The following is a 57,671-nucleotide window of genomic DNA, read 5'->3' as shown; positions in this document are numbered from 1 at the left end:
CTTTCAGATGCCACCATCCATTCCTCACCCAGCTCGCTCATACGCTTACCGAGTGCTAGAGGACGAATACCGTGCGGGTCGCGAAACGCTACAATACCTTGGCCGATGATCGCCGCAACGACTGCGTAGGCACCTCGGATCTTTTTGTGAACTTTCGTTACCACTTCAAAAATGTGTTCGGCACTTACGCTTAAACCTGCTACCTGCTGCAGTTCATGCGCAAGAATGTTAAGCAATAATTCTGAATCTGAGGTGGTGTTGATGTGGCGGCGTGCAATGCGGAATACTTCTTCCTGTAGCTCATGAGCGTTGGTAAGGTTGCCGTTATGAGCAAAGGCAATACCAAACGGCGAGTTCACATAAAACGGTTGCGCCTCTGCAGAGCTTGATGTACCCGCGGTAGGATAGCGAACATGGCCAATACCCATGTTGCCAGAGAGCCTCTTCATATGGCGGGTATGGAAAACATCTCGAACCAAACCATTTGCCTTACGCAAATTAAACATATTTTGGTCGATAGTCATTATGCCTGCGGCATCCTGTCCACGGTGTTGAATAACCGTTAGACCGTCGTACAGTGACTGAGCTACGGGCGTTTTACCAACTATTCCGACTATACCACACATGTGCGTTACCTATTTCAAGCGGGATTTAAGAAACTGGAGGAGTCTTTCACATAGCTGAAAAACCACTCAATGATGACACCAAACTCTGGAATGAGTACCGATGCTTGCCACCAATCTGAGGAAGCTGCACCAGTAAAGGTATCCATAAAAAAGAGCAATGCGCTAACTATAAGCACGCCACGCAGTGCGCCAAAAACTATACCGAGGGCCCTATCTGTTCCAGACAGCCCTGTTGCCTGAACCAATTGGCTAATCACGTAATTGATCATGCCGCCAAGAATGAGCGTGGTGACAAACAATGCTGCAATTGCAGCACCGTTTTTTAAGTAAGGATCGTCAATGGCTGTGAAGTAAACGGCGAGGTCAGCGTAGAAATTGCTTGAAATAAAGAGTGCAGCAAACCATACCACTAACGAGATGGCTTCTTTAACAAACCCTCTGATCAGGCTTATTAAGGTAGATACCGCAATGATACCCAGTATGGAAAAGTCTACCCAGTTCATCGTCTCTTTATTGCGTTGATGTTGCTTTTTATCGTAAAGCAACGAGCCTTTGGCGAGATGGCGCGCATTCTAACAGAAGATAAAAATATTACTAGTCTGTAATACCAATCCCTGTTGCTCTGTCCGTGCTTAATTCGACTAGCACCAGGAACAATGCGCACTATTCAACTTTGAACGTAGTGACCTTACCTTTAAGACTCGTGAGTTCCTTTAAGTGAGGTAGTGCCGATTCCAGTTTCTTCTTGTCTAAATCTGGGCCAACGAAAACTTTATTAAGCGGGCCAGAACTGGTCTGAATTTTGCGACTAAACGCACGATATCCAGCCTTTTCTAGCTTAGCTAACAGCGCTTTTACGTTTTTCTCGTGGCGGAAGCTACCAAGTTGAATAACCCAACCAGCGTCATCGTCTGCGGCACTTTTTATATTAACCACCGTTTGGCTTGCTAGATTGTCCTCTTCTTCAAAGGTTTTCACCGCTGGCGCTTTTGCGGTAGTGGCTTCACCTGCACTACCACTTTCCCCTGCGCCAGAAGAATCCAGATCATCATCTAATGCCGTTTCATCTTGAATTTCAACCGCTGGCACCGCAGCTTTCGCCACGCGCTCTGAAGGAAAAGATTCTGGCTCTACGATGGGCTTTTTAGGCGGATTAGCAGGTACAGAGACAAAAGGTTCTCTGTTTGTTTGCTTTTTGCCATCAAGAAAGTCTGGTAAAAAGATTACCGCTAGGGCGACAACAATAATTGTCCCCACCAGTCTATTCTTTAATGCCGATGTCACTGTGCTCTCCTGCTTGAATACACGGTTTTACTCTACAATGCGCGTGTTAGTTTTGCTCAGCAAGCACGTCTGCTACGGTAACAAAAGAACCAAAAACGAGAATAAGTTCACCAGTTTGATAATCTGCAAGCGCGCGCTGATATGCCGAGGTCACGTCCTGAAACGTGTCTATATTCTCTATGGTTGTGCCGGCATTAACAAGTGCATTTTCAAGTACTTCTGCCTTACAGCCCCGAGGACCACTTGTTGATGCTACGTACCACTTGGCATTAAGTGCCGCCAGTGGCGCTAAGGTCTCTGCAATAGACTTATCTTTTAGCATGCCCACCACAACGCGCATTTGGCTTACATCGTAACGGTTTAGCCAATCTTGCATAGCTGTCGTCGCCTGTGGATTATGGGCAACGTCTACAACTACGAGGGGCGATTCACTGATAGTCTGCTGGCGCCCCGGCATAGTGGTGTTCTCAATAATATCTCTTACCACGCTTTCTTCGGGCAGCAAATCTAGTAGCTCCAGCGCGGCCAACGCTGTACTCGCATTTTGAAGCGGAATTTTAGGATAAGGTAGCGACGTATAACTATTGCTCTTCCCTTTCCAGCTCCACTCACTGTAATCACTTGCTACTACTGTTTCGAAATCTTGTGTAGCCCATCGCACGTTTGCTTGTAGCTCATTTGCCACATCGTAAAGCGATGATGGAGGAAACAGCTCACCAACCACAGCATTACCGTTTTTGCGCATGATCCCCGCTTTTTCTCGAGCGATTTTTTCGCGGGTATTGCCAAGCCAATCTTGATGGTCAAGATCGATAGTTGTAATAACAGCAAGGTCGGGATCAATAATGTTGGTGGCATCCAATCGTCCACCCAGGCCTACTTCAAGAATGACCACATCAACAGCCCATGACTGCATCATTTTCATGGCAGCCAGCGTACCAAACTCAAAGTAAGTTAAGGTAATAGGTTCGCTACCCGTGTCTTTTCGCGCGTTTTCAACAAACTCAAATGCATTTACAAATTCACTTGCAGGCGGTAATTCGCCGTTGTAGCGCACGCGTTCACGATAGTCGGTTAAATGGGGTGAACTGTATACCGCAACACTTTTTCCTTGCGATAGCATGGCCTGTTCGAGTAAGCGACACGTTGTGCCTTTACCGTTAGTGCCTGCAACAGTAATAACCAAAGACTGGCTAAGCGAAAGTCCCATGGCATTGGCCACCGCTTTCACTCTGTCTAGCCCCATATCGATGGCGCTAGGATGAATAGATTCTAGGTAGGATAACCACTGGCTCAGGCTTTTTTGCGAAGGTGAAGACGCTGAGGCGTCTTCTGCGTGTGGCGCTGAGCCAGTATTTAGATTGTTTTCGTTATTCACTAATTCTTATAATGCAACTTTACCAACAGGCTGTGTAATCTATCACGCATATCTCTGCGGTCAACAATCATATCAATTGCACCTTTCTCAACAAGGAATTCACTGCGTTGGAAACCTTCAGGCAGCTTTTCTCTTACTGTTTGTTCGATTACACGAGGGCCCGCGAAGCCGATAAGCGCTTTTGGCTCGGCTACGTTTACGTCACCAAGCATTGCCAAACTTGCAGATACACCACCCATTGTAGGGTCTGTAAGTACACTGATATAAGGCAGGCCTTTCTTACTCAATTTGGCAAGCGCTGCAGATGTTTTAGCCATTTGCATTAGCGACATCAATGCTTCTTGCATACGTGCACCACCACTTGCACTAAAGCAAATAAGCGGCATATCGTTTTCTAAGCATGCATTCACAGCAGCAACGAAGCGAGCACCTACTACCGATGCCATTGAACCGCCCATAAACGCAAACTCAAAACACGCAACCACTACCGGCATACCTTTTAGCTTGCCCTGCATTACCACTAGTGCGTCTTTTTCGTTTGTTGCCTTCTGTGCAGCAACAATACGGTCTTTATAACGCTTAGAGTCTTTGAATTTAAGTACGTCTTGTGGCTCGTGCTCTGCACCTAACTCAACGCGATCGCCATCGTCTAAGAACGCATCGATACGGCGGCGCGCCGTAATACGCATGTGATGGTCGCATTTAGGGCAAACTTCCTGAAGTTTTTCCAGTTCGCTCTTATACAGCACTGCTTGGCATGAACCACACTTCGTCCAGATACCTTCTGGTACGTTACCTTTGGTTGATGTTTGCGTGCGAGGAAGAATTTTTTGAATCCAGCTCATGGAAATTGAATCCTTTGTTTTTTGTTTGCCGACCATGACGATTGATGTTTGTTCATACTTGTGGTCAACAACACATTAATTTTTTAAGTTTCATACTGTATTACAAAGAAAAAATACGTAACACAATAGAACAGCTACCTAATATAGCGCGCTATTAGACCACAATACAACGAAATGGAAAAAACAAAACTGGTCTTAGAAGTTGGCAACTGAGCTCACTAATGCCTGCCTACGTTTGCTTTTGCGTAAATTATTGCTGACGAGACTCAAAAAACATGGGGGTTATTGAACGCCCTGGCACTGCATTTTTGGAAACTGATTAATACCTGAGTGACGTTCTAGCGATAGTTGCCTTTGTCCACTTTCGACAAAATGATTCAGTGCACTATCTATTTTATTTTTGAGAGAGTTTAAATCAGAACGAATAACAAACACTAAACGAACCCGACTAACAACGTTTGGTGACTGATAGAATTCTGAAGAACAAAACGTCTTGTTAAACATAACTGCACGCGCGTTGTGTTCATTCATTATCGCAAAGTCACAGCGCCCTTTCGACATCATCATAGCCATTGTATATTGGCTACTTGAGTCAACCCTATGAATATTACCTTCTTTTTTCTCAAAGAACTGCTGTAAAACGGGATAAGTAAAGCCATATCTAGTACAAATACTAGAGGATAAATTTTCCTCAGGTACAAATGGCCCTTCAAAACTTGAAGTTGAGTAGATATAGCTGTCGTGTTTTATCAACTCTTCGCTAAACAAAAAGTCGTTCGGTTTACTTATCCAACTTTCGGAAGATAAAAACAAATCTATCGATGACGACTTTAACAAATCTTCGCTTCTAGCACGATTCGAATCTAAATAAACAATACGAAACTGATTCGTTAGCTCATCCGAATTGAAAAAATCAACGACTATGCCTTCATAGCGTTTTGAGTTCTCATCATAATATAAATAAGGGGCAGCGCCTGGTGTGTTAACCGCGAAACGTACCTTAGGGGTTTTATCTTTTATATCGGCACCATGTGCTAATGCCGTTAAACACAGTAACAAACCAAAAGTTCTTGATAAAAATTTAAAGATGATCACACTAATTCCTTTTATGCATCGACAGTGCTATGTGCGATCCGGCAAAAACAACGGCCCTAAAGGCGGTTTAGGCAAACCATGCTCGTCTGGGTATGTGACGTCAACCAAGTACAACCCATTTGGCTTTGCCGTCGCTGCAGATTTACTTCTGTCTTTTAGGCTTAACAAGTGACCTATCCAATTTACATCTTGCTCCCCTGCCCCAATCTCAACAAGCGCGCCCGTGATATTGCGAACCATATGATGCAAGAATGCATTAGCGCGAATATCGATAATAACGTATCGCCCTTGGCGATATACGCTTACATCAGTAACGTTGCGAAATGGTGTTTTACTTTGGCACAGCGCTGCGCGAAACGAGGTAAAATCTTGCTCACCTAGCAATGCTTGTGCGGCAACATGCATTTTTTTCTCATCTAATTCGCGGTGGATATGGGTAACCCCGAAATGGAGAATAGCAGGACGCATTTTCGCATTGTGAATGACGTAGCGATAGCGACGATGGGTAGCAGAAAAACGCGCATGAAAGTCATCGCTAACGTTCTTCGCCCAGGTTACAGCAACAGAATTAGGCAGGTTCGCATTTACGCCGAGTGTCCAAGCGCGCTCTGAGCGTGGTGCATCACAGTTAAAGTGAACCACTTGCCCAGTAGCATGTACACCAGCATCGGTACGTCCAGCGCATTGCACTTCAATGGGTTCGTTGGCTACTGTCGATAGTGCCTTTTCAAGATGTTCCTGAACACTTGGAACTTCACGCTGGCGTTGCCATCCGTATACAGCAGCACCGTCGTATTCAATCCCTAAGGCAATTCGCCCCATATCTGTTTTACCCTGTTTCTTAAAAGGCGCTAAGTGTAGTCATGTCGCTTGCAACATGCAATGCCACTAATACGCAAAACCCTTTTAGGTCATAGAAAATAAATGTACATCACCTAAACCAAAAACGGCCTGCGTATCTTGTAAATACACAGGCCGTTCATTATGTCTGGCGAACAATCTATTGTGTGGGTCCGTAAAGATTACTTAGGCAATATTCGCTAAAATCGCTGCAGCTTCCTGTTTTTGCTCTTCGCTACCCTCTTCCATCACTTCTTCAAGTAACTCTTTCGCAGCGTCTACATCGTCCATTTCAATATAGGCACGGGCCAAATCCAAGTTAGCGTTTTGTCCTGCGTCTTTATCTATATCAATCACCTTGTCTTCATCAGATACACCTGTGAAATCAGATAAACTCACATCAAGATCTAGTGCTTGGCTATCCGGGTCAATAGCGTCTGCATCATCGCCATCGTCCATCAAAGCCTCTACATCAAGGAAGTCGTCTGGAGGCGTTTGCGCGTCACTTTCCCCGTCGACATCACTAAGTAGAGCAGCGAGATCTAAATCAGGGTTATCGAGTTTAAGGTCATCCTCTTGAGCCTTTTCAGTCTCAGCGGATTGAGCCTCTTGTTCGTTCTCTTCAATTTCAGTTGGTGTGGCAATATCCAATTCCACATCATCTGGAATTTCAAGGTCGTCTAATGCAAGCTCCGAATCATCTTCTTCAAGGGCGAAAGTATCTTCGTCGTCTTCTTGCTCAGACTCAAAAGCACCATCTTCGTCTAGCTCAAAGGTTTCATCTTCTTCGTCTAGTTCAAACGTATCATCGCTTTCGTTGAATCCAAGGTTGTCGTCACTCTCTTCTAACTCGAAAGTGGCTTCATCATCTTCCTGCTCAAGTTCGAAAGTACCTTCTTCACTCTCTGCCAAAGATTCTTCTGGCTCCTGACCGTCGTCATCACTTTCAATTTCACTGGTGTCGACATCACTAGTATCGACTATGGTGTCTGACTCAAGACTTTGAAGAAGCTCATCGAATTCCGCACTGTCAAGATCGTCAAGAATCTCGTTGTCGTCTACATGATCGTCGTCATCGGAAGCAGACAGCCAGTCATCAAGGCCTGGAACATCGTCAAGTTCGTTAAAGTCTTCTTCGCTGTTCTTATCTGAATCGCTTTGGTTTAAATCAGTTTCTTCAGGTGAACTCGATTCTTCAGCAGCACTAGATTCTGATGATATTTCGTCATCTTCACCGTCTACTACACCGTCAATTTCTTGCTCTAATTCAAAGCTTTCTACTTCGTCATACGCGGCATTTAACAGGCTGTCGTCGTATTCATCACTGTCTTCTGCTGAAGCATCTTCCGCTGGCTCTGATAGCGCTGAGGGCTTTTCCTGCGCTAATGACTCTTCATCAGCTAAAGGCTCTTCCGTATCCATCTGACTGAACGAAGGAATATCATCCATCATCTGTCTTTCAAACGCTTCAATAGCATCATCTAGTGGATCGTCTGACGTTTGCCCTGCCTTTTCTTCAGCGTCTTCAACGACAGCGTCGAGCTCTGGCTCTACGTCTGTTTCTGGCTCTAGTTCTGCCTCGGCTTCAGGTTCTAGCTCTACTTCATCTTCCGAGTCGGCTTCAGGTTCAGATTCAAGTTCCGCCTCTAATTCAGGCTCAATCTCAGTGTCTTGTTCTGCATCTACTTCAGTGCCAAATTCTGATTCTGACTCGGCTTCCGCCTCAAGCTCTACTTCATCTTCCAAGTCGGCTTCAGTTTCAGGTTCAACTTTTTCTTCTGGTTCTAGGTCTTGTTCTGTTTCAGAGTCGATATCCTGTTCTAATTCAGATTCAAGCTCAGGCTCAGATTCAAATTCTAGCTCTGATTCTGGCTCAGGCTCAGACTCCAGTTCCGCTTCTAGTTCAGGCTCAAGCTCAGCGTCTTGTTCTTCTTCTACTTCGGTGCCAAGATCTGGCTCTGGTTCTGACTTCGGTTCACCTTCGGCTTCCGTCTCAAGTTCTACTTCATCTTCAAAGTCAGCTTCTAGCTCAGCTTCTGGTTCTGACTCAAACTCGACTTCAGGTTCGAACTCTGCATCTGTTTCATCATCTGGTTCTATTTCAGACTCAAGCTCAGAAAGTAGCTCGTCTGTCAGCAAATCTACATCTTCACTGCTTTTAGATTCTTCAGCTTCTAGTTCAGCAAGCAACTCATCAGTTAACGGGTCGCTGAAATCATCTTCGCTCGCAACTTCTTCATCGCTTTCAGGCGTTTCAAGGTCTACGTCTTCATCGTGAGCTTCTGGACTAACTTCAGGCTCGCCATCTAACTCTGCTTCAAGTTCTGCAAGTAGTTCATCAGTAAACGGATCGTCAAAATCACCGTCCTCATTAGATTGAGTAGGTAACTCGCTAGAAGCGCTTTCATCAAGCTCTATATCAGAAGGCATTTGATCCGCTGAGGGCATTTGCTCCGCTGAAGGCTCTTCAGCAAGCTCATCTTCCGCCTGTAGCTCAGCAATAAGCTCATCGGAAAGAGGGTCACTGAAGTCCGCGTTAGTTTCGATTTCGTCGGTGACTATTTCGTCTAAATCGTCGGTAATGGCATCAAGACTCTGAATAGACTGCGGCGACGGCGAAGAAGTTGTTATTTCTTCCTCAAGATCATCCTCGAATTCGTCATCTTCTTCACCTAGGTCACCCATCATTTCGATTTGCTCAATTTCATTTAACAAATCGTCGGTGATTTTATCAATTTCTTTATTTTGCTGATTAATTTCGTCGTCGAGCTTGCTCAGCATATCCTCATTGATAAGGTCATCGTTGCTATCTAGCTCATCAGTTAGACCTGCATCAACGCCGTGCTCTTCTAGCAAATCGTCAATACTGATTTCAGGCTTATCGTCCTCATCTTCTATGGTTGGCAAAGATGAAACACTTTCTGTTTCTTCGTCAGCGTCAGATAAATCATCAACCGAGCTGGCAAGCAACGCGTCTATATCGTCTTCATCAACATTGTCAGATTCAGCGGTTCCGTTGACCTCAGCCAGTATGTCGTCAGGGTCTATATCGCCCGACTCATCTGGCTCATCACTCTCAAGTTCTGCCGCGTCTTGGCTTTGTACATCATCAAGCAAGTCATCAATGTCAAAATCATCGTCATCTGTCGATGCAGCCTCGTCAGCAACTTCCGCCTTTGGCTCGTTTTCATCGGCAGCATCTTCATCAAAGATGTCGTCATCCCCTGACAGGTCGAAGCCTTCAAGGTCGTCTGCGTCGTTTTCGTTTAATACTTTATCTGACAGGTCATCGTCATCGAACAGGCTATCTAGTTCACTTTGATCAAGCTCACCATCGCCAGCTTCAAACAAGTCATCACTGCCTTCGTCTGGCACCAACATATCGTCTTCAAGGTCAGCGAAGGTTTCTAACTCATCATCTAGGCTTTCTTCTAAATCTGAGGTAAGTACGTCATCGAGCAAGTCGTCGTCATTAAATAAATCGTCATCTGATAACTCTGCTTTATCATCAAAGTCAGGGGCCAGTGCACTTGAAAGATCGCCTATGTCAGAGTCAGGTACCGGCACTTCATCGTTATCGGCTGTAATCGTAGGCCCAGCCGCAGGCGCTTCGTCAGGCTTACTATTACGTTTTAGCAGCCACAGGATAAGGCCACCTACTAACAATAGTGACAGAATTGCAGAGCCTATAATTAGACTCAGTGGGCTGGTAAGTGCGCTTAAAAAAGAAGACTGCTTTTCTGCTTCGCGCTGCGCTTGCTCGGCCTTGATCATGTCGAGCAATTCTTGCTGAAGCGCCACTTGCATATCAAGTTGGCTCTTAACATCACCTTCCACTTGTCCACGCAAGGTTTCTAGCTCGCCATTAACGGCCTCAACACGCTCGTACAAGCGTCTGTTTTCGTTAAGAATAGCTTCAACATTTTCCAGTGAGGCTGCAAATTGCATACGCAGCTCGTCAAATTGTCGGGTTTGCTCCTGATCTAAGCGAGTGATTTTTTGTTCAATATCAGTTTGGGTTTGCGTTAAGTCTTGTTGATTGACTAAAGGCGATGCAGGCTTGATATTTCTTACGCTACTGCCGGGCTTATTAAGCATTTCAGCAAATGCTCTATCATCCTGCTCAGCGCGCATCTGGGCTTTTTGCTTATCAATTCTGGCGATATATCGCTCTGATGGTAACTTTAATACCGCACCATCAACTAATAAATTTAAATTGCCATTTTCGAATGCGTTTGGGTTGAGCTCGTAAATGGCGCTCATAACCTGATATACGCTCAAGTTATTGTTTTGGCGATAGCGCTCGGCAATACGCCATAAGGTGTCGTTGGCGTCGATAGGGCCATATTCTAGGCCCGAATACTGATCAGTTGCGTCTTTGGGACCTTTTAAGAAGGTAGCGCGTTCTTGTGCATCTACAGTGATAATAGGGCCAGACAAACAAAGTGTTAGTAAAAGTAAGCCCGTCAAATGCAATTTCATAGCAGTCCTATATGCCCTCAAGCGTCTTTACCACCCGAGACGTATGGGCGGATTTTCTAGCCAATCAGTACGGAAGAAAATATTGGCTTTTATTTTTATTCTTAAGCCACCTTGAAACCATTAATAATCAAGCTAGCGTTTTACAGTCTTTATGAACTTAGCAGTAAGATTTATTTGCGCTTTTTAGAGTTCTTACCCTTCGCCTAAGTGTCTGACTGAGTATTGTTTTTAACGTTGTTCTATTCCTAACTTTACAAACTATAAACCAGTTATTAAGGGTGATCTAGTTAGACAGTAGTATTGAACCTCTCTATTGCCCAAATTTTAGCTAAAAGCCGCCATCTAGTAGCTTCAAGTGCTGTCTTTCTATCCCATTGAATAGTGCTGTCTTATTGCAACAGGAATCGCCCTTTCATTGCGTATCGGCAAGCACAGAAAAATGTTTACCTTTTCCTGTGCTTATCCGATTAATCAGAGGCTGTGTCTCTGTAGAGCATTTACAAGTAGTCGCGAATAAGTGTCTCAGCAATTTGAATGCTGTTTGTCGCTGCACCTTTGCGAATGTTGTCTGACACCACCCACAAATTTAAACCACAAGGATGAGTGATATCATTCCTGATACGACCCACATGCACAATGTCGTTGCCGCTAGCGCTGCTTACTTGCGTTGGGAATTGCTCATTTCCGTCGTAAACTGTTACGCCCGGCGCATCGGCCAAAAGCTCTTTAACATGCTGCGCATCTATTGGCGAACGCGTTTCTAAGTGAATAGCTTCAGCATGACCGTAGAAAACTGGCACGCGCACAGCCGTCGCGTTTACCAAAATACTTTGATCGCCCATAATTTTTTGGGTTTCCCACAGCATTTTCATTTCTTCTTTGGTGTAATCGTTGTCTTGGAATACATCGATTTGAGGGATAACGTTAAAGGCAATTTGGCGACTAAAAGATTCTGGCTTTACTTCACGTGCGTTTAGCAAACCTGCGGTTTGTTTAGCCAACTCTTCCATGGCTTCTTTACCTGCACCAGAAACTGATTGGTATGTGCACACATTAATACGGTCAATACCAACCGCGTCTTGAATAGGTTTAAGTGCAACCAACATTTGAATGGTTGAGCAATTTGGGTTCGCAATAATGTTTCTATTGCGAAACTCTGCCAGTGCATGGGCGTTAACTTCTGGCACCACAAGTGGGATATCTGGCTCGTAACGAAACTCTGAAGTATTGTCGATAACAATACAGCCTTCCTCTGCCGCTAGCGGAGCAAATTTTGCAGAAATGCTGCCTCCAGCTGAGAAAAAGCCAAATTGCACTAATGACCAATCGAAATCATCAGCATCTAATACTTCAATGTCTTCGCCTTTAAACGACACGGTACTACCTGCTGAACGTTTACTGGCAAGCGGATACAAACGGTTTACCGGAAAGTCTCGCTCTTCTAATAGTTCAATCATGGTTTGGCCCACTAAACCTGTGGCGCCAAGTACCGCTACGTCAAACGCTTGCGACATAATGCTTTGTGCTCCTAATATAAAAATAACTAAACCAGACTAACGTGAAAGCCCAGTTTGGTGAATGTGTCTTGGATTTGCTTACTGGTGTTTTTTGGCAAGTGTAACGCATAGGCGCTGCACTCGCGACGCACTCTGTATTGCTTGCGCAATGTAGAGAACGTATTTGCCATGTGTGTCTCTGGCGTTTCATTATGGCCTGACGCAAACGCGTTTCGCGTTATCTCATCGTCAATAGCTACATCATACACATTGTGGAATACGGCAATGAGATCATCAACAGACAACCGCGTTGCCTCTGGCGAATTTAACGCAGCTTTGATCGGGTTAGTTTTCTCTAAAAAGTCGCTAAGCACTTTGTCTGGGGCTTTGCCCACTACGTCACAAATTTGCTCGTAAATCATTTGCGTACCGCGCACTTTGCCTTCTACAGAGTGCCCCGCGATATGTGGTGTAACGAACCAAACATAGTCAAATAATGCTGTATTTATGGCAGGTTCATTATCGAATACGTCGAGTACCACCGTTGGCGGTTTTTCCCCTTGAAGTACGCTAAGTAGTGCCACTTCATTAATAACCTCACCCCGGCATGCATTTATAAGCAGCTGGTTTGACGTTAATCCTTCCAGAAACGCTTCGTCTATCATCTGATATGTAGGATATTCGCCGCCTTTAATAAAAGGCACGTGCAGCGAGATAACATCGCACTTTGCTATTTGCTCTAAGTCTACAAATGACTGACCGTTATGCTCCTTTTTACCAGATTTTGCTAGCGCTTGCTGTAGCGGTGGGTCATACAGACAGTGTTTAACGCCAATTGCTGTTAAAATTCTTGATAATGCAGTTCCCACATTACCAGCACCTACTATTCCCACTGTCGCATTATATAAATCGAGCTTTTGGGCTTTTTGCGCGTGCAGCAAAACACTTAACACGTACTCGGCAACCGCAACAGCATTACAGCCTGCTGCACTGCTATGCATAATACCCACGCTATCTAAATGCGTTTTATCTAGATGATTGGTTCCCGCCGTTGCCGTAGTAACAAACTTGAGCTTGCTAGCGCTGGTCAGTAGTTCAGGGGTAACCTTGGTGGTAGAACGCAGCGCAAGAATATCTACATCGCGCAGCATTTCAGGCACAAGAGATTGCCATGCATAGGTTTCAACCTCACCTACGCTATGAAGGTAATCGGTGCCAAACGGAATGGTATCTTCAAGAAGTATTTTCATGGCGCTAAGTGTACCTTAACTTAGGCTTTTAGTAACCCAGCGCCCTTGATTTATCTTATCGGTGATTCGTTTAATTTACGTCATTTTGATGCACGTTTGGCCGCAACATTAAAGAGACGGCCGAAGTTCATACAATCCTTTAAAACGGGAACGCTTGGAGCAAACCGCTTTAGCTCACGTTTTTTGTCCACTTCATCCGTTGCGATCATCGTATTAGATAACGTTAAACTTCACGCCGTTACTTGTCATATCCAGGGAAACGGCGTTCAACGCGTCGCTTAATACCCGGCCATGCTAACGAACCACCAGCCTGCCGGGTGACTTGATCGGCTTGTGTACGAATGCCATCTAGAATTGCCGAATGAATTGGAATAAGCGGTTTGCCTGTGGCCTGCGCTTTTAACTGAATTTCACAGGCGCGCTGCATAATAAACATAAACAAGAATGCATCGGGAATATTGTCTGCACAGGTTAAAAGCCCGTGATTGCGCAAAATCATAAATTGGGTATCGCCAAGGTCGCGAACCAATCGCACTTTTTCTTCTGGGTTTAGCGCCACGCCTTCGTAGGCATGATAGGAAAGCGACGCCAGCGGGAAAAGCGACTGTTGCGAGTAAGGCTGCAGCCCTTCTTCTAAAATGGATACCGCTACGCCTTCTGCTGTGTGCAAATGCAACACGCACTTTGCATCGTCTCTAGCCTCATGAACAGCGCTATGAATAGTAAAACCTGCTGGGTTAATGTCGTATTCACTTTCCATTACTTTGTTACCGTGAAGATCAACTTTAACCAAGCTTGATGCCGTAACTTCATCAAACATTAAACCGTAGGGATTAATCAAGAAATGATGGTCAGGCCCAGGAACACGAGCAGAAATGTGAGTAAAAATGAGATCGTCCCAACCATACATAGCAACTGCGCGGTAGCATGCGGCTAGATCAACACGGGTTTGCCATTCTTCACTGCTAACTTTCGACTTTACTGAATCTGTCATAGCTTTACTCTTTTAACGTACAAATTAATTTCATTTGGGGCGGGAGTCCTAGGTGGAAGGCTCGATACCTTGAACATTTCAATGAAACTTCCACTTACTCTCTCTTAACGCCTACATTACGCGCAGTAATTGCTATACACTGTCGGGTATACGACAGTGTAAGAAATTTGTTAAATGGAAAAATTTAAACCTGTTCTCGCTAGCTCTACTTGGTTTAGCGCGCTTCCACCCTATTTGCAGAAAGCCATGTTCGACAAGATGCGTCTAAAACACTTAAAAGCTGGGCAGCAACTGCATGCCAAAGGTGAAGACGGTGTCGGTTTTTATGGCGTATGCGAAGGCCGTTTAAGAGTGGTTACTGTGGGGGTAGATGGTCGAGAGATGCTATTCGCGTTGCTTGGGCCCGGCACCTGGTTTGGTGAAATATCGATGTTTGACGACCTCCCTCGTACTCACGACAACTTCTGCGAGACAAATTGCATGGTGGCGATTATTCAAAAGAACGCGTTTAAAGCACTGCTTGAGCAATATCCTGAACTCTACCCGCATTTTACTCGCCTTTTATGCACGCGAGTGCGCAGCGCGTTTCAGTTTATTGACTCAAGTGCGGGTCTTAGCCTCAAGCACCAGCTTGTAAAACGGCTTTTAATGCTTACCACCAGTTACGGTCAGCATTTGCCCAAACATAACGCGATTACACTTACCCTTTCGCAAGAATCTTTAGCGCAAATGATAAATAGCAGTAGGCAAACGGTGAACCAGTTATTAGGTGAACTTCAACAAGAAGGTTTGGTTAAACGGCATTACGGGAAAATCACTATTCCCGAACCAGATACCTTGTTTAGTCGTTATCAGTTTATTTGACTTGACGCTTCAGCCACATTACTGGGTCTTTCCTCCGTATTTCAATCGCATAGATGTATAGAGTATTTCATCTGTTGATGAAGTACCCTAATGACGAAAATGCCGTCATCGACTTTTTTATAGAAGACCATGTGCCTATGAACTGGCAGTTGAAAGTAAGTCTTTCTGATATCCTCAGCTGAAGCACCGATACTAGGGTTTTCCGCCAGAATGACTAGAGCTTCGTGTAGGGCAACAAGATAGGCTTCAGCTTGAGTTACGCCATGAATATTGGCTGAATAATCGTAAATCCCGGAGATAACTTCCTCTGCTTTATTGGAGAGGGTATATTTATTCATTCTGAGGCTCGAGTTTTCTTAACTTGAATAATATCTAAAACATTCTTATCACTTTTCCCACTCAATTCACCTTCTATGAGAGCTAAGCTAATTGCCTCTCGCTCACTCTGATTGCGACGCACTAAATCGCGAATATAATCACTAGCATTAGCAAATTTGCCAGTTTTTACTTGTTCATCAATCCACGTACGCATTTCGTCAGGAAGCGACACATTTAAAGTTGCCATTGTCTATTTCCAAATGTCCACCATTTGCAAATTATGGCAAACATTGACAAAGATTGCCGATTGAGTAATGAAAGTTGGTTTAACCGATAGCTCAGAGCACTTAGTTAAACGACAAATTTAGCGTCACTCGAAACACTGCGCTTAATAAAAATTTGACATTCTGCTTCACGGACAAAACACACAATTACAATCGCTTAAGCGGCCGCTTCTGAAAACACAGGTTTTATTTAAAAAATACCAATAAAAAAAGGGCGTAAACACAAGCACCCACGGTGCTCAGGTTTACGCCCTTTTGTCTTCTTTGAAACTTCTTAACTGAAGCTAAAAAAGCTTACTGGTTCAAGCGGTTTTAATTAACCGTTGTAACGCTGCATAACAAGCGTTGCGTTAGTGCCGCCGAAACCAAAGCTGTTAGACATAATTGTGTTTAACGTTGCTTCACGAGCTTGGGTAACAATATCTAGCCCTTGTGCCGCGTCGTCCAGTGTGTCGATGTTAATTGATGGCGCAATAAAGTTATTCTCCATCATCAACAAGCTGTAAATAGCTTCGTTTACACCCGCTGCACCTAGTGCGTGACCTGTCAGTGACTTAGTTGCACTAATTGGTACGCCCGCTTGGCCAAACACTTCTTGAATAGCGGCAAGTTCTTTCACGTCACCTACAGGCGTAGATGTGCCGTGGGTATTCAAGTAATCGATTGGAGCATCGATATTTTGCATTGCCATTTTCATACAGCGAATTGCGCCTTCACCCGACGGTGCAACCATGTCGAAACCATCTGATGTAGCGCCGTAACCTACAACTTCGCCGTAGATTTTTGCGCCGCGTGCAAGCGCGTGCTCAAGTTCTTCAACAACAACCATACCGCCGCCGCCAGAACTTACAAAGCCGTCGCGTGCTGCGTCATAAGTACGTGATGCAACGGCAGGATTGTCGTTATATTTAGAGCTTAGTGCCCCCATAGCGTCGAATTGGCTTGATAGTGACCAATGTAATTCTTCACCGCCACCGGCGAATACTACGTCTTGCTTACCAAGCTGAATAAGCTCTAGCGCATTACCAATACAGTGGGCACTAGTTGCACACGCAGAAGCAATTGAATAGTTCACGCCGCGAATTTTAAACGGTGTCGCTAGGCAAGCCGATACCGTAGACGCCATACAGCGGGGAACCATGTATGGACCAACACGCTTAACGCCTTTTTCGCGAAGAATATCAGCAGAAAGCACTTGGTTTTCAGAAGACGCGCCACCTGAGCCAGCAATAATACCTGTGCGCTCGTTTGAAATGTCGCTTTCTTCTAAACCAGAGTCTGCAATGGCTTGTTGCATCGCCACGTATGCGTAGCCTGCCGCATCGCCCATAAAGCGCATAGCTTTACGGTCAATATGGTCTTTCAAATCGATGTCGATGTTGCCCCAAACTTGGCTGCGAAGGCCCATTTCGGCGAACTGTTCTGAAAATGTAATTCCAGACTTACCCGCTTTAAGTGAAGCAAGTACGTCTTCTTTATTTACGCCGATGCTTGATACGATACCAAGACCGGTGATAACTGCTCTTCTCATAGTTTACCCTTTGCGTTGTTGCGGCTTATGGTAACGATTTTGAATGGTAAAGTGGTCTGCTCTGCCAATTGCCATACTCAATTTATCCAAAATTAAGCGCTGCAGTACCTGTTTCAATTCTGGGCTTATGTGTATAAACAGGTAGTTTCCCACTTCCCTTCTTTTTCGTTTTTGCCGTCTTCGTCTAAGCTTTCTTATTCGGAATAATTCCAATGTAGCACGAATGCACAGGGTCATGACCAGCGTTAATTTATACCTTCACAAAACCTTCAAAATAGCTTTAGCGGTTTCTTTTATTGACCAAAGTGAGCTCTAAGTTTGTTCTTAAATATTTTACCCGTATCTTCTCTGGGCAGAGTATCGAGTATTTGCAACATTTTAGGCCACTTGAACCGCGCCAGTTTGCCATCTAAATACCCGTGTAGCGCATCAATCGACAGCGCGTTGTCGGGTGAGCATTGAACAGCCACCACGACTTTCTCGCCATACTCAGCATCAGGCACACCGAATACCGCGCAGTCTGCAACCTCAGGCATTTCGATGATGACGCTTTCTATTTCAGCAGGAAATATATTGGCGCCACCTGAGATGATCATGTCTTTTTTTCTATCGCAAATATATAAGTAGCCATCTTCGTCCACATAACCCATATCACCTAATGTCGTGAATTCACCAACATGTAAGTCGCTTTGCGAGCCCGTAGTATTGGTATATTTGAATGGCGCGAACATGGAAAGGTGCGCATATATAACGCCAACACCACCTACTTTGCACTCCTCTTTATCGTCGCTCAGTATTTTAATCGCGGCACCGGGAATGGGCTTACCCACAGAATTTGGCTTATCTAATGCTTCTTGAGATGAAATTAGGGTCATAAAGCCTAATTCACTAGCACCATAAGATTCATAGAAAATTGGACCAAACCAGTTAATCATTGCTTCTTTCACATCGCTTGGCAGTGCGGACCCGGTTGATAAGGCAAATCGCAAGCTTGAAGTGTCGTATTTGCTTCTTATCGACTCGGGCAGTTTAAGTAGCCTCACCATCATGGTAGGAACAATATAGGCGTGAGTCAGCTTAAACCGCTCTATGTCTTGTAAAAAGCGTTCGGGGTCGAATTGAGGCTCAATGTATACATCAATATTACCCGCTGCTAAACAGCAGAGCGTAAGCGCATGTGGTGCACTGTGATAAAGCGGTGCCGAGACAAAAAAGCGATCACCTATTGATAGCTGCATTAACGCTTCAGACAGCCCTTTAAATATTAAATAAGGGTCTGGCCGCGTTAGGTCTACATCTCGCTTAATACCTTTAGGTTTTCCGGTACTGCCAGATGTGTAGGGAAACATGCCCTTAAAGCGTTTTGGCGGTTCATTGTGGCGCTTTGCGTTTGGGGCAGCTAATAGCGTATCAAGGCAAAGATACCGCTCCCCGATTTTCGGTTCCGTAGCCAATTCAGAATCACCTGTAAGATGATAGCGCTCTAAAATGCTTTCCGGCGTTTTAATCGTGTATATCGCAGACAAGGTGGGAACTCGTAATAACGTTTCGTGGACATTCTCACCCTTTAATAAATCGCGATGAGCGAATAGCACTTTAGCGCCACAGTCGTCTAAAATAGGCAAAAGTTCGGCAACGGGGCTGTGCCAATTAAGCAGAACATAGCGCGAACCCACATATCGGCATGCCTCTACTATTTCAAATATATCGACGTGGTTTCGCATAAAAATAGCGACCACATCGTTATCGCACACACCATGTTCAGCAAGTGCATGTGCTATAATACGTGCACGGTCATCCATATCGCCTCTACTGCGTCTGTAAATACTTTTGCCGCATTGATAAACCCCCCCTGCCATATCTTCCCCCTGTACTATTCGCAATATGCAACAATAAAATTAACAAAATTTTTACAACGAGATTTAAATAAACGCATTGTTATTATTGATACATTGCTATTTACGTATGCAATGGGAAAATGCAGGCCCTGCTCAAATGTAAACTTATGCAGAAAAACAAAGTGGTGGCAGGTAGAATACGCCACCAACTGTTACAGATTTAAATAACAAGAAAACGGGCTGATGCGTTGTTATCGCTCAGCCAAAACCACAGGAGAAAAATAAACAGTGAAATCTAAGCATGCACAGGTTCATTTTAATGAGAGCGGTACGCCTGTCGCCGACCATTTTAACGACGTTTATTTTTCTAACGACAGCGGAATTGATGAAACCCAACACGTTTTTGTTGCAGGCAACGACCTTGCTGAACGCTGGCAACAGTGGCCCAACCCTACTTTTGTCATCGCCGAAACAGGTTTTGGAACTGGGCTGAACTTTTTGGTCACCATGCGTGCCTTTAACGAATTTAGAGCAGCGAACCCTGATCATCCGTTAAAGCGCCTGTATTTTATTACCACGGAAAAGTTTCCACTGCCTCAACAGGATATGCAGCGTGCGCTAGAAGCTTTTCCTGCTCTTAAAGACGAAGCGGAAGCACTCGCTTCACTTTACCCCATGGGACTTGAAGGTTGTCATCGCCTTCATTTTGATAACCATTCAACCACACTCGACTTGTGGATTGGTGATGTACACGAGCTTTTGCCTCAATGGCATTCTCCTGTAAATGGCCTCATCGATGCCTGGTTTTTAGATGGTTTTGCACCAAGCAAAAACCCTGATATGTGGACCGATGCACTGTTTAGCCAAATGGCTCGCTTGTCAAAAACAGGTACAACATTTGGAACCTTTACCGCCGCAGGTATCGTAAAGCGAGGGCTAGCTGGTGTGGGTTTTACCATTAAAAAACGCAACGGTTTTGGCCGTAAGCGCGACATGTTGACCGGCGTTTTTGACCAAGACAATGAGAATGTGCAGCATAAACTTCGCCTACCTGCTGGCCCCTATTATAGGTACGCGAACGACAGTTTAGATAAAACAAGCAAAGTCGCAGTAGTAGGCTCCGGCCTTGCAGCAGCTACGGCATGCCTGGCTTTAGTAAAACGCGGCATTAGCACTACTTTGTATTTCGATGGTGACACCCTTGCAAGCGGCGCTTCTGGCAACCCGCAAGGCGGTTTTTACCCGCAGCTTCATAGCGAAGCAAGTATTGCCAGCCGCATTCAAGCGCATAGTTTTTTGTATGCTAGACAAGCCTACGACCACACTATTGAACATGCAAAAGCCTGTGGCCTAGCCGACGTTGCCCATGATTTCTGTGGTGTTATTCAATTAAGCTTTAACGACAAGGTAGCAGAACGTCAAAATAAACTGGCAGCAGCCGACGTATGGCCTGAAGCTTTGATTAAACCCGTGGACAGCAAAGAAGTGAGCGATATCGCTAACCTAGCTCTTCCCTACTCTGGCTTATACATTGGCTTGGGCGGATGGCTTTCTCCTCCGCAGCTAGTTACTGCCATGATTGAAGAAGCACTTCAAAGTGGCAAACTCGAGTTGAAACCCAATCATACCTATGTGTCTCATGAGGCAGTTGAGACAACAAAGCAGCGGGTGCAGATTCGTTTTAATTTCGATAGCGCTGAGAGTGAAGAAGTTATTACTGCCGATCACCTTATCCTTGCCCTTGGTGCAGGTGCGGTAAACGCTAGCGATTTTAACAGCCTGTCCCTTCGCCCTGTTCGCGGCCAGGTTGAAGCTATTCCCACCCAAATGCCAATTGAACAGCTTAACACTGTGTTGTGTCACAAAGGCTATATGACACCTGTATTCGAAGGTCGGCACGCGTTAGGTTCAACCTACGTTAAAAACGACTTAAGTACCGATGTACGAGGCGATGAAACTGAAATGAACCTCGCCACACACGAACAGGCGCTGGCAAGTACCGACATCGTGCAAGCATTACAACATGACGGTAAAGCCAGAGCCGCTACGCGTTTAGGTTCACCCGACCACCAGCCTGTTGTCGGTGCACTACATAATTTTGACTCATTAAAAGAGCACTACACTATGCTAGGCGTGGGCAAACCGTTGACTAGCGCGCCAGTGTTGCCAAGCAGCGTAGTTTCCACCCTTACTTGCTTAGGGTCGCGAGGGTTAACCACAGCGCCTTTAATGGCAGAGGTCTTGGTGAGCAGTCTATGTAAGGAGCCGCTACCTTTAAGCAATGAACTGCTTAATGCTGTAAACACAAGCCGCTTTATGACTCGCGAAGCGATGAGAAATCAGGGTTAATAAACGGAGAGGTTTTTGTGAAAATTCTCCTTTGCCTTAAACACAATAGATCGGATATTTAGAGGTTTTAAAGCGAACATGAAATGAGTTCGCTTTGAAAAAACAGAGCACAATGGAAGTAAATGGCTAGTTTACGCTAGCCATTTTATTTAAATCCATCACGATAAAAGCGGGAATGTATACGTTAGCGCTTGCTACCACTTGTTTATTTTCCAGCGACACGATACGGGCGTTTACGCGGACGCCTCTGTCATCTTCAATGATGGTGCCAGTTACAACATGGTCCATCTCAACCTGTTTAGCGAGTGCAGTACCATCTCGAGTAAGTACGAAATCGCCAATTGGCGTTACGGTAATGCCACCTGCAAGCTTAAAGTCGACAACCGCTAACCCAAAGTCTTGTAGCTCGGCTATTAGATACTCTGAAAGCTGATTGCCTAACACGGTGCTGTCGCTCAACGACTGATTAAGCCTCACAAAACTCGCCACACCCACCATATCTTGCTGCGTAAGACGGGTTGCATTGTCCATTAACTCCATCGCAAGTTGCGAGGCGTAATCATTTAAGCGCTTGTGCGTCTGTGAAGGTGAATAGCCATGGTGTAATGGGTCTTTATAGCCGGGGTCGACTTCCACGTGCTGTTGATATTGTCTATCGCGAGAATCTGGTGTGTACTCTAGCCCTGAGCGGCTTGGTACAGGCACTGGCTCGGCGTGATGCGTAATTTCACCGTCTTCACCTAACCAAAATGAGCCAATAGATTGTGTGCTAGTACACCCTGTCATACATACACTTAGCATTACGCCAACGGCTGCCCAACTGCTTGACACAAGCTTCTTTGTAAACACCATGCTGAAACTCCTAGCCGCGACTTAGCTTAACGCCATCGCGCATACCGTTTTGCTGGCTACCGTCACTTGGAATAAGTGCATCTACTACGTAGAACGGCACTAACATTTGCGCAGTTGCCACCACCGCGCGCGACTCCATGCCTAAAATACGGGCATTAACTAACACGCCACCTTGGTGCTTGGTCATGGTTCCGGTAAGTACGTATTCTATAGGAAGGCTGCTGCTCAATTCCAAATAGTCTCGGCTTAATACAAAATCGCCATCGTCAGTAATGCGAATATACTCGGTGGCTTTGAAGTCGATAACGGGTACGCGGAATTTATGCAGTTCGTGAACAAAAGATTCCGCCATCTGACGACCTAGCAAATCCGTTTTTTGTAAGTCAGTATCTAGCAATGCGAAATGGGTTACACCGATTGGCGTTTTATTATTGACGTATTCCATATTGGAAATTAAGTCTTGCGCCATGTTCTTAACATAGTCGCCAATATGTTTGGTCAGTGGGCGACCTTTATAGGCACCCTGAACGCTTGAGTATAACGGAGGTTGCCCAATTGCCCCATACGCGTCCATTCCTTGAGACTGATTATCACCGTTATTTTCAATGGGCTTAGCAGGAGCACGGTCGGCGGCAGTAATATCAATCACATTCATAGCCGGGCGCTGAGGCGCTTGTTCGGCTACCTCTTCTTCCCCCATCATCATAGAGCACCCGCTAATGCTTAGCAGTGAAGCACAAAGCGAAAGCGCCGCGTATTGATTTCGTCTTTTCATGGGGTTACCTCGTACCTTCAGTTCTGTATAACTTGCCGTTTCTGGTGGTTACTTGTTCTTCGCGCCAAAACAGTTCGGCAGGGAAAAAGCGTGTTGCTGCAGCGACAATGTTTTTATTTCTAGCGTTGATAATTCGAGCGTTAACCACCGCACCAGACTCTTGATACACCATGGTGCCGGTAATATAAAAATCGACGCGCTCAATGTTGGAAAGCTGGTCGATATCGCGGGTTAATACTCTGTCGCTTTCGTCACTAACAATTATATCGTTCGAAAGCTTAAATTCTTGAGTAGTAAAGCCTCTTTTCGTGGCCTCAGTAATCATTCCCTGTTCAAGCTGATGGCCCAACAACATTAGCGGATGTTGATGATTAGCACTGTATTTCATAGTATCGGCAGGTACAAAGCCAACTACCGCGTAGCGAGACTGACGTGCTGGACCCACATCAGCAAAAAGTTCGTTCGCTAACATATAGGTATGGTATTCCACATTCCCCAATGCCGATACGTCGCTGGCATCGGTTTGCGCAAATTGACTCTTAGGTTCCTCAGATGAAGAGCAACCAGAGAGTAAGCCCAATATAAGCGCGGTATATGCCAAGGCTTTCGCGTTCAAGCGACCATTTTCTGTCAGCAAAGCGTGAGAGACAGGTTTTGTCATACTTTTCATTACACGTGTCCAGTGAAAAACGTCAAATTTCTATCGGAAAGAAGTAAAAACTCATCGAAAAACAGTGATCAGCTACTACGCAAACCGACATTTTCAGTGTCTTTAAGCAGGCTTTTGCAAAATTCACACCAAAGAGAGGCTACAAGTCGCGTTGAGAACGCTACTTTTAAACGTGTTAGATAAGGCGGCTAATTTCAGGGGGGATATAGTCTTTCAGTGCTGAAGGAATTTAATATCCATCGCCATCCAATTCATAAAAAGCGGAGGGGAATTGCCGCCTTAGGACAGAAAGCTGCCGATAATTAATAGGCAATTATCATAATACCAGGTGACTAAAAAACTTGAGGACTCCTTGGACTCTCATGCCGCGTTAATGACCAATTAGCTAAATAAACCTGCACATTCCTAAACCTAAACTTTCACCATCACGAGGTTCAAACCCGAATTTAAGATAAAAACTCTCTTTACCGTGCGCAGCCAACAAACCAATCGTTGCGCCAGGTGCGCAGCAAGACTCCAAGTGTGCAATCAACGTGTTCATTATTTTCGATCCCAAGCCTTTATTCTGATGTTCTGGATGAATAATGACGTCTTGAACATAAAAATACATTGCGCCATCGCCAATCACCCGACCACAGCCTACAAGGTTGTTGTCGAGGTAAATTGTTGCCCATAACAACGAGGCATCAATACTTTTTTGAACAACCGATAAACACGGGTTACTCCATCCAATCAATTTTCTTAAACTGGCAAAGTCTTCAGCTGACGGAGGACTTTCATTAACGGTGTAATTGGTATGCATCATTCGTCATTCCTCCCCTCATTTTAGCAAAAGCTAGCTACCTAATTCAGTAATGTGAAGAAGCTCGCCCGACGGGCCCCATAGATAGAAAACACTTCCCCAATGTTGTTGCTCAATTGGTGAAATTTTCGTTTTATGTAACGAGCGCGAGCACAAATCAAAAGCGTTCTGAATGTCTGCTACACATATTTGTAGCATAAAGTTATTCGCCAATTCAGGATTATAGAAGCGCTGAAGAAAGAATAGACAATCACCATTTTCAAACAGTGTTAGGTCTTCATTTACGTATTCTGCATTAAATCCAATCTCAGAATAAAATGCTTTAGAAATGTCGTAGTTTTTGCTTGGAATAAAAGTCTTAATATCTATGACGTCCATATCTTGAGATCCCTCGCATTTCGCTGCTTTAAATTTAAATCGTGGCTAGATGGCGATAAAAGCAAACATACCTGTTAATCGAAACCAAGCGCTTTTTGAACGTCAATCAAGGTAAGCCCTAATTGCTTAGCTTTTATTGTATCGATAGAGTCGAATTGTATTTTACAGCCGGCCTTAATCATATTAAGCCACGCACTGCGTAGTGTGTTAGGCCGCTTGCCAATCCAAAACAATTCGGTTTTTTTAATATACGCGACAACTGGTTCAACATAACCATCATTATAAAGTTGACGCACCAAATCAAAGTCTGGGCCAAAAGCGCTAAGAAATGCAGAATCTATATCATTTATTGAATTATGAAGGGCGTTAAATGCCTTCTTTAGGTCGCCTTTTCGGTAGGCAATCCATGCTCTTGCGATATCTACGGAGTGGTTTTCACTGCTAAAGCCATCGTAAACGTCGCCCGCAATTTGTTGTTCAATGCTCATTTTGTTCGCAACGTCGAATGCGCGCTCTATCTTGAATTCTGCAATCTCAATAGGCTCAAACTGCGCGCTATATTTTATGTGCCGGCTTAAAACATTAAGCACCTTATATGGATTGCTGTGGTTAGATAAACTCAGTTGGTAATCTTGCAACGTATCATTAAGCAATCGACGACTCCTTGAATCAAGATACGTAAAACGCTGATCGATATACTCTAGATACTCGGGATCATCACAACCTTGCAGGTAATCTGCATGACTTTGTTTACTTAAAGTAGTAATAACGGGAACGAAAAGAAGAAAACGTATAAACTTCAAGAGATGCTCTATTTTTGTCATTTATCTTCGTACTGAGAAAGTATCGAAATTGATCGTAAGTAGTCGTTAATTGTAATTAACGATATCAGTATTCCCCTTGTTACCTATTTCAACAGCTTTTTCAGAGGAACAGTTTTGTCGCAAGTAGTTTTTAGCCGCGTTTTTAGTTTTTTAGTCATGTCTTGCTTTTCCTTATCGGTCATTGCCGCGACTGATTCGTCATATACCTATGACGATTCACTGGAAAACGCTGTAATAAAAACCGCCGATGGCCTTTCATTGAGCGGTACAACAATTAAAAAACGCTTTTTCTTTAACGTCTACAGACTTAGCCACTTTATGGTAAAGCCTAAAGGTGACTTTCCCACTAAAGATTCGCTTATCACGTTCATCTTAAATGCAAATACACAACAGCGCATCGAACTAGAATTCCTGAGAGATGTATCACGAGAGCAAATAGAAGAAGCCCTTATGCAAGGCATTGAGCAAAATAACGTCGATGCTGACCTAAATACAATTAAAAAGGATATTGAGAGACTATCCTCTGGATTTCAAGATGAAGTAAAAAAACATTCGACCTTAACAATATCTAGACTTCCTTCAGATAAGCTTAGTGTGTTTTTCAATAATAACTTAGTTGTCGAAACTGAAAACAAAGCGTTGGCTAACGCCTTGTGGTCCATATGGTTTGGCAAAGACCCAATTGTAGATACAGAAGACTTGATACAAAACATCTTGGCAAATTGACGTGTTAGGCAAACGCGGCCAGTGTTGCTTTGGCCGCTCGTTCCTGCGATATCATCAATATGAAGTATGTATTTTCCTAAAAAAGCTCTCATCCTTGCATTTGCGCCTATAGCAACTTTTCGTGAGGATTAAGAAAAAACATTTTTTTCCAACCTTGAGGTTCAGACGTTGCTTTCCATGGCAAAGGAATAAGAGAAAGTATCGAATAATGAACATGAGGCTGCTTACCTTTGGCATTGCCAGTATCGCCAAGGGTTCCCACTTTATCTTTTTGAGATAACCAAGCCCCCTCCTCTACAGTAACTTCTTGCAAATGAGCGTAATAATGTACGCGCCATTTGGGGCCAAGAACCGCGACAACGTTCCCTCCTTTTCCCAATTCGCCTGTGTAGATAACATAACCTGCGGTAGCGGATTGAACAGGCGTACCTTTTGCTCCAAAGATGTCTATCCCCTTGTGTACACCAGAGCTACCCCATGGCTCATACCAAAACGTATTGTGATTCCAGTCGTTAGAGGATGCCCCCTCTACTGGAATTACGAGTTTTTCTGGCACTAATAGTCCCGCGCAAACGATTACCAGGAAAACGAGTAGAATTGATATAACCGGTTTTTTCACAAAAATTCCTTTCTATAGAATGCATCTTATTAAGGTTGTTTTATCAGACACAGAAAAACACTTTTATTGGGGAATTACCTTTTAGCTATCTCAAGATGGCAAAAATATGGCTATCGTAAAACCGTCCATTTTTAAAAATGGCGCGTTGCAATATCGCTTCTTGCCTAAACCCTGCATCTAACAGCAGCTTTTGCGAAGCAAGATTGGATGAAAATACGCAGGCAAAAATGCGCTCTATACTTGTGTTTGAGAAAGTAAGGGCGATAATTTGGCGCAGCGCGTCACGCATAATCCCTTTTCGCCAATGTGATGAACAAAGCCAGTACCCGACCTCTCCGGCTCTTTCATATTCAAAGTTTCCTGGGTTAACACCAATACACCCTACTAACTCGCCGTCGTACTCTACAGCTCTTATAAAACCCTCTTTGCTCCCCTCTTGAATCCACCATGTGGCATCTTCTTTTGTATAAGGGCTGGGAATTTTTGTCGATAGATATTGCGTGACCGACGGTTGATTCAAAATATCTACCAGTCTACCTACATCGCTCATTTTAAAATCTCTGAGTGTTATCACGCGCTTTACTTCCCACCCGCTAAATCAATAAACGACCCTGTAACAATGACTACTTCTTCCACTCGATATCCCTTTCTAAACAATCTGTTTACTCTTTACTCAGCAATCGCTTTATAAAATACGTTTGAGTACAACACACAATCACAACTAACGTTACTGAAATTTCTGAAGGCATTCCCAATTGTGCAAGAGCGATAACAGACTCAGGCAGCTTCCCACCGATAAATATTAAGTGGCGAAGGTCAAAAAAGACTGGGAAAATTGAGTAGCATAGCAGGTCATAAAACATAAAAGCGCCGAAGACACACACTTTTCTCAGGATACCCACAGGGCTGCAAAGCCAAAGGAAAATGATACATAGCAAAGAGATTAAGTAAGTTGTACCACTTCCCATCAAAAGCACGACCGCCACACGATTTTGGTCGTATAAAACGCTGCTATGCTGTATGTTTAGGATAGGCTTTATAATATAAGAGTTAAATTCGCGGTGAATATCAACACTTAAAGATTTTACCTCTGGAATGAAACTAACAACTGCTACCGCACTGCCGGGCCAATGCTTTATATTATTCAGCGCCCCCATTTCCGGAAAAATTTCGAAGCCAGGCCAAACAGCAATGACTAACTGCCCCATCCCTAATACTTTCCCTGCTATTCCGTGCCCTAGCTCGTGTATTAAAACCGAAATAATAAAATAAATGAGTGCTACACAGATTAGTGTAAATCCTTTTTTAAACGTAATCATTCCTTGTTCTCTTAGCTAATCTATTGGGGCAATAAGTATTAAATTTGAAGCTGTTGGTTTTTAATACAAATACTAAGAGGTGTAGATTACATCAAGGTTCCCACGATAATCGTGATGAGACATAGAGCACCATTTTCGAAAGGCACAGTTGGCTAATTAGCTCTGCTGAGGAATAACACCATTGACAGGTAATCAGAAAACTTCACAATGGTTCTACTTTATATTCACTCGCGATCATTAATGCTGTACCTTTCTGAATTTCAAATAAAGCTTTCTAATCAATACATTACTCCTGCATTTTCGCTAGCGCTCTGTACTGAAAGTGCGCCGTCGCACTTCCTTATTGCAGGCAGAAACGGTAGCGGGAAATCACTCTTAATTTCCGCGCTTGCCGGTAGTGGGAAGGTAGCAAGCGGTAGTCGTGAATGTAGTTCGGTTGTTGCAGAGGTTTCGGTTTTTAAACAGCAAGCGATAATTGAAGAGGAAAAACAAAAAGACAGTGCGGATATTTTAGACGTAATAGCTGAGCCAACACAGGTTCGCGAACTATTCGCACAGACTAATGAGGATTATCAATACCACCCTTATTACGACGAACTCGTCTCTGCGCTTAGAATTGAGCATCTGCTAGATAATGCGTTTCTTTCACTTTCAACAGGTGAAACCCGCAAAATTATTATCATGTTGGCATGGTTAAGTAATGCCTCTATTATTTTGCTTGATGAACCCTTCGAAGGTTTAGATGTTGAAGCTATAAATGCATTTAGTCGCTTTCTTGTTTCTCAGCGGCAGGCTTCTTTAGTGCTTACCGCCAACAAGCTCGCAGATATTCCCAAAAATATGCAAGCCCAGTTGATTGTCATGGATGACTTGGCTATTACGTGGGAATCTGAAGATAAACTTAACTATGACGATTTGCGCTCAGAATTAAGCACCTGGTTTGCACTAGAGTCTGATGATATCGATGTTCCCTCAGCCCTTAACGCTAAAAACAAACACGGCGATGACCCCAACCGCAATGTTCAAAACAGTGAGTTAGATTCACTACCTCATACCTTAATTCAGCTTAAAGATGGGTTCGTGCGCTTCGATGAGCGAACCGTATTTGAAAAGCTTAACTTTACACTTAACAAAAATGAGCATTGGCAGATCACTGGCCCTAATGGGTCAGGCAAAACCTGTTTACTTCAAATGTTTACCGGTGATAATTCCCATTGTTATACCAACGATTTAACAATGTTTGGCATAAAACGTGGCACAGGCGAGAGCATATGGGACATTAAAAAGCACATTGGAATTATGTCAAATGCGCTCCATATGCAGTACAAAGTGAATGCAAGTGTTGAGCACGTTATCATTTCAGGCTTTCACGACAGTATTGGTCTGTACACCCGCCCCACGCAAGCGGAGCGCATGGTGGCAGAGCAGTGGCTTGAAGTACTAGGTCTGAAACAGAAAAAGAACACGCCGTTTCAGTCACTATCTTTTGGTGACCAGCGATTAGTACTTATTGCACGTTCTATGGTTAAGCACCCCGCCGTGCTTATTTTGGATGAACCTTGCAATGGTTTAGACGACTTCAACCGCCAAAAAGCGCTTAAGCTTATTGATATATTGGCTAAAGCAGGCACAAGTACACTGCTGTATGTAAATCACCATGCAGAAGAACGCATTCCTAGCATTCACAATACGTTAAATATGAAAGACTATAATGTTTAAGGGTATATGTTGAAAAACTTGGCTTTTCAGGTCTTCGCTAAAAAGGTGCGGCACTTGCCTGTTAGACAACTCGCCTTAACGCTGGAAGTTATTTGCCTCACACAAACCGCAATACCAAGGAAATAATGACACCGGTTACGATAAGCTGAACCAAGCAAAAGCCCATAATGTCTTTGGCTTTCAGGCCAGCTATGGCAAGTACGGGTAGCGCCCAAAATGGCTGAATCAAATTAGTCCACGCATCACCCCACGCTACCGCCATTGCAACTCTATTTATTTCGGCACCAAGTTCTGCGGCAGCAGGCAAGATTACTGGGGCTTGCACTGCCCACTGACCTCCCCCCGATGGCACAAAAATATTAACAATGCCTGCGCTAATAAAACTCCATACTGGCAATGACTCTGCAGATGCAAAGCTAATCAGCCACTCTGACATGGTTTGTGCCAATCCTGATTGAACCATTACCGCCATGATCCCCGCGTAAAATGGGAACTGTATAACAATACCACTACCGCCCTGAACGGCTTGCTGCAGGCTGTGCAGTACATTGCGTGGTGTACCGTGAAGGACAATAGCGAGAAAGAGAAATAGCGTATTAACGATATTGAGATTAAGCCCGCCCCCTGAAACAAAGTAGTTGATGAGATAAGCAAGCCCTGCAAAGCCTACGAGTAACCCAAGCACCTTGCTGTTTTCAAGTTTGTCGGCGGGCCGTTCGCTTGTTGCCGAAGGGAAAGCGTCATCTTTTAGCTTGGCGCTATCGACAATAATGCTTTCAGATTCAGTCGGTAACATTAAACGATTAACAAGAGGTATAATCACGAACATGATTGCCAATAACAGCAAGTTAAACCCACTGAAAATAGTCTCGCCAGTGCCAACTACGCCAATCTGTGCTTCTGAAAAATGACCCGGCGTCGCAATAGTTAAGGGCACAGAGCCCGCTAAACCACCATGCCATACAATAAAGCCTGAGTACGCGCTTGCCACCAATAACCGATAATCAACCGACACTTTTCTTGCTAAGGCTTTAGCGAACAACGCGCCTACAACAAGACCGAAGCCCCAGTTTATCCAGCTTGCGATAAGCGACACCAAGGTGACCAGCACAATGGCACTCCCAGGGCTTTTCGCTAAGCTCGCCAGCCTTTCAAGTAAGGCTTTTACTAACGGCGTGCATGCCAGCATAAACCCTGTGACTAGCACCAAAAACATTTGCATTGAAAATGTGAGCAGCCCCCAAAATCCGTCTCCCCACTGTTGAATTGTGGTAAGTGGAGTTTGGTCTTGAATGACCACCGCAAAAGCAAGCGTAATTAGGGTAAGTAATAAAACGAAAATATAAGGATCGGGAAGATATCTTTCGACGAGTTTTACGAAGGGTTTTGATGCTCGATTTAGCATTAACGCTCTCACAACATGTTAAAAACTTGTTGCATATTAACGCGTTTATTTCCTTTTTGGCGAGTGCCTAGTTATTTTTGTTTAGCCATTTCTGTAAGGTCGACGTTACTTTCTGATTATCGATGGGCTTGGTAAGAAAGTCGTCCATACCTGCTGCCATGCACATATCTTTGTCGCTTTGCATGGCATTGGCCGTCATCGCGATTATGGGCGTATTTTTGTAAATATCTCCCGCCGCGCCTTCACGAATGCATTGAGTTGCTTCAAACCCATCCATTTCGGGCATTTGGCAATCCATAATAATTGCGCTGTATTGTGCTTTAGGATCACTGCACTTCAACATATTTAACGCTTCTAGACCGTTGTTTGCCACATCTACCCGATAGCCTTCGCTTTCGAGCGCATTAGTAGCAACCAGTTGATTTATCGCGTTATCTTCAACTAACAAAATGCGTGTTGCTTCGCTAGCGAGGGGGCTATTTTCAGTTTCTAGCTCTACTGGCGCTTCATCTGAATGTTGCTCCGCAGAATCTATAGTACCCATAACTAAAGGCTGTGTATGCACATCGTTTCGCGTACCGGCTTTACCTACCGTAGTTTCAAGTATTCTTAGTAAATCTGAAGTTGTTATGGGCTTAGGCAGACACTCGTCTATTGGCAGTCCTCTATACTCGCTGTAGCTATCGACATCGCTCAGTTTAGTCATCAGAATAATACGACCGTGCTTTAAGTTTTCGACACCCTCAACGTTCAGTAACTGGTTGTATTGCTCGTTTTCAACAACCACTTTTTCCAAGAACAAAATATCAATATTAAACGGGTCTTGTTCACTGCCCTCATCAGCTGAGCAAAGCGCTGCCGCCTCTTCTAATGATGATGTAGTTAACGCATTCACCCCCCAATATTCAAGCTGAGTTTGCATGGATTGTCTTGTTGACGCATTGTTATCTACCACTAGGCAACGTATGTTTTCTTTAACAAGTTCGGGTTGCAGTTTCATGCTTTCCTCCGAACCCGAAACTTTACATATAACGTTGAAGCAACTTCCTTTGCCAAGCTCTGACGTAACGCTTATGTCCCCTCCCAATAGCTGACACAGTTTCCTAGTTATACTTAAACCAAGTCCAGTTCCTCCAAAGCGCCTGGTTGTAGAGGCATCTACTTGAGTAAAGGCGTCAAATAAATGAGGAAGTTTTGATTCTGGTATACCTATACCCGTATCTTTTACGGTTAAGTGAAGTATAGCTTCACTTTCAACATCACTTGGAAGTAACTTTGCAGCAATGTATATCTCACCCTGTTCAGTGAATTTAACGGCATTACTTAAAAGGTTAGTCAGAATTTGTTGAATTCGGTTTGGATCTGAATGTATCTTTGTATCGTTAACTTTAAGGACATCAACGATCACTTCTAAACCTTTTTCTTGTGCCGAGTGAGCTACTGATAGCGCAACACTCTCCACTAACGCCCTTAGGTCAAAATCTACCGACTCTAGCTCAAGCTTGCCCGCTTCTATCTTCGAAAAGTCTAAAATATCATTAATGAGTACGAGCAATGAGTTAGCACTAGACCTAGCAATGTTTAACCGCTGATTCTGTTCTGCAGTAAGCTCACTCTTCTTCAACAGACCGAGCATACCTATAACGCCATTCATCGGCGTCCTAATTTCATGGCTCATATTGGCAAGAAATTCAGACTTCAGTTTCGTTGCTTCTTCTGCTTGTTCTAGTGCTTGCTTCAAATGGTTGGCTTGCGCTTTTAGCGATGCGGTTTTTTCAGATACCTGCTGCTCTAGTGCATGAACAAAGCGCTTTTGTTTTGTAATTTCTGTTTGTTGTAAGCGGGTGCGCAGGTAAATCACCGAAACAACCATACCTAACAAAATTAAGCCATAGATAGTGTATGCCCACCAGCTTTTCCATGGTGCTACGGCCACATGCAAATTTAAGGATAAAGTATCATCACCCCACTCTCCATTTGGTTTCATGGCTTTTACGAGTAATCTGTAGTCACCACCATTTAAGTTGGTAAACGACACCGAGTCATGATTTCCAATATCAATCCACTGCTCATCGTACCCTTCTAATTTGTAAGCGAAGCGGGCACGCTTAGGATCTGAAAAATCCAAAAGCGCAAAATCTAATGAAAAAAAGTAATCTTCATAAGAAAGGTCGATATCAGTGACATAAGACAGCGGCTTATCGAGCTCTACCGATTCCCCCATCTTTTTAAAACCAGTGAGAACTATGTTTGCGCTAACGGCGTCGGTTTGCTCTTGGTTGTATTTGAAGTACTCTATTCCCCGCTGACTACTCGTAAAGAAAGTTTTTCCACTCGCTTTAACTAAACTATCTGAGTAAAAGTTTTTGCCTGCCAAATCTGTAGTACGGTTGTAGCTAATAACATTTTGTGTGTCGGGGTTATAGAGAAGAACACCTTTATTAGTGGTAAGCCACAGTCTGCCGTCGTCGCCATCAGCGATCGCTCTTATTAAGGTGGTGGGCAGCCCATTTTTCTCACTAAAATGCTGAAAGGATTTAGACTCTGCGAGATATTTGAACAACCCCCTTTGTGTTGCTACCCATATTTCTCCATCACTCGTTTGGTGGATATCTTCAACAATGCTATCAACTAAACTTCCCGCATGGTCCTCTGCGCCACTAAAAAACGTGAAACTTTGACTATTAACTGACCACAAATTCACACCTCCCCCCGTGCCCACCCACATATTACCGCTAGCGTCTTTGTATAGGCTGTGAATTTCTGGATGCGTTAAACCGTCTTTGGTTGTGAGATGCTTGTACTCCCCGGAAAGTTTGTTGTAAATGTAGATACCGTGCTTGTAGGTACCAATCCAAACATTACCGTCATTATCTAGTTCAAGCGCTCTAAACTCTCGAAACTGGCGATAATCACTGTCAGTATTAGGGTATTCAATTCGACTTACTGTTTTAGTGCGTCGGTCGACTTTGGCCACAAAGTTGTCTTGTGCGACCCACAGAAAACCCGCTTGATCAGGCACTATAATTGGTCTTTCTATAACCCCACGCTCTTTATAACCTTCAAGCTCTTTGAATACCGAATCGTGTTCTTTTTGCAGGAGCTCTTCTTTAACTTTCCATTTGAACACGTCGGCGTTTGCCGTGACGATAAGTACATCGACATTTTTATCGCTGTTATCAAGTGCGATACCGCTTGGTGCGGTTAGTAATTCACTATTGATTTGTTTTAATTTACCGCGAGGAGAGAACTTAAAAATCCCATGAACCTCACTGGTAATCCACTTGGTTTTAGTATGGTCTTCAAAGATAATACGAAGGCCGTTTTCATAACCAAAATCGACCTTCTCAACATAGTTCCCCTCTCTGGCATGACGATACAGTCCCTCGGTGGTGACGAACCATATTTGGCCATCATGATCCTCGATCATTGAGTTTACTTGACTTAATGATTCACCATCTCGTGTTGTTTGAGGCAGAAAAACACCGGAACTGGGAAGAAATAAGAAAGGCCCATTTTGCGTCGCGACAAATATTTGATGAGAAGATGTACGGAGTAAGCTGCGTATTTCGTTTGCGCCTGTAGCCGTTTTATTTTTCGGATCCGGCAGGAAATGCTTGGCGTTTAACGTTTTTTTATCGAGTAAATTAACCCCATAGCTGGTTGCTACCCAAAGACTATCGGCATCGTTATCAATGATGTCCCAAATGCGATTATGGGAAAGGCTATTTTTAACTCCAGGTATTTTTTGAACTCGCTGGAATCGCCCATTGCCCAAAAAACGATTAAGCCCTTTATCGTAAGATCCCAGCCAGATATCACCTGTGCTATCTTGAAAAAGTGACTGTATTCGGTTTGATGATAAAGAGTCTGCTTCGTTAGGCACGTTTGAGTAGCGTACAAACCGACCAGTTGTAGGCTCGTATTTGTTGACACCACCGCCCCACGTTCCCACCCAAATATTGCCCTCAGCATCCAACATTAAGTTGCCGGCATCGTTATGAGAAAGACTTTGCTCGTTTTCGCTATTTGACTCAAAGAGCTTTACGTTGCGGCCGTCGTATCGCATCAGGCCATTTTCCGCGGTACCAAACCAAAGGAAACCTTGGCGGTCTTGGACTATGGAATAGATTTCTGATGAAACAAAGCCATCTTCAGCGGTTAAAAGTTCGACCGCATACTCATTCATTAACTTATTTGACTCCGACGCAAACACTAACGAAACACAAAACAGATTGATTAGAAAAATTGCAATCGTGCGCTCGAGAGAACGGATAATTTTTGCTTTGTTAGCAGATAAGAGGAGCTTCAAAATAAGAATCAAGGCGATAAATTAAACTGCCTTCACTTTAGTGCATTCTGGTCTTTCGAACCATTCAACAAAAGGCGCATTTGTACGATATCCTTGACAGTTATTGACTTACGTCATAACGCACTATTAACATTTTGACTAAAATAGGTGCGTATTGAACGATAAGATTTGCTTTGAATTTTATTTAGATTAAGCCTGAGTATCTATAGATGTTCAAGCCTAATAATCCATTACATTTTCATCAGGGGAACGCTATGACGAAGTCATATAAAGAAATTACCGATAGTTTGAATCCTTATCTAGCCGAAGTTAAAAAAGGCGTGCCAGAAGTCATGAAGGGATTTTCTGATATGGCCAAAGCGGCGACCGCCGACGGCGCGTTAGATAAAAAAACGAAAGAGCTTATTGCCCTTGCCATTGGCATCGCAACACGATGTGATGGCTGCATAGGCTTTCATGCTAAAGCGCTAGTGCATTTAGGTGCTACCCGTGAAGAAATCGAAGAAGTGTGCGGTATGTCCGTCTATATGGGAGGCGGCCCATCATTTATGTATGCTGCCGATGCTTTACGTGCTTTTGACGAATTTAGTGAATAATTCTGAATAAAAAAGGCCGAGTAATTCCTCGGCCCTTTCGTTCAAATTGTTTCGTGCCTTTGTTACCTTTCACTTTCCATTTACCAAACTCTTTTTCAAGCATGGGTTTTATGGCATCTAACGTAGTGTCGCCAACGACAAAAATTGTCGCGTTGTCGGGGCGTAACCACGTGTTTTTAAAGTTGACAAGGTCACCTCGCGTAATCGTTTGTACGTCTTGTTCGGTTCTGGTACCAGTAAACAGGATATCATAAGCATGATCTTCTCCGTAGATAAGCGGCGGAAATAAGGTTAGCGCAAATAAAACTGTTATGGATTGTAAAAAGGGTAAAAAGGACGCACTCTGAGATAGTTTTTTTGGAAGAAACGTTAGCTGAAAAAGCCGCAATTACATTGCGACTAATCGTGCCCAAAGCGCTTTCACTTGCTTTGCATCTTCGTTTTCTAATTCATTGTTAGCGAAAGCACTATTAAGGCTTTCGAGCATTTTGTCATTAAGCATCGCAACAGTAGCGCCCTCTTGCATCTCTAATTGGCGAGCCTCAACGGCAAAATGGCCTTGCAAGTAGCTGGCAATAAATAGTTCGTCATCACTACCGTGATTTACCACGTCATCAAGCGATGCCTCAATATTTGCGATAGCTTTAACGACACTTTCTGGTGCTGCAGCAGGTGGTAACACGTCTTACTCCTTCCTGTTGTTAATTTCAGTTCTTTATTTCTAAATTTCTATTATTAGTTCGAGATCATTAAATTTGGTTTTAAAAGTAATCTATCAGCCTGGTTATTTTGGACTGAGTCTTTAAACTCCTTGGCAAAGCACTTTGTCTTTGTAGCCCGTAATAACCGAGAACGCGCCTGCTAGTTCAACGTCTAGCGCCGCGTCGCTTGAGTCTAAGCGAAGCGGTTTTCCGTTTAATGCCTGCAGTTTTTGCTTAGTGGCGACAACAAGCATATTTTGTTTGCCAATTTGCCGAATAAACGCTGGGCTTAACTGTTGATTCCCACGCCCTAAAATGTGCCCTTGACCACCAATAACCGTCAAAATCACTTTGGTGGGTTTGTCTTTTGTCAGCGCAATTAGTTCGCTGGCAGTCACGTCACTTGCGATTAACTCACCTTGTTTAACCACGTCAACACCTAGCAAAGTATTGTCTAAGCCAAGGAAATCCATAACCGCACCTACGGTCGAACCAGAGCCCATAACAAAATAGGTGTCAGGTTCATCTTCCATAATTTCGCTGACATAAGCAGCAATGTCGTCCAATACCAGCGCTTCGTCTTCTTTGCCGCCCATTTTTACGGCTTGAACATAAGTGAGTTCTGCCGGTACGCGCATTTCACCATAGTGTTTGGCAATAACTTTGCCCTCGCGAAATGCGTTTTCGTCAATATCACGTACTTCGGCATCCATTTCACTCACGAGCTCGCCTGCGATCATCTGACTTACTACCTGCCCTGCCGCTGACGGCGACACGCAGTAAACGCCAGAATGAATTTTGCAACCGGCGGGCACACCCAACACGGGGACTTGTGTGCCGACTACGCTACAGATATTACGGGCTGTGCCGTCGCCGCCTGCAAACAGCAGCAAGTCGACGTTTGCCTCGACCATCGCCTTCGCTGCGCGCTCTGAATCTTCGCCCTCGGTTTGTGCAGCACTAGGCGTGTAAATTACCTCATAAGGAATACCTAGCGATTCACAGACTGTTTCGCCCATATCGCCCGCCGCTGTCACTACGGTAAATTTCCCCGACAATGCTTCAAGGATACTGAGTGCTTTTGCCATTTTTTCATTGGCTTTCTTCTCTGCTCCCATCGCCAATGCTTTTTCTCTAATTTCTGCACCGTCGCTACCTTTAAGAGCAAGGGCTCCGCCTATACCCGCAAAAGGGTTTACCAGAATACCAAGTTTAAAAATGGCTGAGCGGTCAGAATCATTATTTATCATGCGGCATCTGCTCCAGTGGCATCATCGTGTGTCTTTTTGCAAAAAGTGGTTGCTAAGGCGTTGATAAAACGTTCAGCTCTAGGCGGAAAGCCATGGGCTTTATAAAGTGCTAGCTGTGCAGCAACATTTTTAGTAAAGCCTTCTCTGTCGGGTTCTGCGCCATTTAAATTATCCGTACTCACCTGAAATTTTCTGCCTGCGGCTTCGGTGAACGCCCATTCGATGGCTTGTGGCTTAATTTCTACTTTTTCAAAGTCTGCTTGCTGCGCTGCATCGCGGCCATCAGGGCAATACCAGTAACCGTAATCTTCTAAAAGCCTACGCTTTTTTCCTGCAATACACCAATGCGCAATTTCATGTAAGGCACTCGAAAAAAAACCATGAGCAAAGACGATTTGATGGTAAGGCTTTTCGCTACCCGCTGGGATGTAAATAGGTTCATCATCACCCAAAACCAAGCGCGTATTGAAATCTTCAAACGTGCTATTAAATAGTGATATTAACGTGGGTACATCGCTGTCTTTTTCTATACCCGGGTGCTGCGCACTAGCGGTCTCGTTGTTAAGAACATTGTTCAATGATGACTGACTACTTTGACTGTTCATTACGTTTATTAAAAATCTAAATAAGCGGGCTAAACTAATGGCAGCAGAGTATACCAGTAAAACTTTGCCATCTCACTTGAAAGGGACGCTTGCTTAGGTCAATCTAGGTTTACAACAGCGGATAAGCCACACTAGCTCAACAGGGAGTTTGTCATTTGGCGCAAGAGATAATTAAACATATTCATCGGGTAAATGCCCTTCGTGATTTGGCCAATCAGCTGGGCGTTATGCCTATCATTCATCAACTGCAGCATTGGCAGTGCGAACGCCTACTGGTAACGCACGACGATTTGGCGCAGCAAAAACGTTATCAAAAAGCCATGGCGTTTTTTGTAGATGAATTATACGGGCCGAAAGATTTTAGCCAGCGTGACGCAGACCTAGTTCGCGTAATTCCGAAGCTCGCGAAAGTGTTGCCCGACAAAGCCATGAACGCTATGGACGATGCTTTATCATTAAATGCATTATCATTCGATTTAGATATGGCAATGGCCCAGTACTTACAACGTCATTTTCCTGGGGCCCCCATCAACCGAGATAACTACGCTTTGGCTTATCGAAATGTGGGCAGAATGGAAGAAAGAGAGCATCAAATCGACATAATTTCCCATTTGGGCGATCAACTCTCTGACGTGATAAAGATTCGTGGTATAGGTATGTTGATTTCGTTATCCCGCCGCCCAGCTAAATTAGCGGGCTTACTGGCTCTACACGAATTTTTGGAGCGAGGGTTCAATGCATTTAAAGCACTTGGTGATGTGCAAAGCTTTATTCAGCCGGTGTTGGTGCGTGAAAAGGCGATAATGCAAACGTTATTGAGTGATGAATTGACGTTACCTGAAGAAAACCCTCTGCCTGTGGTATGAGGCGCATTACCATGATGTGAAGAAACAAGGTAGGATCAAAGCAAAACATATGAGTAAGGAAAAGGTTTGAGCAACCCAACGCTTAATTGGATGTTAGACAACCCCTACGTGCAGCAATGGCATATTGATGAAACACACATCGACCACTATCAGCATGTGAATAATGTAGCGTACCTGTCGCAGCTCGAAAGCTTAGCTTGGGCCCATTCAAACGCACTTGGCTTGCAGTTTGCTGATTATCAGGCGCTAAACAGAGGTATGGTGATAAAGCGTCACGAACTTAACTATCATCTACCAACACATCTTGGAGATACATTAGAATGCGCAACTTGGATAGTGCATTGCGATAGCAAACTTACCTTGAAACGCCAGTTTCAATTTATCTGCCCAAAGCGAAACAAAACCGTATTTGATGCTATAACCACATTTGTATGCGTCAGCCTTGATACTGGCGCGCCTAAACGAATGCCTAAGCAATTTGTGGACGTATATGGAAAGGCGTGTGAACAACAATGAAAACATGGCTCGCAGTTCTGCTTACACTTTTTCTATGTGTGTCGTTAGGCATCAATGTTTACCTATGGATTAACTTAAAGCAGCACAATGACGGCGCTTATAAGCTAGAAGCAGACTATGAGCATCGTTTACAACATGAGGCAGCGCAAGAAAGTGAAACTCAGGCGAGAGGGAATATAGAGCCATTCAACAAACAACGTGAATCTACCTCTTATCCAAACGCTGACAGAACTAGCATACCGTCAAATGAGCGTGAAGATTTGCGCTTATCTAAACGACAAATTGGCCAAAATGATATAGTAGCCTTAACGACTCTACTTAATGACGGACAGTATGCGTTGCTCGCCACTGAGCTTACAAAGTATTTGAAAAATGACCCGCTTAATGAGTCACTACTGTTGCTAGAAGGTGAGCTAATTGAACTTACGAAACCGCTTCCGACAGCACTTGTCCATTACTACGACTTAGCTGAACTGCCTCTTTCAAACGAAACACTGACATTTATAGACACAAAAATTGCTACCTTGTATCAACAGGCACAAACGCAGTTAAGTCAAGACGAACAATGGGAACTGGTAGCAAGATTGAACGAACCTTTATATCAGCGCATACCCGACGCGAAACACTACACTCTTAACCTGGCTGAAGCCTACGCCTATCAGCAAAAGCTTACGTTAATGGAAGACGTGCTTGCCGCCCTGCCATTAAACGATAGAGACGCAAATATCATTCGCAATAAAGCCTATGAAATGCGCGATATCGCCAACACAGATAACACGCCAAACGAAAGCGAACTAGCGCCACCAGACGCTGAGGCCGCACGTTATCAAACTCGCGTAGCTTTGCAGCGTATTGGTGACCAATATCGCCTTGAAGCAAAGGCGCTTAACCAAAAAGCCACCATGATTTTAGATACGGGTGCCAGTACCACTGCCATATCATCGCGATTGTTTGCTCGCTTGGGTCGTATGCGCAACCTCACGTTTATCGGTAACTTCAACGTTAGAACCGCGTCAGGAACAATTGAAGCTCCACTAGTACAAATACCGCGATTTTACTTTGCTGGCTATGAGTTCAACGATGTTTCTGCCATCGTGCTGCCCGAAGACGCATTACCCGATTCTGATGGATTATTGGGAATGAACGTCTTAGGCCAATTTGACTTTGCAATAATGCCCCAGTCTAGTGAATTGATCTTAACAGAGCGTGATAATTAGCGCGCAAACTTTGTTTAACGCTGCTCGTGCCCTGTGATAAAGTTCAAAAGTTCACAAATATTCAGACAGCAGTTGTAATGCCACGGTTGGTTTTTCTTTTCAGCATAATTTATCTAACAGGTTTAGTTAGAAGTATACATGCACAAGAGTATGCTAATTGTGTGAGCTGCCATCAGGAACAAGTTACGTTGTGGCAACAATCAGACCACGCTAAAGCAATGGCCCATGCTGATGATAAGACCGTGCTTGCCAATTTCGATAATGTTTCTATAACTCACTTTACGCAGAACGCACGCTTTTTCAAAAACGACGGTAAATTTTTTGCAGAGTTGACAGAAGCAGGAAGTACGAATATCTATCCGATTACTTATGTTTTTGGTCATTTTCCGTTGCAGCAATACCTCATCGAAACACAAGCAGGTAATCTTCAAGTTTTTCCTTTTGCTTGGGATGCTCGCGACAAATCAAAAGGCGGCCAACGTTGGTACCCCAATTATCCATCTGAAGATATTACTCCTATAGACAGGTTGCATTGGAAACAACCGATGCAAAACTGGAATGGTATGTGTGCAGACTGCCCCTCAAGCGGTCTAAAGCGTAATTTTGACACTAAGACGCTTACATTCGACAGCCAGTTTGATGAAATCAATGTGTCGTGCGCATCTTGCCACGGTGATATGGCATCGCATTATGCTGCAAATACACAAAGCGCTAAAAGAACTTAGATTGTCGAATACCGTAAATCAATGGCGGGGCGAAGGTAACCTCAATCAAAGTCTGGTTGAATATCAGCTCGGCAATATTCATCAAACAGAAAAGCTGCTAAAACAAGGTCTAACTGTAGATCCTTACTTTGAGGCGAACTACATCAACTTGGCCGAATTGTATCGCGCTCAAAATAAACTTCAGTTAGAAGAACAAACCCTCATTGATGGGATGAGCAATTTGCCTGATAGCGCGCTCATCCATTATTCGTTAGGCATGCTGCATGTTCGTAAACAAGATAAACCAACTGCAGTTACACTCTTTAAAAAAGCAACAGAACTTGGCCCTGACAACCCACAAAATTGGTATATTTACGCCCTTGCTTTAGATAGTGTAGGTCAGACGAAAAGCGCGCTCAGCGTGCTAAAAAAAGCCATAAAGAGGCAGCCTGATAATTCGCTTATCAGCTTGGGGTTGTCACTTTCACAAAAAATAGGCGATGAAGCGTCGTACCGCTTATTCCAGTCTAAAGTTAGGCGGTAGACAACTTGCCGCATTACTGAGGTAATGCTTTGCATGTCTTAATGGGCAAGCGTACTACCTGTAAAAAGCCACTAATCGGCATTTACTACAACTAATGGAAATGTCTCAAACGCCACGCCCTCATGCCCCGTTTTCATAAAGTTACGGATATTAGCGTGGTCGTTACCATCTGGGTTTGTAAGTACGTCTTCACGATAAAAGCGCCCAAATAAGGCTAGGGTTTGCGCTTGGTTTAGGTTTAAATGCTGACCGAGTGCGAGCAGTTTGCAAGAGCCGTTGTTCTGATTTGCTTCGTTTTTCACGTCACCATTAGTGAAAGCGGTGGGCGTGAAAACAAACGCGCTATCGATAAGCGCAATAACGTCGTTAAACTCGATAGTCTCTGGTGAATTGCTAACGGCTTGAACTAAGTCTTGAGTGTTGCTGAACGTCATATTTATCTCAAAAAAAAAGAAACGATAATAGCAGGTCTTGGTAACTTCAACAGGCGGAAACTGGTTTGGTTTCAGTTTTTATATAAAAATAACGGCTTTCGGCGACTAGAAAAAATAAACCCCTCCGAAAAAGAGGGGTTACCAACAATCTTAAGCACCTCTAAATGAGGCACTTATATTTCTGACTGTGTTTTTTGCACTAGGGCATTAAACCGCAGCACATACCCGTGTACCTTGGTCAATGGCGCGTTTAGCATCTAGCTCCATCGCTTCATCGGCACCACCTATTAAGTGGTAAGGCATGTTTAAGCCTTCAACGATATCACGCATCGGCTCTTGGCCTGCACAGATGATGATGTTATCTACCGGCAATACTTGGCTATTGCCTTCTACCGTAATGTGTAGCCCTTCATCATCAATTTTGTCGTAGCTCACACCTGGGATCATGGTCACGCCTTTGGCTAGCAAGCCTACTCGGTGTGCCCACCCCGTTGTCTTACCTAAACCCGCGCCAACTTTAGTTGTCTTGCGCTGTAATAGGAAAATCTCTCTCGGAGACGGCTCCGGCTGCGGCTTAACACCTTCAATGCCCGCGCGAGCCGAGAAGGTCATATCAATACCCCACTCTTTCATAAATGCAGGAATATCTTGGCTTGGCGTTTCTTTGCCATGAGACAAGTACTCCGCGGTATCAAAACCAATACCACCAGCACCGATAATGGCCACCTTATTGCCAACGGGTTTCTTTTCCTTCAATACTTCGATATAGGTCAGCACTTTTTCGTGCTCAATACCTTCAATCGCTGGCGTGCGCGGCTTAATGCCCGTCGCAATCATCACTTCATCGAATCCTTCATCGTTTAGCGCAGCCGCATCAACGTAAGTATTCAATTTGAGAGTAATATTTTTATGAAGCTCAATCTGGCGCTTAAAATAACGTAGCGTTTCGTAGAACTCTTCTTTACCTGGAATTTGTTTGGCAATATTAAATTGCCCACCAATTTCACTAGATGCATCATAAATCACAACATCGTGACCGCGCTCGGCAGAGGTCACTGCCGCTGCTAATCCAGCCGGGCCTGCGCCTACTACAGCAATACGCTTTTTGGTTTCTGCAGGCTTGATGTTAATTTCAAGCTCATGACACGCACGAGGGTTTACCAAACAGCTGGTCATTTTGCCGTTGAATACATGGTCAAGGCAGGCCTGGTTACAACCAATACAGGTATTAATTTCGTCGGCTTTATTTTGCTGGGCTTTGCGGACGAAGTCAGGGTCTGCCAAGAACGGACGTGCCATAGACACCATGTCAGCATCGCCGCGGGACAGCACGTCTTCAGCCACTTCAGGCGTGTTGATACGGTTCGATGTGATTACCGGAATTGAGAGCGCCTCTCGGAATTTTGCGGTAACCCACGTAAATGCCGCTCGCGGTACTTTAGTGGCAATGGTTGGGATACGCGCTTCGTGCCAGCCAATACCGGTGTTAATAATAGTGGCACCGGCTTTTTCGATTTCTTTGCCAAGCTGCACGACTTCATCATAAGTAGAGCCACCTTCCACGAGGTCAAGCATCGACAAACGATAAATAATGATAAAGTTCTTGCCTACCGCCTCGCGCACGCGGCGTACCACTTCAATTGGCAAACGTATACGGTTTTCGTATTCACCGCCCCATTCATCATCGCGGTGGTTAGTTCGTCTAGCAATAAACTGATTAAGGAAATACCCCTCAGACCCCATTATCTCAACGCCATCGTAACCCGCACGCTGGGCTTGGGTTGCGGCAGTGATGAAATCTTTAATTTGCTTTTCTATCTCGTCTGCTTCAAGCGCTTTTGGCTTAAACGGATTAATAGGCGCTTGAACCGCAGAAGGTGCAACAAGCTTAGGGCTATACGCATAGCGGCCCGTATGCAGAATTTGCATACAGATTTTACCGCCTGCTATGTGAACCGCGTCAGTCACTTCTTTATGGTTTTTAACCGCTTCGTCTGTATCTAATCGAAATGTTGATGGGTGAGTAGCACCCTCTTCATTTGGCCCAATACCACCTGTAACGATAAGACCTACACCACCTCTAGCACGTTCGCCATAGAATGCCGCCATGCGTTTGTGGCCATCAGGTAATTCTTCTAAGCCCGTGTGCATAGAGCCCATAAGCACGCGGTTTTTAAGAGTGGTAAAGCCTAAATCTAACGGACGAAATAAATGAGGGTAAACGGGATGATCGGTAACGGTCTGATTCATGATACATTCCTGAAAGTCGTTTTGGCTTTATAAAAGCCGTTAAAAAGCCTGTTTAAATATTCTTATCTAATGCGCTCTTTCTCTGAAGGCGCTATGTAATTCAACGAATTACATTCTTTTACGAATTCATTTTCTTAATAGCTGGGTGTAATGGCGGATATTCCGGCAGCGTTTTGGTTTTCTGCGCTTCCATGGCTTTAAACACATCTTCCATTTGGAACATGCCCGCTTGCCATGTGGCCATATAGTTCAAGCTCTCTGCCACCGTGTGTTCTACCGCGTAGTTAATCATAGTCTTGGTGCCTGAAACTGCTAACGGCGAATTCATTGCAATCTGCTGCGCTATTTTCATCACTGCGTCTAGCATTGATTCTTGGTCGTCAAATACCTGATTTACAAAGCCAAGCTGCTGCGCTTCCGCTGCACCAAAATTGCGACTTGTATAAGCCAACTCTTTAACAATTCCAATAGGGATAAGCTTTGGTAGGCGTTGTAGTGTGCCTACGTCCGCCGTCATACCTAACTGTGTTTCTTTTATGGTGAAAAAGGCGTCTTGGGTGCAATAGCGCATGTCACATGCACTAAGCAAATCTACTGCACCACCAATCGCCCCCCCCTGCACGGCCCCAATAACCGGCATACGTGCCTGCTCTATGGCAGTAAAGCTATCTTGAAGCAACATCACCATACGGCGCATACGCTCTGCTCTGCGCGACGGGTCGCCCTTAAAGTCTTCTTTCATATTCAGGAACACCGATAAATCCATACCGGCAGAGAAATGCTTACCCGTAGATGAAATAACAATGACACGGGCATTGCCTTCATCGTCTATTTCACGAATAGCCGCTGGCAATTCCGTCCAGAACTCTGGGATCATGCTGTTCATTGCATCGGGGCGATTAAGTACTACGTGGGCAATATGGCCCTCTTGTTTTACTTCTAATGTAGAGTACTTCATGGTTTGCGCTGTCTCCTTGGGCTGTTCCTGTTAACAAATTTGCAAACTAGACAGCGTCAAGATAAAAGGCTATGTTGACAGTGTCAAGATAAAACGTTATCTATTCGTCTCAATTTTGAAAATGGAAACATCGGGTTTATGGCTAATGCAGTACAAAGCTACCATCACGGCGACCTGCGCAGCGCGCTGATAGAAGCGGCTACCGCGCGCCTTTCTGAACACGGCGTTGATAGTTTATCGCTTAGAAAGCTGGCAGAAGATGCCGGAGTGTCACGTACTGCGCCCTATCACCATTTTAAAGACAAGAGTGCGCTTTTAAGCGCCATTGCAGCCAAAGGCTTTAGCGATTGGCATACCGCAGCTAAACGAATCTTCGAACAAGAAGACAAAACACCGCAGGCACGTTTCCGCGAATTTGTGCACGAATACATTGGCTACGCTGCCGACAACCCAGAGATGTACGAATTGATGTTTGGTCGCACTATCTGGCAAAACCAAGCGGCGACCAACGACCTGAAAGATGTTGCATTTCCCTGCTTTCAGTTTCAGGTGACGATGACGCGCTATTGGCAAGATAAAGGGCTTCTCCCGAATAATCAGGATGCGCTGAGACTCGCACAGGTTACTTGGGGCACGTTACACGGGATTGCACGATTGCTTATTGATGGTATATACGCTGACAGCAGTCATATCGAGGAAATGTGTGATTGTGCAGCAGATTTGTTTATGCAAAAACAGCCATAAGCAGCGCCATTTTTTACGCTTTTTTGGGCACACCGAACTGCCTATACAATCTCTAGGGTATTTACACTGCCTAGAGCAAATAAACTGCCTAGAGCAAATAAACAGCCCAGAGCGAGACAGTTCCTCGCTCTTGTTCCTTTTATCGAATTACGCCGATTCTGCTCTAGCTAGAGAAACCGGCTGCCCTTCATGTGCGGCTTTAATAAACTCTGCAGCACGTTCAGCAATCATAACGGTAGGCGCATTGGTATTACCGCCAATTAGACTGGGCATCACCGAGGCATCTACCACTCTAAGACCTGCTATACCTCTTACCCGCAATTGGGTATCAACCACGGCCATCTCATCGTCATCACTGCCCATTTTACAAGTACCAATCGGGTGATAGATGGTTTCTGCGCGCTCACGTAAAAATTCTAATATTTCTTCATCTGTTTGTGCCTCTTCCCCAGGATATAGTTCACTACCTTGGAACTTGTCGAAGTCTGGCGCAGATAGCAGCTTACGGGCAATGCGCACACCTTCAATCATGACTTGCTGATCTTCCTCTGCAGTCAAATAATTGGGGTCAATAAGGGCTTGATCAGCAGGATGGTTGCTTTGAAGCGAAATAGTGCCGCGGCTTTTGGGGTATAGACAGCATACGTGAAGGCCATAACCGTAACCAAAAGCTAACTGTCTTCCATGGTCGTTTAAAATTGCCGGTAGAAAGTGAAACTGTATGTCTGGACCTTGTGTCGCTAAGCTTGAGCTAACAAAGCCACCTGCTTCGGCAATGTTGGACGAGAAAATACCTTTGCGCCTAAACGCATAGTCTGCGGTGGCTTTTACGTAGGAAGGCAAGGCCCCTAACGCCACGGCATAGCCCTCTCTGGCTTTGCAGGTATACTGTACAATTGCATCAAGATGGTCTTGTAAGTTTTGACCCACACCCGGCAGGTCTTGTTGTACAAAGATCCCCTTTTCTTCTAGCTCTGCTCTGGGTCCTATACCCGAAAGCATGAGAAGTTGTGGTGAATTAATCGCGCCACCGCAAAGAATAACTTCACTTTTAGCAAAGTAGCGATTTACTACACCTTTTTCGCGTACCTGAACGCCAATAGCACGCCCTTCTTTTAATAGCACCTTTTCGGCAGCGACTCTTGTAAGTACAGTTAGGTTGTTGCGGTGCTTGGCCTGCGTTAAATATCCTTTTGCTGTAGAACAGCGCTGTCCGTTGGCCTGAGTAACATGGTAGTAGCCTAGCCCCTCTCTATCGTCTCGGTTAAAGTCGTCAAGCTGTTGATAGCCTGCAAACGAGGCTGCGTTAACAAATGCGTCCGACAATACGCTGGTATGCCTAAGCTTGCTAACATTGAGTGGGCCGCCTGTGCCGTGGTATTCATCAGCACCTTCTTCAAAATTCTCAGAGCGTTTGAAATAAGGCAGTACATCATCAAATGACCAACCTTCAGCCCCTTCTTCAGTAGCCCAGCGATCGTAGTCTTCTTTTTGCCCGCGAATATAACACATTGCGTTAACCGAACTGCTGCCGCCCAAGGTTTTACCGCGTGGCCAGAACAGTTCTCTGTCATACATCTCTTTTTGGGGTGCCGTGTGATAACCCCAGCCAATCCCCTCAAATCTACTGAGTAAAGATAACCCAAACGGGATATGAATGAGCGGATTAGTATCCTTTGAGCCAGCCTCTAATAGCAAAATATCTAACGCGGGGTTTTCTGATAAACGGGTGGCAAGCACCGCGCCCGCAGAACCGCCGCCTACAATAATGTAATCGTATTTGCTCAGTACTTCGCTCATTTCGCCAACTCCTTGAGGGCAAGACTATTAAATGTTAAAAAAACGTTGTGGTACGACCAGATTACCAAACAACACTTCGCCAAGAAAAGACTTAAATTGTAAGATTTAAAAAATCTAATAATCCTGATAACTTAAGTGCTATATCGAAGTAGCCCCTACTCTGAAAAAACTAACAACAAGCCACCGCCTAGTAGATTTAGGCTAAGAATGAACGTTGACCCAAAACCTATCGTTTAAAGACAAATGTAAAGTCTACCTTGCACAATGGCTTGTGAAATGGGGCAAGCTGACGCACGACGACTTCACGAAATCAGAGCTTCATGACCTCGTAAAAGGCAGCTTTCCTTACTCATTCACTTTCGATATCCCCATGGGAACTGGCACGGTTACCGTGCTTGAAGGAAATATCACGCTAGATAGTGAAAGCAACCGTATTGGTCTGCAGTGCCTCTCTGCGCTTAATATTGTGGTTGCCACCACGACTATTTATCGCGCTCATGTTGTATTTACCGTGTCGGCTTCCCCCTATTACGACAAAAATATGAGTACACTTTATTTGACCGACGTCACCACTGACAGCGTTACTCTAGTTAACGATGATTACGCGTTGATTAAAGACACGCAATTTCTGATGTCGCGCTTCTTCCCTAAAAGTGTAAACACACTGCTTGGCGGGTCGTTAAAGTCGGCCCTTTCGCTTTTTAGTGCCGGAACGTCTGATATTGCTGCAGACTATTTGCAGGTCTATTTATCTGGCTCGAAACAAGCAGTGTTGGACTACCACATCCCTCTCATTGACAGCGCCATTAAAAAGCAAATTAAGCAGGAAGACTTAAGCCATACTATGCGTAACGACCATTGGCGCGAGGTTCTGTTCTCAAAAGCTGGACAAAACGTGCGTGTAGAAGACGACGTACTGCGCTTCTATCTCATTGAGTGACAACGATTACTGTTTGGAACAATGCATGCTAGTGATCTGATACAATAGAGACAGGGACGGTATCCACCTGTTCACCAATATCGTCGATGTTTAGCCTGGGATCGTCCACACTTGCTTCAAGCATATCGAACGCCTCTTTAACGTAGCGCGCTAACGGCTGTAGCGACTCAATATTCTTATTGCAGCACACTAATCCCACATTTGCCGTGCCTGCATATGTCATGAGCGTAATATTTACCCCGCCACCAGGCGTCATGGTAGAAATGGGGTAGCAAGCCAGAAGCTCTGCATCTTTCAAATATCTTGTATCTTTAGGGCCAGGGACGTTTGAAATTAGAATGTTTGCAATGGGTTTGACTACGCTAGATAGCCTTAACCACTCAAAGACCAATGCAAGCGATTGAATCACAATGGTATAGCCACTAAATGCTGCAGGCCGCGCGTGCTGCGCTGCATGTTTTACAATGCGGTGGTTCACTACGATTTGGCGCAAGCGTAAGTAAGGATCAGTTTCGCCGTGAGCAAGCTGCACCGGCACAATAGCTATCTTATTACCCGTGGTTTTCTCGCCAGGTTTACGCAAATTAATTGGCATATTGGTGAACAAGGCTTTTTTAAATACTTGCCCGTGGTCTTGCAGCAGCTTATGTACGCCAATATCGAAGGCACATAGCAACACCTCGTTTGCCGTGGAGCGCGTCCGCCTTGCCAGGGCTTTCACTCGCTTAAAGTCTAAGTCCATGGTAGCCACAGCCCTTCCCGCTTTTACTTGTCCAGTCAGTACTGTTTTCGTACCAGTGAAGGGAATAGGCATATAATGTGGGTTTACTCGCAGCACTTTCATGAATATGCGAATAAAGATAATTAGCAAATCGAGCGCGGTTTTAAGCGCGTAACCCACTCCCACTAAGCGCTTGTAAAAGCTCACAGGCTCTCTGCGCTTATGGCGCAGTCGTTTTACTGCCCATACCGGTGTGAACTTAGTCTCATGAGAGTTTGATACATATCCCGTTTGGAACCAGCGCACTAAGGTTGCCCCATCGCCATACATATGATGAACCCGCGCATAAATAGCAAACGTCTCGCTGTTGTCATCAAAGATGAAATGGTATTGCCAAAGGGGCTTGTCGGGATCTAACCGCGAAGCATGTAATCTTGCTACAAACGCATCGAGTGCTTCGCGGTTTGTAACATCAGCCACACGATGAATTTGAACGTGATAATCCATGTTGAGCTTTTTTACCGGCGCAAACCCCACCGGGTACCCCAATACCGTTTTTACCGCACAGTTGAAGGGAGAAGTAGCACGGGCAAAGCTTCTTATTTCCTGGAATAATTGAGGGACATATTCGGTACTTTTTGCCCCTTTAGGTATGGCAAGTAGCTGCAAGCAAGCTACGTGTTTTGGATTCTCGTCTGACTCGGTTATCCAAAATGACTTATCTAAGAAACTGAGCGTTTTTGCCATTACTATTCCTTTACGCGAAGTCGAGGGGTGACGGGGTTGAGGCATCTCTCATGAAGTCATGAGAGTCGAGCATCTGTTCTAACTGCTGTTTTTGTTCATCGGACAGTGCCAACCTTGGCAATACGCTTACCATCATTAGCGACAAGGCATGATAGCGCTGCATCGTACTATCCATATGGCTGTTTAATTCATCAAATTGACAAGACTGTGTGATGATTAAGGACATTAAATCCACCATAAGTGCCCTGTCTGCCTTTGAGGCAATAAGAATGTCTCGTTTCGATAGTGACTCAAAAAGAAACGCTAATTGCTTATTCAAGCTAGACAATATGTGCTGTCTAGGGCGCACGATACTGGGATATTTTTCTGCTAAGTCAGCCGGGCTACGGTAGAAAAAGCGAAATACATGAATACTATCTATAAGCAAATACAGGTAATACATAATTTCTTCAGGATGAAGTGTATCGAGCTTTTCTCGGCTTAGTATCTTCTGCATCTGCTGCTCATGCATTTTCATCAACGCGTTAACCAGGCTGTCCTTGCCTTTAAAGTGGTAGTAGAGATTCCCCGGACTAATATCCAGCTCAATGGCGATATCAACACTGGTAACAGTGTTTTCGCCGTGCTCGTTAAATAAGGTTAGCGCGGTGAGAAGTATTTTCTGCGCGGTTTTCATAATTTAGTTCAATCCTTTGCCAACCCAGTGCGTTAATTTTTTATTCGTGAAACACGCTACATAAACACCAGATAGAGTTGAGCAATACCAGCTACCATACCTAGAATAGCGCCGGTGACGATGAGCTTCCACTCATCCTGTTGATAGGCTGGGCGCAAAACGCCTTCAAATTCTTCAACACTTAACGCCTGCATGCGCTCACTTAAATCGTGCCCAATCTGCATAGCATTATTAGCGTAATCAAACGCATAAAGCAGATACTTATCAGAATTATCAAATATCTGACGCACCGCTAATGCCTTCATTTTATGGTAATTTTCTGACCCCACACCCAGCGCAAAATACGGTTGCGCTATAGCAACATAGCGTTCAATAGCGTCGTTGACATGAAGCTCAATGAGTTCTAAAAGCTGGGCTGAGCCTGAACCATGCAAGATTACATGGGTGATGTTTTTAGGCGTTATAAGCTTTTCTTCAATAATGTTTGAATAGACTTCGGACACTTCTTTTTGGCGCTTTAAAAACATACCTTGAATAGTAATCGGCCCCAGTTTTCTTGGGCGTTTGGGTTCGAATATGATTTTGATAGCAATCCAATTAGTGGCATAACCCACAAGCAGCCCACCGAACGGCAGAATCCACCATGCTTGGTAGAAATACCAAAGTAGCATGGTGGGCAAACCAAACAAAAAGCCAAAATAGAAGCCAGAACGCACAATAAACGGAAACTCTTTGCTGCCTGCCGTTAAGAAAATTTCATTAACGAGCTCGGGCGCATTCACCAGCTGCTCTACCACCAGCTCTTTAATATCTAAAATTTCTGAAACATTGTGCTGAAAATCGTCCACCATTTTATGAACCACATTAGGAATGTCGTTTTTGATACGTTGATAGACTAAATTTTTGCCCTGTACAGGTAACGCAGCCCAAAGTTGAGGCGCAGATTCTGCCATTACATCGTTAACGACTTTGCGAATAACTTGACTTAAACGCCGCTCAATTGCTTTAGTGAGCTCGTCTGCGTCTAAACGCTGCGCTAACTCTTCAACACTAAGCAGTTTGCCTAGCACTAGCTCAACCTCAATCTCGGCCATTTGGCGGCGCTTCGCAGGAATGAGTCCCTGCCACCCTAAGAAAGGCTTAATACCAACAAACTCAATGGGGTAAAACATCATTTTTACCGCCAGATAGTTGGTTAGCCATCCAACAATAGCGCTAATTAAAGGAATTGATAGCAGACTTAGCGTTTCAAAGTTCCATTCCATACTACGAACATGTTGTCCAATTTGTTATTTTCTCTCTCAGGCTACTGAGTGCTTATGAAATGGTCAATGTAAAAAGTGAAATTACTGCTAATTGTTGATTGAAAACAGCTAAATGAAAGTCTAAAAGTTAGAATGTTTGACCTTGTGTGATTCACCTAAAGTGCATCAGTTTTCTCAACAACAAACGATTAGGTAGTGAATTCTAAATTTACGCCATACACTCAAAATAGTGTATGGACCGCTGTTCTCATGCCCTTGCTTTGAGTCTTCGTTATAGAGACATTTAAAGACCTGTAATTTTTGAGAACTGCGTTCTAAGTGAAAACTATCGTTTTGCTGGTGTTTTTCGGGTCAGTGTACTTTTTTCAATGAGTAGAAGGCACTGCCCTCATCAATCAAAAATAGGTACTCGTCATGGCAGTATTCGACTTGCGGTTAAAAAAGCTTGAACATGAAATCGAGCATGCAGGCAATTATGATGAATATGAGGCCGCGTGCTTAGCGCACGATGCATTGTCTGGTGCTGAGGAATGGAAAGCCGAAGACGCTAGCGATGACTACGACTACAAACTAATTCGCAAACGGGTTCAGCGTCTACAGCTTGCCAGAGGCAAAGGCGATTTACATGCGCTTATGTCGATTCTGCACGAGGGGCTACACGGCAATTTAGGCAACATTGCCAACCCCGTATTACTTACCCAGTGTAAAATAGGCACTAAATATCTTATTGAACAGTTTATTGACGAAGTGATATTGGCGCTAGAGCAAATTTATCACGCCGATGAGCAAGATGTAGACTTTTACGAGAAACTGTCATTTTTTGAAGAGACTGCACACGCCTTCGGGCGCAGCTGCCTTATGCTTTCAGGTGGCGCAGGCTTAGGCTTTTTCCATGCTGGCGTGGTTAAGTCATTAAACGAAAAGAATTTGTTACCTACTGTAGTGTCTGGCTCCAGCGCTGGTTCTATCATCGCAGCCATGTTGGGTACGCGAACTCACGACCAATTATTAGAAGCACTCAGCGCCGACTTTATTTACGAGACTTTTAAACACTGGCGAAGCTTTGCCGGTCTTGGAAAGAAAGGGCTATTTGATAGTTCCGTGCTCGAAAACGCGCTGATTGAACTTTTCGACCTCACTACCTTCGAAGAGGCTTTTAAGAAAACAGGTCGACACATTACTGTGACGGTATCCCCTGCCGACCTTCATCAACATTCGCGCTTGTTAAACGCTAAAACCTCACCGAATGCCATTATTACTCAAGCGGTACGAGCATCCTGCGCGGTCCCAGTGATTTTCAGCCCCGTACAGCTAAGAGCAAAAACCCTATCAGGCGATATAGTGCCTTATATCCCTAATCGTCGTTTTGCTGATGGCTCAATAATGGCAGATCTCCCCTTTGAGCGCTTGGCTAGGCTATATGGTGTAAATCACAGTATCGTAAGCCAAACAAACCCCTTAGCAGTGCCGTTTATATCTGCAAACCGCATTGATCCCAACTCGCTTTGGGATATGTCGGCACGTCATATTGGGCAACTGGCAAAGACTAATAGTATTTTCGCTATTGATGTCATTGAGCGCTTAACTGGGAATAAGAGCGCTAAGCTAGCAATTCACAAAGTACGTTCTATTATTGATCAACAGTATGTCGGCAATATTAATATTTTACCCAAGCGGCAAATACGAAATTTATCGCAGGTATTGTCTAACCCCACCCGTGACAGCATTAGCCAGTTAATTGTCAGTGGAGAGCGGGCTTCATGGCCGCAACTACATGTTATAAAAAGAAATACCAAAATTAGTGAAAATTTACGGTATCATTTAGGCCAATTGAAAAAACGTGAGGCAGTGGAGCTCGGACATGAGGTTAAGTAACCTAATGCAGCGCTGACCTGACCTGGGTTACCCAACACAAAACAAGGGTAATTCGCAGCATCATTTGAAAGGACGACGGTGAGCGCACAAAGCCAAAACCCCGACAATATTTACACGCAGCAAGTAAAGCAGCTTATCAACATGATTTATCCTAAAGATACGGGCTATGGCTCGGTTTTTGAGGATGCTAGTCATTATTTTTCAGTTACTCCCTCTTTAGAGCAGCATATTGAAGACTTAAAAGCTCAGCTTAAGTTAATAGAAGGTAATAAAGACAGAGAGGTGCTTGCCGAGCAGCTTACCAAGCAGATAAGAAATAGTTCAGAAAAACTGGAAGAAGAGCGCCTAGCAAGGCTAGAACGACTTGACGCTGTAAGTACAAAAATTATTGAGCTTTGTGAGGGTGACAATTGGCAAGAAACACAGCAGCTTAGTGCAAAGCTACTGGGTACACTCATGTTGCTCACACGAGGCCCTGAGGGTAGTTTTGCTAAAGTGCACATGCGCTTCAAGCCGCTCTACAAGGCTGTTTTAACGTTGCGCTTGGTCGATAGATTATTAGAGCACGATACAATTGCCCACAAATATTTATCCAAGTACCGTGAAGCCGCCTCTCGCTTTCGCGGAAACCGCTATTGGCGAGATAAATGGAAAATTGAGCTTGGACGCCCTCTAATCACCGCAGCGCTTCTGCAAGATATTGGCTTACAAAGCCCTGCTGCACAAACCATATTAAAAGGTGAAAACGGCGACCTAGATGAGTTTCGTTTATTAGATGAATCACAGCGCAAAGACCTGCTGAAGCTGAACTATCACTTTACGTTACGTTACTTATCAGATGGTTTAGGACAGCCTAACTACGTAGGTAACAACAAAGAAGAGAGAGACCGTTTCAATAAAACGCACAAAGACGCTAGCGAGTTTTTGCTGAGTTTGGTTAAAGACGCCTTTGTGTCAAAATCCGGCTTAGGCGAGATTGTAAAGATCCCTCAAATTTACGTTTCCATTGTGCTTTCAACCAAGTCAGACTACTCGCGAATGAGCCTACCCAAGGGGTATATGCTAATTGAACAACTGGCGAAGAAAGGGGGCCTAAATAAACAGTTAGCACAGGACTTTGTTGAACTTGTGGGCTACTTCCCTCAAGGCTTCGGTATTACTTATATTCCGGTAAATGAAAAAGGACAAGAAAAGGACCAATACGAATGCGCCATAGTGATTGGTCTCAACCCAAAAAATCCAGCCGAGCCTTTATGTAAAGTGGTGACAAGAAATCAGAAGTATATAACTAGCGGTGCTCAGGAGATTATCCCCAAAGGGAGAAACTTGTACTTCCCGGCTAACAGAAAAAAGTTAATGCGGGTGGGTCAAGACAGATTGGGCGAAATCATGAGCCAGTTGTCGAGCAATTTCACGCCAGATGCTATTGATGATTTAGTACCAAGCTTTTGGGAACCGTACGACTTTTTTGGTTTTAAAAAACATCAGAATCTGTGGGCGAAGAACAATTAGCGAGTAAATATTCTTCTATAAAAATATGATAAAACATGGACTGGACGTTACGTTTTTATGACTATTGAGGTAAGCCGAGCACAACTTAGAAAAGCAAGATTGGGGGTCTGTTTTGTCGCTTTGATTGCCCTAATTTTTGTCATCGTCTTTTCAATACAAGTCTTTAAAGGGTTAGCTGGCCCAATCTCTTCAATGAATTGGGTTCCTATCAAAGCAACTTTAATAAATGTATATATTGACGAAATGATTACAACAACGACTAAAGATAATCGAAGTCAATATACTTTATACACGCCTCGTATCCTTTATAAATACAATACTAGTGGCCAAGAACATATCGGAAGAAAAGTTACTTGGGATGATATATACGACGATGGCTTTATGCTTGAATTAGGGTATGAGTTAATGAGAAAGTTTGCAGCTTCTGAACCAATTGAGATTTACATAAACCCAAATAACGAGGCACAGTCGGTTTTGATCAAAGGTATTATTTGGGAACATATGTCGATGTTGCTTGTCGTTTTTCTTATTTCTTGGTCGGTCTTTCTTTGGTTAGTGTACATTCTTAATTTCAAGTTGAAATATAAGCGCTGATTACTTTGAACTAATCTCGTTACACTTGAAGAGCTACTGTTGGCACATACAGTTCGCTTACTTAAATTATTGACATCTCCGTTTCATATTTTCTTTAACGCCTCTGCTGAAAGACGTAAAGCCAAACTCAAATACAACTATCTCTATGCGTAGTCTACGGCATTAATATTTCTTATACTCGTTTTTATTATTCAAAAGGGAATTTAAGTATGAAAGCGGATGACGAAATTACTATTACAGGAGAACTAGCTGCTGCGTATTTCGGTGAATCCGATCGGTCG

The 57,671-nt window shown here is 44.2% G+C and carries 52 protein-coding genes (1 of these 52 running past the window's edge); 15 read left to right on the top strand and 37 right to left on the bottom strand.

The features are described 5' to 3' along the window. The 11 genes from purF to ACX5KA_RS20650 form a co-directional block, all read right to left on the bottom strand. A protein-coding gene (gene purF, locus ACX5KA_RS20700; protein ID WP_014949941.1) for an amidophosphoribosyltransferase crosses the window boundary here: on the bottom strand, nucleotides 1-626 show its beginning. It extends 898 nt beyond the left edge of the window; only the first 626 of its 1,524 coding nucleotides appear in the window; the start codon lies at nucleotides 624-626; its stop codon lies beyond the left edge, outside the window. Between the two features lie 14 nt (nucleotides 627-640). Then, complete coding sequence (locus ACX5KA_RS20695; protein ID WP_014949942.1) at nucleotides 641-1,129, bottom strand: CvpA family protein; 489 nt, start codon at nucleotides 1,127-1,129, stop codon at nucleotides 641-643. 160 nt (nucleotides 1,130-1,289) lie between these two features. After that, nucleotides 1,290-1,910 carry an SPOR domain-containing protein gene (locus ACX5KA_RS20690; protein WP_458732107.1) on the bottom strand — a complete coding sequence of 207 codons (621 nt, stop codon included), beginning with the start codon at nucleotides 1,908-1,910 and terminating at the stop codon, nucleotides 1,290-1,292. A gap of 46 nt (nucleotides 1,911-1,956) precedes the next feature. Further along, nucleotides 1,957-3,288 (bottom strand): bifunctional tetrahydrofolate synthase/dihydrofolate synthase, encoded by a 1,332-nt coding sequence (gene folC, locus ACX5KA_RS20685; protein WP_458732106.1) that lies wholly within the window; start codon nucleotides 3,286-3,288, stop codon nucleotides 1,957-1,959. Then, on the bottom strand, nucleotides 3,288-4,133 hold the full coding sequence (gene accD, locus ACX5KA_RS20680; protein WP_458732105.1) for an acetyl-CoA carboxylase, carboxyltransferase subunit beta: 846 nt from the start codon (nucleotides 4,131-4,133) through the stop codon (nucleotides 3,288-3,290). The genes folC and accD overlap by 1 nt, the downstream gene beginning before the upstream one ends. 282 nt (nucleotides 4,134-4,415) lie before the next feature. Next, nucleotides 4,416-5,228 (bottom strand): substrate-binding periplasmic protein, encoded by an 813-nt coding sequence (locus ACX5KA_RS20675; protein ID WP_061095374.1) that lies wholly within the window; start codon nucleotides 5,226-5,228, stop codon nucleotides 4,416-4,418. Between the two features lie 27 nt (nucleotides 5,229-5,255). Further along, a complete protein-coding gene (gene truA, locus ACX5KA_RS20670) occupies nucleotides 5,256-6,050 on the bottom strand; it encodes a tRNA pseudouridine(38-40) synthase TruA (RefSeq protein WP_061095375.1) in 795 nt (264 codons plus the stop codon). A gap of 204 nt (nucleotides 6,051-6,254) precedes the next feature. Next, complete coding sequence (locus ACX5KA_RS20665) at nucleotides 6,255-10,550, bottom strand: FimV/HubP family polar landmark protein (protein ID WP_458732104.1); 4,296 nt, start codon at nucleotides 10,548-10,550, stop codon at nucleotides 6,255-6,257. A 497-nt stretch (nucleotides 10,551-11,047) separates the two neighbouring features. Further along, a complete protein-coding gene (locus ACX5KA_RS20660) occupies nucleotides 11,048-12,064 on the bottom strand; it encodes an aspartate-semialdehyde dehydrogenase (protein ID WP_014979671.1) in 1,017 nt (338 codons plus the stop codon). A 29-nt stretch (nucleotides 12,065-12,093) separates the two neighbouring features. Next, entirely contained in the window at nucleotides 12,094-13,296 is a 1,203-nt protein-coding gene (locus ACX5KA_RS20655) for a 4-phosphoerythronate dehydrogenase (RefSeq protein ID WP_458732103.1), read from the bottom strand. Between the two features lie 238 nt (nucleotides 13,297-13,534). After that, nucleotides 13,535-14,290 (bottom strand): class II aldolase/adducin family protein, encoded by a 756-nt coding sequence (locus tag ACX5KA_RS20650; protein ID WP_039225270.1) that lies wholly within the window; start codon nucleotides 14,288-14,290, stop codon nucleotides 13,535-13,537. A gap of 174 nt (nucleotides 14,291-14,464) precedes the next feature. Here ACX5KA_RS20650 and ACX5KA_RS20645 point away from each other — a divergent pair, with 174 nt between their 5' ends. Beyond that, nucleotides 14,465-15,154: a Crp/Fnr family transcriptional regulator gene (locus ACX5KA_RS20645; protein WP_458732102.1), complete on the top strand. Its 690-nt coding sequence runs from the start codon at nucleotides 14,465-14,467 to the stop codon at nucleotides 15,152-15,154. A gap of 41 nt (nucleotides 15,155-15,195) precedes the next feature. Here the strand turns inward: ACX5KA_RS20645 and ACX5KA_RS20640 are convergent, their stop codons facing one another. The 4 genes from ACX5KA_RS20640 to ACX5KA_RS20625 all read right to left on the bottom strand — a co-directional run bounded on the left by ACX5KA_RS20640 (nucleotide 15,196) and on the right by ACX5KA_RS20625 (nucleotide 19,146). After that, entirely contained in the window at nucleotides 15,196-15,492 is a 297-nt protein-coding gene (locus ACX5KA_RS20640) for a type II toxin-antitoxin system RelE/ParE family toxin (RefSeq protein ID WP_278344279.1), read from the bottom strand. After that, the gene (locus ACX5KA_RS20635) at nucleotides 15,489-15,719 is read right to left on the bottom strand and encodes a type II toxin-antitoxin system ParD family antitoxin (protein WP_014976888.1); all 231 of its coding nucleotides are present in this window, start codon (nucleotides 15,717-15,719) and stop codon (nucleotides 15,489-15,491) included. The genes ACX5KA_RS20640 and ACX5KA_RS20635 overlap by 4 nt, the downstream gene beginning before the upstream one ends. A gap of 353 nt (nucleotides 15,720-16,072) precedes the next feature. Beyond that, nucleotides 16,073-17,287 carry a beta-ketoacyl-ACP synthase I gene (fabB, locus tag ACX5KA_RS20630; protein WP_014949953.1) on the bottom strand — a complete coding sequence of 405 codons (1,215 nt, stop codon included), beginning with the start codon at nucleotides 17,285-17,287 and terminating at the stop codon, nucleotides 16,073-16,075. Nucleotides 17,288-17,580: 293 nt separating this feature from the next. Beyond that, complete coding sequence (locus tag ACX5KA_RS20625) at nucleotides 17,581-19,146, bottom strand: AMP-binding protein (RefSeq protein WP_458732101.1); 1,566 nt, start codon at nucleotides 19,144-19,146, stop codon at nucleotides 17,581-17,583. Nucleotides 19,147-19,413: 267 nt separating this feature from the next. Between ACX5KA_RS20625 and mnmC the strand changes: the two genes are divergently transcribed. Beyond that, nucleotides 19,414-21,474, top strand: a complete 2,061-nt coding sequence (gene mnmC / locus ACX5KA_RS20620) for a bifunctional tRNA (5-methylaminomethyl-2-thiouridine)(34)-methyltransferase MnmD/FAD-dependent 5-carboxymethylaminomethyl-2-thiouridine(34) oxidoreductase MnmC (RefSeq protein ID WP_458732100.1) — start codon at nucleotides 19,414-19,416, stop codon at nucleotides 21,472-21,474. 126 nt (nucleotides 21,475-21,600) lie between these two features. On the opposite strand, the gene ACX5KA_RS20615 is transcribed toward mnmC, so the two are convergent. The 6 genes from ACX5KA_RS20615 to ACX5KA_RS20590 all read right to left on the bottom strand — a co-directional run bounded on the left by ACX5KA_RS20615 (nucleotide 21,601) and on the right by ACX5KA_RS20590 (nucleotide 25,754). Then, the gene (locus tag ACX5KA_RS20615) at nucleotides 21,601-22,326 is read right to left on the bottom strand and encodes a FlgO family outer membrane protein (RefSeq protein ID WP_458732099.1); all 726 of its coding nucleotides are present in this window, start codon (nucleotides 22,324-22,326) and stop codon (nucleotides 21,601-21,603) included. A gap of 10 nt (nucleotides 22,327-22,336) precedes the next feature. Then, the gene (locus ACX5KA_RS20610; protein WP_039222693.1) at nucleotides 22,337-23,101 is read right to left on the bottom strand and encodes a FlgO family outer membrane protein; all 765 of its coding nucleotides are present in this window, start codon (nucleotides 23,099-23,101) and stop codon (nucleotides 22,337-22,339) included. A 4-nt stretch (nucleotides 23,102-23,105) separates the two neighbouring features. Continuing rightward, nucleotides 23,106-23,771 carry a FlgO family outer membrane protein gene (locus tag ACX5KA_RS20605; protein ID WP_039222696.1) on the bottom strand — a complete coding sequence of 222 codons (666 nt, stop codon included), beginning with the start codon at nucleotides 23,769-23,771 and terminating at the stop codon, nucleotides 23,106-23,108. A gap of 385 nt (nucleotides 23,772-24,156) precedes the next feature. Beyond that, a complete protein-coding gene (locus ACX5KA_RS20600; protein WP_458732098.1) occupies nucleotides 24,157-24,576 on the bottom strand; it encodes a GNAT family N-acetyltransferase in 420 nt (139 codons plus the stop codon). Nucleotides 24,577-24,606: 30 nt separating this feature from the next. Next, nucleotides 24,607-24,951: a VOC family protein gene (locus ACX5KA_RS20595; RefSeq protein WP_458732097.1), complete on the bottom strand. Its 345-nt coding sequence runs from the start codon at nucleotides 24,949-24,951 to the stop codon at nucleotides 24,607-24,609. A gap of 74 nt (nucleotides 24,952-25,025) precedes the next feature. Then, nucleotides 25,026-25,754 carry a hypothetical protein gene (locus tag ACX5KA_RS20590; RefSeq protein ID WP_458732096.1) on the bottom strand — a complete coding sequence of 243 codons (729 nt, stop codon included), beginning with the start codon at nucleotides 25,752-25,754 and terminating at the stop codon, nucleotides 25,026-25,028. A gap of 135 nt (nucleotides 25,755-25,889) precedes the next feature. On the opposite strand from ACX5KA_RS20590, the gene ACX5KA_RS20585 reads away from it, so the two are divergent. After that, nucleotides 25,890-26,501, top strand: a complete 612-nt coding sequence (locus ACX5KA_RS20585; protein ID WP_039222707.1) for a chalcone isomerase family protein — start codon at nucleotides 25,890-25,892, stop codon at nucleotides 26,499-26,501. Between the two features lie 106 nt (nucleotides 26,502-26,607). Here ACX5KA_RS20585 and ACX5KA_RS20580 read toward each other — a convergent pair whose 3' ends face one another. The 3 genes from ACX5KA_RS20580 to ACX5KA_RS20570 form a co-directional block, all read right to left on the bottom strand. Continuing rightward, nucleotides 26,608-27,120, bottom strand: coding sequence for a M23 family metallopeptidase (locus tag ACX5KA_RS20580; protein WP_458732095.1), 513 nt, complete (start codon nucleotides 27,118-27,120; stop codon nucleotides 26,608-26,610). A gap of 85 nt (nucleotides 27,121-27,205) precedes the next feature. Beyond that, nucleotides 27,206-27,694: a GNAT family N-acetyltransferase gene (locus ACX5KA_RS20575; RefSeq protein ID WP_458732094.1), complete on the bottom strand. Its 489-nt coding sequence runs from the start codon at nucleotides 27,692-27,694 to the stop codon at nucleotides 27,206-27,208. Between the two features lie 88 nt (nucleotides 27,695-27,782). After that, complete coding sequence (locus ACX5KA_RS20570; RefSeq protein WP_458732093.1) at nucleotides 27,783-28,439, bottom strand: hypothetical protein; 657 nt, start codon at nucleotides 28,437-28,439, stop codon at nucleotides 27,783-27,785. 207 nt (nucleotides 28,440-28,646) lie between these two features. Between ACX5KA_RS20570 and ACX5KA_RS20565 the strand changes: the two genes are divergently transcribed. Continuing rightward, nucleotides 28,647-30,158 carry an ATP-binding cassette domain-containing protein gene (locus ACX5KA_RS20565; RefSeq protein ID WP_458732092.1) on the top strand — a complete coding sequence of 504 codons (1,512 nt, stop codon included), beginning with the start codon at nucleotides 28,647-28,649 and terminating at the stop codon, nucleotides 30,156-30,158. Between the two features lie 97 nt (nucleotides 30,159-30,255). Here the strand turns inward: ACX5KA_RS20565 and ACX5KA_RS20560 are convergent, their stop codons facing one another. Then, nucleotides 30,256-31,563, bottom strand: a complete 1,308-nt coding sequence (locus ACX5KA_RS20560; RefSeq protein WP_039222720.1) for a short-chain fatty acid transporter — start codon at nucleotides 31,561-31,563, stop codon at nucleotides 30,256-30,258. Nucleotides 31,564-31,630: 67 nt separating this feature from the next. Then, nucleotides 31,631-35,752, bottom strand: coding sequence for a hybrid sensor histidine kinase/response regulator (locus ACX5KA_RS20555; protein WP_458732091.1), 4,122 nt, complete (start codon nucleotides 35,750-35,752; stop codon nucleotides 31,631-31,633). Nucleotides 35,753-36,129: 377 nt separating this feature from the next. Between ACX5KA_RS20555 and ACX5KA_RS20550 the strand changes: the two genes are divergently transcribed. Continuing rightward, complete coding sequence (locus ACX5KA_RS20550) at nucleotides 36,130-36,471, top strand: carboxymuconolactone decarboxylase family protein (RefSeq protein ID WP_039222723.1); 342 nt, start codon at nucleotides 36,130-36,132, stop codon at nucleotides 36,469-36,471. Here ACX5KA_RS20550 and ACX5KA_RS20545 read toward each other — a convergent pair. The 4 genes from ACX5KA_RS20545 to ACX5KA_RS20530 form a co-directional block, all read right to left on the bottom strand. Then, a complete protein-coding gene (locus ACX5KA_RS20545) occupies nucleotides 36,461-36,859 on the bottom strand; it encodes an insulinase family protein (protein ID WP_458732090.1) in 399 nt (132 codons plus the stop codon). The genes ACX5KA_RS20550 and ACX5KA_RS20545 overlap by 11 nt on opposite strands. Continuing rightward, entirely contained in the window at nucleotides 36,860-37,153 is a 294-nt protein-coding gene (locus tag ACX5KA_RS20540) for a YfcL family protein (RefSeq protein WP_039222728.1), read from the bottom strand. Nucleotides 37,154-37,273: 120 nt separating this feature from the next. Next, a complete protein-coding gene (locus tag ACX5KA_RS20535; protein WP_039222730.1) occupies nucleotides 37,274-38,422 on the bottom strand; it encodes an ATP-NAD kinase family protein in 1,149 nt (382 codons plus the stop codon). Beyond that, the gene (locus ACX5KA_RS20530; protein ID WP_458732089.1) at nucleotides 38,419-39,027 is read right to left on the bottom strand and encodes an elongation factor P hydroxylase; all 609 of its coding nucleotides are present in this window, start codon (nucleotides 39,025-39,027) and stop codon (nucleotides 38,419-38,421) included. Before ACX5KA_RS20530 ends, ACX5KA_RS20535 begins: the two co-directional genes overlap by 4 nt. Nucleotides 39,028-39,182: 155 nt before the next feature. On the opposite strand from ACX5KA_RS20530, the gene ACX5KA_RS20525 reads away from it, so the two are divergent. The 5 genes from ACX5KA_RS20525 to ACX5KA_RS20505 all read left to right on the top strand — a co-directional run bounded on the left by ACX5KA_RS20525 (nucleotide 39,183) and on the right by ACX5KA_RS20505 (nucleotide 42,874). After that, the gene (locus ACX5KA_RS20525) at nucleotides 39,183-39,893 is read left to right on the top strand and encodes an FFLEELY motif protein (RefSeq protein WP_039222734.1); all 711 of its coding nucleotides are present in this window, start codon (nucleotides 39,183-39,185) and stop codon (nucleotides 39,891-39,893) included. 66 nt (nucleotides 39,894-39,959) lie between these two features. Then, nucleotides 39,960-40,409 (top strand): acyl-CoA thioesterase, encoded by a 450-nt coding sequence (locus ACX5KA_RS20520; protein ID WP_039222736.1) that lies wholly within the window; start codon nucleotides 39,960-39,962, stop codon nucleotides 40,407-40,409. Continuing rightward, entirely contained in the window at nucleotides 40,406-41,626 is a 1,221-nt protein-coding gene (locus tag ACX5KA_RS20515) for a retropepsin-like aspartic protease family protein (RefSeq protein ID WP_458732088.1), read from the top strand. The genes ACX5KA_RS20520 and ACX5KA_RS20515 overlap by 4 nt, the downstream gene beginning before the upstream one ends. 77 nt (nucleotides 41,627-41,703) lie before the next feature. Beyond that, entirely contained in the window at nucleotides 41,704-42,351 is a 648-nt protein-coding gene (locus ACX5KA_RS20510) for a multiheme c-type cytochrome (protein ID WP_458732087.1), read from the top strand. After that, nucleotides 42,317-42,874 (top strand): tetratricopeptide repeat protein, encoded by a 558-nt coding sequence (locus tag ACX5KA_RS20505; RefSeq protein ID WP_458732086.1) that lies wholly within the window; start codon nucleotides 42,317-42,319, stop codon nucleotides 42,872-42,874. The genes ACX5KA_RS20510 and ACX5KA_RS20505 overlap by 35 nt, the downstream gene beginning before the upstream one ends. A 71-nt stretch (nucleotides 42,875-42,945) precedes the next feature. Here ACX5KA_RS20505 and ACX5KA_RS20500 read toward each other — a convergent pair whose 3' ends face one another. From ACX5KA_RS20500 to ACX5KA_RS20490, 3 genes are all read right to left on the bottom strand, one after another. Next, complete coding sequence (locus ACX5KA_RS20500) at nucleotides 42,946-43,308, bottom strand: HopJ type III effector protein (RefSeq protein WP_458732085.1); 363 nt, start codon at nucleotides 43,306-43,308, stop codon at nucleotides 42,946-42,948. 207 nt (nucleotides 43,309-43,515) lie between these two features. Further along, nucleotides 43,516-45,558, bottom strand: a complete 2,043-nt coding sequence (locus ACX5KA_RS20495; RefSeq protein ID WP_458732084.1) for an oxidoreductase — start codon at nucleotides 45,556-45,558, stop codon at nucleotides 43,516-43,518. 118 nt (nucleotides 45,559-45,676) lie between these two features. Further along, the gene (locus ACX5KA_RS20490; RefSeq protein ID WP_458732083.1) at nucleotides 45,677-46,516 is read right to left on the bottom strand and encodes a crotonase/enoyl-CoA hydratase family protein; all 840 of its coding nucleotides are present in this window, start codon (nucleotides 46,514-46,516) and stop codon (nucleotides 45,677-45,679) included. A 138-nt stretch (nucleotides 46,517-46,654) separates the two neighbouring features. Here ACX5KA_RS20490 and ACX5KA_RS20485 point away from each other — a divergent pair, with 138 nt between their 5' ends. After that, nucleotides 46,655-47,260, top strand: a complete 606-nt coding sequence (locus tag ACX5KA_RS20485) for a TetR/AcrR family transcriptional regulator (protein WP_458732082.1) — start codon at nucleotides 46,655-46,657, stop codon at nucleotides 47,258-47,260. A 147-nt stretch (nucleotides 47,261-47,407) separates the two neighbouring features. Here the strand turns inward: ACX5KA_RS20485 and ACX5KA_RS20480 are convergent, their stop codons facing one another. Next, nucleotides 47,408-49,060, bottom strand: a complete 1,653-nt coding sequence (locus ACX5KA_RS20480) for a GMC family oxidoreductase (RefSeq protein ID WP_039222748.1) — start codon at nucleotides 49,058-49,060, stop codon at nucleotides 47,408-47,410. 214 nt (nucleotides 49,061-49,274) lie between these two features. On the opposite strand from ACX5KA_RS20480, the gene ACX5KA_RS20475 reads away from it, so the two are divergent. Continuing rightward, entirely contained in the window at nucleotides 49,275-50,000 is a 726-nt protein-coding gene (locus ACX5KA_RS20475) for a DUF1439 domain-containing protein (protein ID WP_458732081.1), read from the top strand. Nucleotides 50,001-50,028: 28 nt separating this feature from the next. On the opposite strand, the gene ACX5KA_RS20470 is transcribed toward ACX5KA_RS20475, so the two are convergent. From ACX5KA_RS20470 to ACX5KA_RS20460, 3 genes are read right to left on the bottom strand one after another with little or no spacing between them, the layout of a single operon-like run. After that, nucleotides 50,029-51,468: a wax ester/triacylglycerol synthase domain-containing protein gene (locus ACX5KA_RS20470; protein WP_458732080.1), complete on the bottom strand. Its 1,440-nt coding sequence runs from the start codon at nucleotides 51,466-51,468 to the stop codon at nucleotides 50,029-50,031. A gap of 10 nt (nucleotides 51,469-51,478) precedes the next feature. Continuing rightward, entirely contained in the window at nucleotides 51,479-52,144 is a 666-nt protein-coding gene (locus tag ACX5KA_RS20465; protein ID WP_014976915.1) for a TetR/AcrR family transcriptional regulator, read from the bottom strand. Nucleotides 52,145-52,200: 56 nt separating this feature from the next. Then, nucleotides 52,201-53,409, bottom strand: a complete 1,209-nt coding sequence (locus tag ACX5KA_RS20460; RefSeq protein WP_061095407.1) for a DUF445 domain-containing protein — start codon at nucleotides 53,407-53,409, stop codon at nucleotides 52,201-52,203. Nucleotides 53,410-53,823: 414 nt separating this feature from the next. Between ACX5KA_RS20460 and ACX5KA_RS20455 the strand changes: the two genes are divergently transcribed. The 3 genes from ACX5KA_RS20455 to ACX5KA_RS20445 all read left to right on the top strand — a co-directional run bounded on the left by ACX5KA_RS20455 (nucleotide 53,824) and on the right by ACX5KA_RS20445 (nucleotide 57,390). Further along, the gene (locus ACX5KA_RS20455; RefSeq protein ID WP_318486453.1) at nucleotides 53,824-55,284 is read left to right on the top strand and encodes a DUF3336 domain-containing protein; all 1,461 of its coding nucleotides are present in this window, start codon (nucleotides 53,824-53,826) and stop codon (nucleotides 55,282-55,284) included. A 78-nt stretch (nucleotides 55,285-55,362) separates the two neighbouring features. Beyond that, the gene (locus ACX5KA_RS20450; protein WP_458732079.1) at nucleotides 55,363-56,796 is read left to right on the top strand and encodes a hypothetical protein; all 1,434 of its coding nucleotides are present in this window, start codon (nucleotides 55,363-55,365) and stop codon (nucleotides 56,794-56,796) included. Nucleotides 56,797-56,853: 57 nt separating this feature from the next. Continuing rightward, nucleotides 56,854-57,390, top strand: coding sequence for a DUF3592 domain-containing protein (locus ACX5KA_RS20445; protein ID WP_458732078.1), 537 nt, complete (start codon nucleotides 56,854-56,856; stop codon nucleotides 57,388-57,390). The last annotated feature ends 281 nt before the right edge of the window (nucleotides 57,391-57,671 follow it).

This window comes from Alteromonas alvinellae (assembly GCF_902705805.1).
This window is presented reverse-complemented; position numbering and strand designations above follow the sequence as displayed.

Excerpts from the sequence above, each read along its gene's own strand:
- ACX5KA_RS20695 (WP_014949942.1), bottom strand. The coding sequence starts at position 1,129 with ATGAACTGGGTAGACTTTTCCATACTGGGTATCATTGCGGTATCTACC.
- accD (WP_458732105.1), bottom strand. The coding sequence starts at position 4,133 with ATGAGCTGGATTCAAAAAATTCTTCCTCGCACGCAAACATCAACCAAA.
- truA (WP_061095375.1), bottom strand. The coding sequence starts at position 6,050 with ATGGGGCGAATTGCCTTAGGGATTGAATACGACGGTGCTGCTGTATAC.
- ACX5KA_RS20665 (WP_458732104.1), bottom strand. The coding sequence starts at position 10,550 with ATGAAATTGCATTTGACGGGCTTACTTTTACTAACACTTTGTTTGTCT.
- ACX5KA_RS20660 (WP_014979671.1), bottom strand. The coding sequence starts at position 12,064 with ATGTCGCAAGCGTTTGACGTAGCGGTACTTGGCGCCACAGGTTTAGTG.
- ACX5KA_RS20655 (WP_458732103.1), bottom strand. The coding sequence starts at position 13,296 with ATGAAAATACTTCTTGAAGATACCATTCCGTTTGGCACCGATTACCTT.
- ACX5KA_RS20650 (WP_039225270.1), bottom strand. The coding sequence starts at position 14,290 with ATGACAGATTCAGTAAAGTCGAAAGTTAGCAGTGAAGAATGGCAAACC.
- ACX5KA_RS20645 (WP_458732102.1), top strand. The coding sequence starts at position 14,465 with ATGGAAAAATTTAAACCTGTTCTCGCTAGCTCTACTTGGTTTAGCGCG.
- ACX5KA_RS20640 (WP_278344279.1), bottom strand. The coding sequence starts at position 15,492 with ATGAATAAATATACCCTCTCCAATAAAGCAGAGGAAGTTATCTCCGGG.
- ACX5KA_RS20635 (WP_014976888.1), bottom strand. The coding sequence starts at position 15,719 with ATGGCAACTTTAAATGTGTCGCTTCCTGACGAAATGCGTACGTGGATT.
- fabB (WP_014949953.1), bottom strand. The coding sequence starts at position 17,287 with ATGAGAAGAGCAGTTATCACCGGTCTTGGTATCGTATCAAGCATCGGC.
- ACX5KA_RS20625 (WP_458732101.1), bottom strand. The coding sequence starts at position 19,146 with ATGGCAGGGGGGGTTTATCAATGCGGCAAAAGTATTTACAGACGCAGT.
- ACX5KA_RS20615 (WP_458732099.1), bottom strand. The coding sequence starts at position 22,326 with ATGGTGTTTACAAAGAAGCTTGTGTCAAGCAGTTGGGCAGCCGTTGGC.
- ACX5KA_RS20610 (WP_039222693.1), bottom strand. The coding sequence starts at position 23,101 with ATGAAAAGACGAAATCAATACGCGGCGCTTTCGCTTTGTGCTTCACTG.
- ACX5KA_RS20605 (WP_039222696.1), bottom strand. The coding sequence starts at position 23,771 with ATGAAAAGTATGACAAAACCTGTCTCTCACGCTTTGCTGACAGAAAAT.
- ACX5KA_RS20600 (WP_458732098.1), bottom strand. The coding sequence starts at position 24,576 with ATGATGCATACCAATTACACCGTTAATGAAAGTCCTCCGTCAGCTGAA.
- ACX5KA_RS20595 (WP_458732097.1), bottom strand. The coding sequence starts at position 24,951 with ATGGACGTCATAGATATTAAGACTTTTATTCCAAGCAAAAACTACGAC.
- ACX5KA_RS20570 (WP_458732093.1), bottom strand. The coding sequence starts at position 28,439 with ATGATTACGTTTAAAAAAGGATTTACACTAATCTGTGTAGCACTCATT.
- ACX5KA_RS20565 (WP_458732092.1), top strand. The coding sequence starts at position 28,647 with ATGGTTCTACTTTATATTCACTCGCGATCATTAATGCTGTACCTTTCT.
- ACX5KA_RS20560 (WP_039222720.1), bottom strand. The coding sequence starts at position 31,563 with ATGCTAAATCGAGCATCAAAACCCTTCGTAAAACTCGTCGAAAGATAT.
- ACX5KA_RS20555 (WP_458732091.1), bottom strand. The coding sequence starts at position 35,752 with ATGAATGAGTATGCGGTCGAACTTTTAACCGCTGAAGATGGCTTTGTT.
- ACX5KA_RS20550 (WP_039222723.1), top strand. The coding sequence starts at position 36,130 with ATGACGAAGTCATATAAAGAAATTACCGATAGTTTGAATCCTTATCTA.
- ACX5KA_RS20535 (WP_039222730.1), bottom strand. The coding sequence starts at position 38,422 with ATGATAAATAATGATTCTGACCGCTCAGCCATTTTTAAACTTGGTATT.
- ACX5KA_RS20530 (WP_458732089.1), bottom strand. The coding sequence starts at position 39,027 with ATGAACAGTCAAAGTAGTCAGTCATCATTGAACAATGTTCTTAACAAC.
- ACX5KA_RS20515 (WP_458732088.1), top strand. The coding sequence starts at position 40,406 with ATGAAAACATGGCTCGCAGTTCTGCTTACACTTTTTCTATGTGTGTCG.
- ACX5KA_RS20510 (WP_458732087.1), top strand. The coding sequence starts at position 41,704 with ATGCCACGGTTGGTTTTTCTTTTCAGCATAATTTATCTAACAGGTTTA.
- ACX5KA_RS20505 (WP_458732086.1), top strand. The coding sequence starts at position 42,317 with ATGCTGCAAATACACAAAGCGCTAAAAGAACTTAGATTGTCGAATACC.
- ACX5KA_RS20500 (WP_458732085.1), bottom strand. The coding sequence starts at position 43,308 with ATGACGTTCAGCAACACTCAAGACTTAGTTCAAGCCGTTAGCAATTCA.
- ACX5KA_RS20495 (WP_458732084.1), bottom strand. The coding sequence starts at position 45,558 with ATGAATCAGACCGTTACCGATCATCCCGTTTACCCTCATTTATTTCGT.
- ACX5KA_RS20490 (WP_458732083.1), bottom strand. The coding sequence starts at position 46,516 with ATGAAGTACTCTACATTAGAAGTAAAACAAGAGGGCCATATTGCCCAC.
- ACX5KA_RS20485 (WP_458732082.1), top strand. The coding sequence starts at position 46,655 with ATGGCTAATGCAGTACAAAGCTACCATCACGGCGACCTGCGCAGCGCG.
- ACX5KA_RS20480 (WP_039222748.1), bottom strand. The coding sequence starts at position 49,060 with ATGAGCGAAGTACTGAGCAAATACGATTACATTATTGTAGGCGGCGGT.
- ACX5KA_RS20470 (WP_458732080.1), bottom strand. The coding sequence starts at position 51,468 with ATGGCAAAAACGCTCAGTTTCTTAGATAAGTCATTTTGGATAACCGAG.
- ACX5KA_RS20465 (WP_014976915.1), bottom strand. The coding sequence starts at position 52,144 with ATGAAAACCGCGCAGAAAATACTTCTCACCGCGCTAACCTTATTTAAC.
- ACX5KA_RS20460 (WP_061095407.1), bottom strand. The coding sequence starts at position 53,409 with ATGGAATGGAACTTTGAAACGCTAAGTCTGCTATCAATTCCTTTAATT.
- ACX5KA_RS20455 (WP_318486453.1), top strand. The coding sequence starts at position 53,824 with ATGGCAGTATTCGACTTGCGGTTAAAAAAGCTTGAACATGAAATCGAG.
- ACX5KA_RS20445 (WP_458732078.1), top strand. The coding sequence starts at position 56,854 with ATGACTATTGAGGTAAGCCGAGCACAACTTAGAAAAGCAAGATTGGGG.